Origin of the sequence: Photobacterium sp. TLY01 (assembly GCF_021432065.1) — a bacterium.
Taxonomy (GTDB): Bacteria; Pseudomonadota; Gammaproteobacteria; order Enterobacterales; family Vibrionaceae; genus Photobacterium; species Photobacterium halotolerans_A.
Window position 1 is genome coordinate 3,223,185 of the sequence record NZ_CP090364.1, and the last position, 57,671, is coordinate 3,280,855.

52 protein-coding genes (1 of these 52 only partly in view) are annotated in these 57,671 nt (G+C 55.5%); 20 read left to right on the forward strand and 32 right to left on the reverse strand.

Going from position 1 to position 57,671, the window contains the following annotated elements:
- The 3 genes from glnL to add form a co-directional block, all read left to right on the forward strand.
- On the forward strand, window positions 1–694 hold the 3' portion of the coding sequence (gene glnL, locus LN341_RS14965; protein ID WP_046221861.1) for a nitrogen regulation protein NR(II). Its footprint begins 371 nt before the window's first position; only the last 694 of its 1,065 coding nucleotides appear in the window; its start codon lies off the left edge, out of view; the stop codon is at window positions 692–694.
- Between the two features lie 75 nt (window positions 695–769).
- A complete protein-coding gene (gene glnG / locus LN341_RS14970) occupies window positions 770–2,185 on the forward strand; it encodes a nitrogen regulation protein NR(I) (protein WP_046221860.1) in 1,416 nt (471 codons plus the stop codon).
- Between the two features lie 163 nt (window positions 2,186–2,348).
- Complete coding sequence (gene add, locus LN341_RS14975) at window positions 2,349–3,350, forward strand: adenosine deaminase (protein ID WP_234203714.1); 1,002 nt, start codon at window positions 2,349–2,351, stop codon at window positions 3,348–3,350.
- 83 nt (window positions 3,351–3,433) lie between these two features.
- Here add and hemN read toward each other — a convergent pair whose 3' ends face one another.
- From hemN to LN341_RS15000, 5 genes are all read right to left on the reverse strand, one after another.
- Window positions 3,434–4,807, reverse strand: a complete 1,374-nt coding sequence (hemN, locus tag LN341_RS14980; RefSeq protein ID WP_234203715.1) for an oxygen-independent coproporphyrinogen III oxidase — start codon at window positions 4,805–4,807, stop codon at window positions 3,434–3,436.
- Between the two features lie 152 nt (window positions 4,808–4,959).
- On the reverse strand, window positions 4,960–5,445 hold the full coding sequence (locus tag LN341_RS14985) for a DUF2489 domain-containing protein (protein WP_046221857.1): 486 nt from the start codon (window positions 5,443–5,445) through the stop codon (window positions 4,960–4,962).
- Window positions 5,446–5,448: 3 nt separating this feature from the next.
- Window positions 5,449–5,985, reverse strand: coding sequence for a Der GTPase-activating protein YihI (gene yihI, locus LN341_RS14990; protein ID WP_046221856.1), 537 nt, complete (start codon window positions 5,983–5,985; stop codon window positions 5,449–5,451).
- On the reverse strand, window positions 5,982–6,626 hold the full coding sequence (locus LN341_RS14995; protein WP_234203716.1) for a class I SAM-dependent methyltransferase: 645 nt from the start codon (window positions 6,624–6,626) through the stop codon (window positions 5,982–5,984). Before LN341_RS14995 ends, yihI begins: the two co-directional genes overlap by 4 nt.
- Window positions 6,627–6,792: 166 nt before the next feature.
- On the reverse strand, window positions 6,793–7,410 hold the full coding sequence (locus tag LN341_RS15000; RefSeq protein WP_046221854.1) for a cytochrome c: 618 nt from the start codon (window positions 7,408–7,410) through the stop codon (window positions 6,793–6,795).
- Window positions 7,411–7,568: 158 nt separating this feature from the next.
- Here LN341_RS15000 and yihA point away from each other — a divergent pair, with 158 nt between their 5' ends.
- On the forward strand, window positions 7,569–8,243 hold the full coding sequence (gene yihA, locus LN341_RS15005; protein ID WP_234203717.1) for a ribosome biogenesis GTP-binding protein YihA/YsxC: 675 nt from the start codon (window positions 7,569–7,571) through the stop codon (window positions 8,241–8,243).
- A 999-nt stretch (window positions 8,244–9,242) separates the two neighbouring features.
- On the opposite strand, the gene polA is transcribed toward yihA, so the two are convergent.
- Entirely contained in the window at window positions 9,243–12,029 is a 2,787-nt protein-coding gene (gene polA / locus LN341_RS15010) for a DNA polymerase I (protein ID WP_234203718.1), read from the reverse strand.
- Window positions 12,030–12,355: 326 nt separating this feature from the next.
- Here polA and elbB point away from each other — a divergent pair, with 326 nt between their 5' ends.
- On the forward strand, window positions 12,356–13,006 hold the full coding sequence (gene elbB, locus LN341_RS15015; protein WP_046221851.1) for an isoprenoid biosynthesis glyoxalase ElbB: 651 nt from the start codon (window positions 12,356–12,358) through the stop codon (window positions 13,004–13,006).
- Window positions 13,007–13,504: 498 nt separating this feature from the next.
- Here elbB and LN341_RS15020 read toward each other — a convergent pair whose 3' ends face one another.
- The 4 genes from LN341_RS15020 to recQ form a co-directional block, all read right to left on the reverse strand.
- Entirely contained in the window at window positions 13,505–13,939 is a 435-nt protein-coding gene (locus LN341_RS15020) for a GNAT family N-acetyltransferase (RefSeq protein WP_046221850.1), read from the reverse strand.
- 58 nt (window positions 13,940–13,997) lie between these two features.
- Window positions 13,998–14,675, reverse strand: coding sequence for a 7-cyano-7-deazaguanine/7-aminomethyl-7-deazaguanine transporter (locus LN341_RS15025; RefSeq protein WP_234203719.1), 678 nt, complete (start codon window positions 14,673–14,675; stop codon window positions 13,998–14,000).
- Between the two features lie 156 nt (window positions 14,676–14,831).
- The gene (locus LN341_RS15030; protein WP_370643664.1) at window positions 14,832–15,152 is read right to left on the reverse strand and encodes a DUF3630 family protein; all 321 of its coding nucleotides are present in this window, start codon (window positions 15,150–15,152) and stop codon (window positions 14,832–14,834) included.
- 275 nt (window positions 15,153–15,427) lie between these two features.
- Window positions 15,428–17,290, reverse strand: coding sequence for an ATP-dependent DNA helicase RecQ (gene recQ, locus LN341_RS15035; RefSeq protein WP_046221847.1), 1,863 nt, complete (start codon window positions 17,288–17,290; stop codon window positions 15,428–15,430).
- A gap of 198 nt (window positions 17,291–17,488) precedes the next feature.
- Between recQ and rarD the strand changes: the two genes are divergently transcribed.
- Window positions 17,489–18,400 (forward strand): EamA family transporter RarD, encoded by a 912-nt coding sequence (gene rarD / locus LN341_RS15040; RefSeq protein WP_234203720.1) that lies wholly within the window; start codon window positions 17,489–17,491, stop codon window positions 18,398–18,400.
- Between the two features lie 113 nt (window positions 18,401–18,513).
- A complete protein-coding gene (gene ggt / locus LN341_RS15045) occupies window positions 18,514–20,259 on the forward strand; it encodes a gamma-glutamyltransferase (protein WP_046221845.1) in 1,746 nt (581 codons plus the stop codon).
- Between the two features lie 83 nt (window positions 20,260–20,342).
- Here the strand turns inward: ggt and uvrD are convergent, their stop codons facing one another.
- Window positions 20,343–22,514: a DNA helicase II gene (gene uvrD / locus LN341_RS15050; protein ID WP_234203721.1), complete on the reverse strand. Its 2,172-nt coding sequence runs from the start codon at window positions 22,512–22,514 to the stop codon at window positions 20,343–20,345.
- Between the two features lie 280 nt (window positions 22,515–22,794).
- Between uvrD and LN341_RS15055 the strand changes: the two genes are divergently transcribed.
- The 4 genes from LN341_RS15055 to LN341_RS15070 all read left to right on the forward strand — a co-directional run bounded on the left by LN341_RS15055 (window position 22,795) and on the right by LN341_RS15070 (window position 25,184).
- Complete coding sequence (locus tag LN341_RS15055; protein ID WP_046221891.1) at window positions 22,795–23,052, forward strand: DUF2282 domain-containing protein; 258 nt, start codon at window positions 22,795–22,797, stop codon at window positions 23,050–23,052.
- Between the two features lie 2 nt (window positions 23,053–23,054).
- A complete protein-coding gene (locus LN341_RS15060) occupies window positions 23,055–23,927 on the forward strand; it encodes a DUF692 domain-containing protein (RefSeq protein ID WP_234203722.1) in 873 nt (290 codons plus the stop codon).
- Window positions 23,908–24,660: a DNA-binding domain-containing protein gene (locus LN341_RS15065; RefSeq protein ID WP_234203723.1), complete on the forward strand. Its 753-nt coding sequence runs from the start codon at window positions 23,908–23,910 to the stop codon at window positions 24,658–24,660. Before LN341_RS15060 ends, LN341_RS15065 begins: the two co-directional genes overlap by 20 nt.
- Window positions 24,661–24,725: 65 nt before the next feature.
- Window positions 24,726–25,184: a DoxX family protein gene (locus tag LN341_RS15070; protein ID WP_046221841.1), complete on the forward strand. Its 459-nt coding sequence runs from the start codon at window positions 24,726–24,728 to the stop codon at window positions 25,182–25,184.
- Window positions 25,185–25,186: 2 nt separating this feature from the next.
- Here the strand turns inward: LN341_RS15070 and yigB are convergent, their stop codons facing one another.
- From yigB to LN341_RS15100, 6 genes are all read right to left on the reverse strand, one after another.
- A complete protein-coding gene (gene yigB / locus LN341_RS15075) occupies window positions 25,187–25,903 on the reverse strand; it encodes a 5-amino-6-(5-phospho-D-ribitylamino)uracil phosphatase YigB (protein WP_234203724.1) in 717 nt (238 codons plus the stop codon).
- Between the two features lie 12 nt (window positions 25,904–25,915).
- Window positions 25,916–26,824 (reverse strand): tyrosine recombinase XerC, encoded by a 909-nt coding sequence (gene xerC / locus LN341_RS15080; RefSeq protein ID WP_304622692.1) that lies wholly within the window; start codon window positions 26,822–26,824, stop codon window positions 25,916–25,918.
- The gene (locus LN341_RS15085; protein ID WP_234203725.1) at window positions 26,821–27,519 is read right to left on the reverse strand and encodes a DUF484 family protein; all 699 of its coding nucleotides are present in this window, start codon (window positions 27,517–27,519) and stop codon (window positions 26,821–26,823) included. Before LN341_RS15085 ends, xerC begins: the two co-directional genes overlap by 4 nt.
- Window positions 27,520–27,590: 71 nt before the next feature.
- Window positions 27,591–28,421, reverse strand: coding sequence for a diaminopimelate epimerase (gene dapF, locus LN341_RS15090; protein WP_234203726.1), 831 nt, complete (start codon window positions 28,419–28,421; stop codon window positions 27,591–27,593).
- Between the two features lie 20 nt (window positions 28,422–28,441).
- Window positions 28,442–29,692, reverse strand: a complete 1,251-nt coding sequence (gene lysA / locus LN341_RS15095; RefSeq protein WP_234203727.1) for a diaminopimelate decarboxylase — start codon at window positions 29,690–29,692, stop codon at window positions 28,442–28,444.
- 28 nt (window positions 29,693–29,720) lie between these two features.
- Window positions 29,721–29,840 carry a lipoprotein gene (locus LN341_RS15100; protein WP_234203728.1) on the reverse strand — a complete coding sequence of 40 codons (120 nt, stop codon included), beginning with the start codon at window positions 29,838–29,840 and terminating at the stop codon, window positions 29,721–29,723.
- 76 nt (window positions 29,841–29,916) lie between these two features.
- Between LN341_RS15100 and cyaY the strand changes: the two genes are divergently transcribed.
- The gene (gene cyaY / locus LN341_RS15105) at window positions 29,917–30,228 is read left to right on the forward strand and encodes an iron donor protein CyaY (protein ID WP_234203729.1); all 312 of its coding nucleotides are present in this window, start codon (window positions 29,917–29,919) and stop codon (window positions 30,226–30,228) included.
- Window positions 30,229–30,299: 71 nt separating this feature from the next.
- Here the strand turns inward: cyaY and LN341_RS15110 are convergent, their stop codons facing one another.
- The gene (locus LN341_RS15110) at window positions 30,300–32,897 is read right to left on the reverse strand and encodes a class I adenylate cyclase (protein WP_234203730.1); all 2,598 of its coding nucleotides are present in this window, start codon (window positions 32,895–32,897) and stop codon (window positions 30,300–30,302) included.
- A gap of 390 nt (window positions 32,898–33,287) precedes the next feature.
- Between LN341_RS15110 and hemC the strand changes: the two genes are divergently transcribed.
- From hemC to LN341_RS15130, 4 genes are read left to right on the forward strand one after another with little or no spacing between them, the layout of a single operon-like run.
- On the forward strand, window positions 33,288–34,223 hold the full coding sequence (hemC, locus tag LN341_RS15115) for a hydroxymethylbilane synthase (RefSeq protein ID WP_046221890.1): 936 nt from the start codon (window positions 33,288–33,290) through the stop codon (window positions 34,221–34,223).
- Window positions 34,220–34,972 (forward strand): uroporphyrinogen-III synthase, encoded by a 753-nt coding sequence (locus LN341_RS15120; RefSeq protein ID WP_234203731.1) that lies wholly within the window; start codon window positions 34,220–34,222, stop codon window positions 34,970–34,972. Before hemC ends, LN341_RS15120 begins: the two co-directional genes overlap by 4 nt.
- Before the next feature lie 4 nt (window positions 34,973–34,976).
- A complete protein-coding gene (locus LN341_RS15125) occupies window positions 34,977–36,140 on the forward strand; it encodes a uroporphyrinogen-III C-methyltransferase (protein WP_234203732.1) in 1,164 nt (387 codons plus the stop codon).
- Entirely contained in the window at window positions 36,137–37,324 is a 1,188-nt protein-coding gene (locus LN341_RS15130) for a heme biosynthesis protein HemY (protein WP_046221831.1), read from the forward strand. Before LN341_RS15125 ends, LN341_RS15130 begins: the two co-directional genes overlap by 4 nt.
- Window positions 37,325–37,688: 364 nt before the next feature.
- Here the strand turns inward: LN341_RS15130 and LN341_RS15135 are convergent, their stop codons facing one another.
- The 3 genes from LN341_RS15135 to LN341_RS15145 form a co-directional block, all read right to left on the reverse strand.
- Window positions 37,689–38,162: a hypothetical protein gene (locus LN341_RS15135; protein ID WP_234203733.1), complete on the reverse strand. Its 474-nt coding sequence runs from the start codon at window positions 38,160–38,162 to the stop codon at window positions 37,689–37,691.
- A 41-nt stretch (window positions 38,163–38,203) separates the two neighbouring features.
- The gene (locus LN341_RS15140) at window positions 38,204–38,971 is read right to left on the reverse strand and encodes a class I SAM-dependent methyltransferase (RefSeq protein ID WP_046221829.1); all 768 of its coding nucleotides are present in this window, start codon (window positions 38,969–38,971) and stop codon (window positions 38,204–38,206) included.
- Window positions 38,972–39,165: 194 nt separating this feature from the next.
- Entirely contained in the window at window positions 39,166–42,309 is a 3,144-nt protein-coding gene (locus LN341_RS15145; protein ID WP_234203734.1) for a bifunctional diguanylate cyclase/phosphodiesterase, read from the reverse strand.
- Between the two features lie 115 nt (window positions 42,310–42,424).
- On the opposite strand from LN341_RS15145, the gene asnC reads away from it, so the two are divergent.
- Window positions 42,425–42,886 carry a transcriptional regulator AsnC gene (gene asnC / locus LN341_RS15150; protein WP_027251479.1) on the forward strand — a complete coding sequence of 154 codons (462 nt, stop codon included), beginning with the start codon at window positions 42,425–42,427 and terminating at the stop codon, window positions 42,884–42,886.
- Between the two features lie 46 nt (window positions 42,887–42,932).
- Here asnC and hemB read toward each other — a convergent pair whose 3' ends face one another.
- The 9 genes from hemB to rmuC all read right to left on the reverse strand — a co-directional run bounded on the left by hemB (window position 42,933) and on the right by rmuC (window position 51,044).
- Window positions 42,933–43,979 (reverse strand): porphobilinogen synthase, encoded by a 1,047-nt coding sequence (hemB, locus tag LN341_RS15155; protein WP_234203735.1) that lies wholly within the window; start codon window positions 43,977–43,979, stop codon window positions 42,933–42,935.
- Window positions 43,980–44,059: 80 nt separating this feature from the next.
- On the reverse strand, window positions 44,060–44,848 hold the full coding sequence (gene tatD, locus LN341_RS15160; RefSeq protein WP_234205072.1) for a 3'-5' ssDNA/RNA exonuclease TatD: 789 nt from the start codon (window positions 44,846–44,848) through the stop codon (window positions 44,060–44,062).
- Between the two features lie 122 nt (window positions 44,849–44,970).
- Window positions 44,971–45,720, reverse strand: coding sequence for a Sec-independent protein translocase subunit TatC (gene tatC / locus LN341_RS15165; protein ID WP_046221825.1), 750 nt, complete (start codon window positions 45,718–45,720; stop codon window positions 44,971–44,973).
- A 9-nt stretch (window positions 45,721–45,729) separates the two neighbouring features.
- Window positions 45,730–46,137, reverse strand: a complete 408-nt coding sequence (gene tatB, locus LN341_RS15170; RefSeq protein WP_046221824.1) for a Sec-independent protein translocase protein TatB — start codon at window positions 46,135–46,137, stop codon at window positions 45,730–45,732.
- A 3-nt stretch (window positions 46,138–46,140) separates the two neighbouring features.
- Window positions 46,141–46,386, reverse strand: coding sequence for a Sec-independent protein translocase subunit TatA (gene tatA, locus LN341_RS15175; RefSeq protein ID WP_046221823.1), 246 nt, complete (start codon window positions 46,384–46,386; stop codon window positions 46,141–46,143).
- A gap of 56 nt (window positions 46,387–46,442) precedes the next feature.
- On the reverse strand, window positions 46,443–48,080 hold the full coding sequence (gene ubiB, locus LN341_RS15180) for a ubiquinone biosynthesis regulatory protein kinase UbiB (RefSeq protein WP_234203736.1): 1,638 nt from the start codon (window positions 48,078–48,080) through the stop codon (window positions 46,443–46,445).
- Between the two features lie 6 nt (window positions 48,081–48,086).
- Window positions 48,087–48,713, reverse strand: coding sequence for an SCP2 domain-containing protein (locus LN341_RS15185; protein WP_046221821.1), 627 nt, complete (start codon window positions 48,711–48,713; stop codon window positions 48,087–48,089).
- A 7-nt stretch (window positions 48,714–48,720) separates the two neighbouring features.
- The gene (gene ubiE / locus LN341_RS15190) at window positions 48,721–49,473 is read right to left on the reverse strand and encodes a bifunctional demethylmenaquinone methyltransferase/2-methoxy-6-polyprenyl-1,4-benzoquinol methylase UbiE (RefSeq protein ID WP_046221820.1); all 753 of its coding nucleotides are present in this window, start codon (window positions 49,471–49,473) and stop codon (window positions 48,721–48,723) included.
- Between the two features lie 35 nt (window positions 49,474–49,508).
- A complete protein-coding gene (rmuC, locus tag LN341_RS15195; RefSeq protein WP_370643748.1) occupies window positions 49,509–51,044 on the reverse strand; it encodes a DNA recombination protein RmuC in 1,536 nt (511 codons plus the stop codon).
- 209 nt (window positions 51,045–51,253) lie between these two features.
- On the opposite strand from rmuC, the gene LN341_RS15200 reads away from it, so the two are divergent.
- Window positions 51,254–52,159, forward strand: a complete 906-nt coding sequence (locus LN341_RS15200) for a DMT family transporter (RefSeq protein WP_234203737.1) — start codon at window positions 51,254–51,256, stop codon at window positions 52,157–52,159.
- Window positions 52,160–52,286: 127 nt separating this feature from the next.
- Here LN341_RS15200 and LN341_RS15205 read toward each other — a convergent pair whose 3' ends face one another.
- On the reverse strand, window positions 52,287–53,489 hold the full coding sequence (locus LN341_RS15205) for a multidrug effflux MFS transporter (RefSeq protein WP_120510106.1): 1,203 nt from the start codon (window positions 53,487–53,489) through the stop codon (window positions 52,287–52,289).
- A 122-nt stretch (window positions 53,490–53,611) separates the two neighbouring features.
- Here LN341_RS15205 and LN341_RS15210 point away from each other — a divergent pair, with 122 nt between their 5' ends.
- Together LN341_RS15210 and LN341_RS15215 are read left to right on the forward strand one after the other, a co-directional pair.
- Window positions 53,612–54,571, forward strand: coding sequence for a LysR substrate-binding domain-containing protein (locus LN341_RS15210; protein WP_046221816.1), 960 nt, complete (start codon window positions 53,612–53,614; stop codon window positions 54,569–54,571).
- A gap of 123 nt (window positions 54,572–54,694) precedes the next feature.
- Complete coding sequence (locus tag LN341_RS15215; protein WP_234203738.1) at window positions 54,695–56,482, forward strand: aminopeptidase P family protein; 1,788 nt, start codon at window positions 54,695–54,697, stop codon at window positions 56,480–56,482.
- A gap of 54 nt (window positions 56,483–56,536) precedes the next feature.
- On the opposite strand, the gene thiH is transcribed toward LN341_RS15215, so the two are convergent.
- On the reverse strand, window positions 56,537–57,667 hold the full coding sequence (gene thiH, locus LN341_RS15220) for a 2-iminoacetate synthase ThiH (protein WP_234203739.1): 1,131 nt from the start codon (window positions 57,665–57,667) through the stop codon (window positions 56,537–56,539).
- Window positions 57,668–57,671: the final 4 nt, after the last annotated feature.

A 57,671-nucleotide genomic window follows, 5' to 3' on the forward strand; every position in this document is an offset into this window, starting at 1 on the left:
CGCCCAGCAGCAAGCGGCCAAGGAGCTGGTCCGCGGGCTGGCCCATGAGATCAAAAACCCGCTGGGGGGATTGCGCGGCGCCGCACAGTTACTGGAAAAAGCCCTGCCGGATCCCAGCTACACCGAATACACCCAGATGATCATCGAACAGGCCGACCGGCTGCGAAATCTGGTTGACCGCCTGTTAGGGCCGCAAAAGCCCGGTATCCGGACGGTCGGCAATATCCATGTAGTGCTCGAGAAAGTGCGCCAGCTGGTGTCGCTGGATCACAGGGAACAACGGCTGCGTATCCAGCGCGATTATGACCCCAGTCTGCCGGATTTCAGCATGGATCCGGAACAGCTGGAACAGGCCATCTTAAACATTGTCAGTAATGCTGCGCTGGCGCTGAGCCAGCAGCCGGGGGAAGGCGTCATCACGCTGCAAACACGCACCGCGCACCAGGCACTGATTCACGGTCAGCGGCACAGGATTGCGGCCAAGATTGACATCATAGACAACGGGCCCGGCATTCCGGCCGACATCCAGGACACCCTGTTTTATCCCATGGTCACAGGCCGCGAAGGCGGGAACGGGCTCGGCCTGTCCATCGCCCAGAATTTAATTGACCAGCACCACGGCAAAATTGAAGTGTCGAGCTGGCCGGGGCAGACAACATTTTCCATTTATCTACCGATTCAAACCACAGAATAACAAAGCAGCCGGGCACATCATTTAATCAACCATCACGCCCGGCATGCACACAAAGGACACAACGGAGGGCATGCGATGAGCAAAGGACTAATCTGGGTTGTCGACGATGACAGCTCCATACGCTGGGTACTGGAGCGCACCCTGAATGCAGCCGGACTGCGCTGCGAAACCTTCGCCGATGCCGACAGCGTCGTTGAAGCACTGGAACGCAGCGTGCCGGATGTGCTGGTGTCCGATATCCGGATGCCGGGTACGGATGGTCTGACACTGCTGCGTAACCTGCATCATGATTACCCCACCCTGCCGGTGATTATCATGACGGCACACTCGGATCTGGATGCGGCCGTGAACGCTTATCAGGAAGGCGCGTTTGAATACCTGCCCAAGCCCTTTGATATCGACGAAGCCGTGAGCCTGGTGGAGCGGGCAGTCACCCACAGCCAGGAGCAAAAGCGTCAGCAGCAGCCGGAAGAAATCACCAAGCAGGCCCCGGAGATCATCGGCGAAGCACCGGCGATGCAGGAAGTGTTTCGCGCCATCGGCCGCCTGTCCCGTTCCTCGATTTCCGTGCTGATCAATGGTGAATCCGGTACAGGTAAAGAGCTGGTGGCTCAGGCGCTGCATCGCCACAGCCCGAGACGGGAGAGCGAATTTATCGCCCTCAACATGGCGGCCATTCCCAAAGATCTGATTGAATCTGAACTGTTTGGCCATGAAAAAGGCGCGTTTACCGGCGCCAACAACATCCGCCAGGGCCGTTTTGAGCAGGCCAATGGCGGCACCCTGTTTCTGGATGAAATCGGCGACATGCCACTGGATATCCAGACCCGCCTGCTGCGGGTCCTGGCTGATGGCCAGTTCTACCGCGTTGGCGGTCACTCTCCCATCAATGTGGATGTCCGTATCATCGCGGCCACTCACCAGAATCTGGAACGCCTGGTGGCCAAAGGGGATTTCCGGGAAGATCTGTTCCACCGCCTGAATGTCATCCGGGTGCATCTGCCCGCGCTGAAAGACCGCCGCCAGGATATTCCCCAGCTGACCCGCCACTTCTTAAAGCGGGCCTCCGATGAGCTGGGAGTAGAAATCAAATCCCTGCATCCGGACACAGAAACCCTGCTCACCAGCCTGTCCTGGCCGGGCAATGTACGCCAGCTGGAAAATACCTGTCGCTGGCTGACCGTGATGGCCAGCGGCAACGAAATCCTGCCATCCGATCTGCCGCCCGAACTGACCGCGGTCGAGAGCCAGCCGAAAGGCGACGGCAGCGAGCCACACTGGCAGCAATCGCTGCAGCACTGGGCCCGTCAGGCATTGCAGCAGGGCAACCAGAATTTACTCGGCGAAGCCATGCCGGAGTTTGAGCGTATTCTGCTCGATACCGCCCTGGAATTTACCCACGGCCACAAGCAGGAAGCCGCCAAGCTGCTCGGCTGGGGGCGCAACACCCTGACCCGTAAACTCAAAGAGCTCAACATGGCCAGTGACTGATAATCTGACCACGACGGGTGGTTAGAACTGGTGCTTTTTTCAACAGCGGAAGTAAACATCAGCCCGATCTTGATGATCGGGCCAGATCCTCGCCCTGACTGTAATGATTGTCTTCATAGATTTGCTTATACTGAGGCTACAGTTTTTCCGGGATACCAAGATCATGATAAGCAAACACCTGCCATTAACCGATTTGCACCGTCATCTGGACGGTAACATCCGCATTCAGACCATTCTTGAGTTGGGCCAGCAGTTTGGGATGGCGCTGCCTGCCAACGACCTTGAATCGCTGCGTCCGCATGTTCAGATCGTTGAGGCCGAACCCAGCCTGGTCGCTTTCCTGTCCAAGCTGGACTGGGGGGTCGCGGTACTGGGCGATCTGGAGGCCTGCCGCCGGGTAGCTTACGAGAATGTCGAAGATGCCCTCAACGCCCGGATCGACTACGCCGAGCTGCGCTTTTCACCCTATTACATGGCGATGAAGCACAATCTGCCCGTTGCCGGTGTGGTCGAAGCCGTGGTGGACGGCGTGCGTGCCGGTTGTCGCGATTTCGGCATCAAAGCCAACCTGATCGGTATCATGAGCCGGACTTTCGGCACCCAGGCCTGCCAGCAGGAGCTGGACGCCCTGCTGAGCCAGAAAGACCACCTGGTTGCCGTTGATCTGGCCGGCGATGAGCTGGGCCAGCCGGGTGATCAGTTCGTCGGTCATTTCAAGCAGGTGCGCGATGCTGGTCTTCAGGTCACAGTGCATGCCGGTGAAGCCGCTGGCCCGGAAAGTATGTGGCAGGCGATTCAGGAGCTGGGCGCAGTACGTATCGGCCACGGCGTCAAAGCGGTGGAGGATGCACGTCTGATGGATTACCTGGCTGAGCACAAGATCGGGATTGAATCCTGCCTGACCTCAAATATCCAGACCAGCACAGTGGCCAGTCTGGCTGGACACCCGCTCAAGCAGTTTCTCGATCACGGTATTCTGGCCTGTCTGAATACCGATGACCCGGCCGTGGAAGGCATTGAGCTGCCGTACGAGTACGAAGTGGCTGCGCCGAAAGCAGGTCTGACCCCGGAGCAAATCCGTCAGGCGCAAATCAATGGCCTGGAGCTGGCGTTCCTGTCTGACAGCGAGAAGAACGCCCTGCGTGAGATGGCGGCCAAACGTTAATTCCGCTATCACCTGCGCCACAAAAAGCCCCGCTTGTCATCGCAAGCGGGGCTTTTTTTCTGGCTCGTGAGTCAGCGCAAGGGTCAGATCACCCGCGAAAACTGCTGCTGACGGGCACGCTGACGCAGATAGGCATCAAAACACATGCAGATATTGCGGATCAGCAATCGGCCTTTGGCAGCCACTTCAATCCGCTCCGCTGTCACACATACCAGACCATCATCAATAAAGGTCTGCAGCAATGCCAGGTCTTCGGCAAAATAGTCGGCAAACCCGATGTCATAGCGCTGCTCAATTTCCGTGATCGACAATTCAAACTGGCAAATCAAGGTTTTAATCACTTCGCGGCGCAGCAGATCATCCGCGGTCAGGTTTACCCCTTTCCACAGGGCATGCTGCTGCGATTCAATGTCGGCATAATAAGCCTTGAGCTCTTTCTGGTTCTGGCCATAGCTGTCGCCGATCATCGAAATGGCAGACACTCCCAGTCCCAGCAGATCGCAATCGCCCTGGGTGGTGTAGCCCTGAAAATTGCGGTGCAGCTTGCCTTCGCGCTGGGCCACGGCCAGTTCATCCTCCGGCAGGGCGAAGTGGTCCATGCCGATAAACTGATAACCGGCAGCAGTCAGGGTCTCAATGGTGCTGTGCAGCATCGCCAGTTTTTCAGACGGCGACGGTAAATCCGCATCTTTAATTTTTCGCTGGGCGGCAAACAGGGACGGCATGTGGGCATAGTTAAACACAGACAAACGCCCCGGCTTCATCGCCAGCACCTGCTCCAGCGTGTTCACGAAACGGGCATTGTTCTGTTTCGGCAAGCCGTAGATCAGATCCAGATTGGTCGAGCGAAACCCCAGCTCGCGGGCACGATGGACCAAGGCTTCAATAAAATCCCTGTCCTGCTTGCGGTTGACCAGCTGCTGAACCTCTTTATCAAAATCCTGCACCCCGATACTGAGGCGGTTAAACCCTTCCTCCCGTAAATGATCCAGGACATCCAATTCCATCCGACGCGGGTCGACTTCGATACTAATTTCTGCATCCGGCAGCAGGGTAAAGGAGGCGCGCAGCTGAGCCATCAGACGGGTGATTTGCGCCTTGGTCAAAAACGTGGGCGTCCCGCCACCCAGATGCAGCTGGCTGACTGCCCGGCCGCGCATCAGCGCTGCACGCTGGCGAATCTCAATGTCCAGGGCCGCCAGATAAATGTCGGCCTTATGCGCATGCCGGGTAATGACCTTATTACAGCCACAGTAATAACAAAGGGTATGACAGAATGGAATGTGGATATAGAGCGATAAACGGCGATCCGGATAGCGCTGACAGGCAGCGGTAAAGTCCATGGTGGTAAAGTCGGGCTGAAATTCCAGCGCCGTCGGATAAGAGGTATAGCGGGGGCCAGAATAGTTGTATTTTTCGATCAGGGTCTGGTCCCAAATCATAGCGGGCTGTGTCATGGCAGCTTTCCTCACAGACGGACTTCAGGTCAATCGGATACACTAACATGGCCTCAGCCGACATTTCTTGATCGATCACAAATCGGATCGCAATATCTCGCCCTCACAAAAAAAAGCCCGGTTTGAGCAACCGGGCTGATCATTGCAGTGGGTTAAGTCGCCTTTTGCGCCAGGATCTGAGCCAATTCCGACTGTATCGCATCAAACAGCCGCGATTCGGCTTTCATGCGCAGCAGATCGTCTTTCATGCGGTCCTGCTTGGCCAGGGCTTTACGCTCATCGCCGCGCGGCATCTCTTCCACCACTTTATACAGCTCAAACAAAGCCGGATACTGGGCGGAAAAGTTGACACTGCGATCGGCCTGCAACACTGTCATCAGTTTGTAGAGGCGAATCGCAATCTCCGACATGTCACACTGCTCCTGCCGTCCGGCTTCAGCAATGATATAGACACTCTGCAGAATATTGCGATTGCGCTGCGCAATCGCCTCAGCCTGTTGCTGCTCGGCACGGGCAATAAACGCTTGGTGGCGCTGTTTTTGTTGATACAGCTGATAAAGCAAATAACCGGCATAGGCCGCCAGTGCCACCACAATCAGGCTTCCTGCCACAAACAGCCAGAGTTTCAGATCCTGCAAGGCTTACTCCTTATTGAAATCGTCCCAACGGGTATTTTCAAAGTCATCAAGCAGATCCTCTTCGCTGCGGGCATCCCCGGTGGCGATTTGATCGTCTGCCTCATCCTGATCTTCGTCGTACAGACCCAGTTGTTTCATCAACTGCTCAATGCGATCCAGTTTCTGGTCGACTTGCTTCTGCAGACCTGCACCGAGTTTTTCACCGGCATCCAGACGGTCCAACAGGGCCATCAATTGCGGATCGTTCTCCAGCATCGCCAGTTCCTGCTCAGCACTCATACGGCGCGCCTGCTTGCTTGGTTTCGGTTCGACAATCAGTGGCACCGGCTTTTTGCTGCCGTGGCGTGGATCTTTCGCCTGCCCCTGACGCTGCGCACTCTGAGCATCCGCGTCTGAGTGACGGCTGCCCGCTTTCAAACCTTTACGCTTACGGGCTTTCTGACGGGCACGGCCATCCAGATCTTGCTGGCTGACACTCTTTTCTACGAACTGCGCCGGGCCTTCAGAGCCAGGTTTACGGCCTCTTTTCTTACGGGTCATGACTGATTTTTCCTCAGCATAATTACATCGTTACCAATAAATTCCACCGTCAGTCCATCTCGTTGTGCCAGATAACGGAACGTTTCCCGGCTGAAAAAGCTGACGTGGGTGGGATCATTCTTGTAATGCCAGCGGCTGAATGCCTCTGCATCGGTTGCCAGCTTCGTCATCAGTCCCAGCCAGCCACCCGGCTTGACCAATGACAGCAGCAACTGCCATTCACGGGCCGGGGTATAAAAGTGTTCAATCGCCTCGGTACAGGTGACAAAGTCATACTGAGAGGCCAGTACACCGGTATCCGGAGCAAAATACGGATCATACACAGCGACCTGATGCCCCTGCTCACGAAACATGCTTGCCAGCGCAGGGCCGGGGCCGCAGCCGAAATCCAGCCCAGCCAGCGGTCCTGGCGGCAAACGCACGCTCAGCAGTGCGGCCAGCCGGCTGAGGAAACGGCGATACCCTTCATCCTCAACATGGTTTTCATGCTGATCGTAGACCGCTTTTTCCTGCTCCGGTGTCAAATGCGAAGCCGGATCCGCAAACACCAGGCTGCAGGCCCGGCATTGAAAATAGGCCCGCTGCTTATCTTGATGATAAGCCTGAGTGGCTGCGCTGTCGCATAAGGTACAAGCCGTCATCAGCATCTCCTTGGGCCCGGCATTCCGGCGTGGTCAAAATTAAGCCGCGTATGATAGCAGACCTGCGCCGATTGAGAAACGGAGAGCGCGGTGAATCCCGGGCAGTAAAAAAGGCAGCCTGAGCTGCCTTGATTACACTGCGATGCTTGCGATACTGAGTGGGTGATCAGTGAAGACCGCCAACATACTGTGACAAGGCGTCGATTTCCTTATCACTCAGTTTCGCTGCCACTGAACGCATCATCGCGTTCATGTCGTTGCTGCGCTGGCCTTCACGGAACATAGTCAACTGTTTCTTGATGTATTCCGCAGGCTGCCCGGAAATATCCGGGAAACCAGACAGGCTGGTGCCATTACCCCGCGGACCGTGGCACGCCGTACAGGCCGCAATGCCACGTTCGGCATCACCCACACGGTAGAGCTGCTGACCGATTTCGATCGAGCTCTCAGGGGTCGTGCCTTCAATCGCAGGCAGGGAACTGAAGTAAGCCGCCAGATCCGCCATGTCTTGTTCAGACAAAGGCATCGCCATGCCGCCCATCACAGGATCATTACGCCCTTGTTCACCACCTGTCGTCATCGCCAGCTTGAATTCCTTCAGCTGTTTCTCCAGATAACGTGGGTGCTGACCCGCAAGGTTGGGGTATTGTCCTGTGATACCTTTACCATCAGCGCCATGGCATGCTGCACATGTCGCTGCTTTTGCTTTTCCAGCTTCAACATCTCCCTGGGCCCAGCTTGTGCAACTGGCAAGAAGTGTAAATATCAATGCTAATTTCTTCATGACATTCCGTTTATAATTATTGAGCTTCCAGTACCACAAGTATTGCTTAGCAACATGGTATACAATGCACCACTAACCAAGCAGGGTTAGTGGTATATTTTACACACTTTCGCATAAAAGTAATTAGTCAACGACCAGAAGACTTGACGGAGTTAACAGTGAATTCCCCTCTCAACTACAGACAAACCCATTTTATTACCAGTGCTCCGGATATCCGCCACCTCCCTTTGGACAAAGGTGTTGAGATTGCATTTGCTGGCCGATCAAATGCCGGTAAATCAAGTGCTTTAAATCGTCTGACGGATCAGAAAAGTCTGGCACGAACCTCAAAAACGCCGGGCCGAACCCAGTTAATCAACATGTTTGAAGTCAGAACCGGCTGTAACCTGATTGACCTGCCGGGCTATGGCTACGCTCAGGTGCCGCTTGAGATGAAAAAGAAATGGCAGGCAGCCTTAGGTGAATACCTGCAAAAACGCGAATGCCTGCAGGGACTGGTGGTCTTAATGGATATCCGCCACCCGATGAAAGATCTCGACCAGCAAATGATTTACTGGGCGGTGGAAAGCCAACTGCCGGTGCTGGTCTTACTGACCAAAGCCGACAAACTCAAAAGCGGTGCCCGTAAAGCCCAGCTGCTGAAAATTCGCGAAGCCGCACTGGCCTTCGGGGGCGATGTGGAAGTCGAGAATTTTTCCGCGCTCAAAGGCATCGGCGTTGATCAGGTCCGCCGCAAACTCGATATCTGGTTTGCCCCGGAACTGGCCCGTCAGCAGGCGTTGCTGGAAGCAGAACATACTGAACAGGACGGTATTGCACCGGACGCAGAATAAGATTCGTCCATATGCCTGATCGCCCGATCAGGCATCAACCCGCCGTTTTTCTTACTTTCGTACCAATCAGACCGTTGACGAACGCCAGATAAAAATGTCCCCACCGGAACGATGGGGCAACGGGAGAGAAATAGGAGGTTTTTATATTTGTTCAGAAAGGATTAATGATTTAACCAGCCAACGCAAGTTTTTTATACGAAATCTGGGCATTTTTTCCCCTCTGATTCCTGATTTTTCATAGCTCCCCTCAGACATAACATCCACTTTTGCCCGACTCACGGCAAAAACCCAGCTAATTGTTTCATTCTGCAAATTAAGTCTTTCTTGGCTAACCTGAACCAATCAATTTGGAATTTTATTACAAAAAGATGGCAAAATGACAAAAAAAAGCCACCCAAAAGCGGATGGCCGGATCATGGATAGGTCGATTGGCGAAGTATTCGCGCAGCCCGACAAATATGAACAAGAAGCAGACGTCATTATAATCGCCTCATTGACAGAATTAAAGTAATTACTCTAATTTTTATCTCTCGGACGCTTCCTGATGCAAAACCACAACCCGGATTACGCGGGGTTCAGTCATCAGATTCTCCGCAATTTCCGGCTAAGGTGAGCAGACTATCAGCAAACAGTACCCGTAAAGGGAAGAGTCTGTGCGGAAGGCAGTGAACAATCGTTGGAAGATAAGAGCGGAAAATCATTTGGCTGGCCACAAATAAAAACGCCCTGGTCAAATGACCAGGGCGGCTAAAAAAAGCCAAATCCAATAACGTGAAACAAAAGGTCTGAAAGATAGAACATCTTACCTCTGTACCCTACGCCGCTAACTGTATATCAAGTATGCAGAGAAAAAAAGCCCTTTTCGTAGTTTTTTTTCACATAAGACGTAATTAAATTATACAAAATTTTGATAAACCCTGATTCAGATTGAAAAAAACCGGCCTGCGGGCCGGTTTTTGACGATTTTATTACATGTTTGGCGGTGCCGGCTGGGACGGATTAATGCGCCTGATCCCAGTTGTCACCGCTGCCTGCATCCGCGATCAATGGTACATCCAGCTCAGCTGCAGCCTCCATCAGCTCGCACACTGATTTTGCGACGCTCTCCAGCTCAGATTCTTTCACTTCAAACACCAGTTCATCGTGTACCTGCATCAACAGACGGACACGGTCGCTGTTTTGTGTCTGGATCCAGTGATCGACGGCTACCATAGCACGTTTGATAATATCCGCCGCCGTGCCCTGCATCGGGGCGTTGATCGCCGCCCGCTCTGCCGCTTTACGGCGAATGGCGTTGCGCGATTGAATATCCGGCAGATAGAGGCGGCGGCCAAACAGGGTTTCAACATACCCTTGCTCGCTGGCCTGAGTGCGGGTGCTTTCCATGTATTCCAGCACGCCCGGGTAACGCTCGAAGTACACATTCATGTACTCCTGTGCCTCATTGCGTCCCATACCCAGCTGTTTTGCCAGACCAAAGGCACTCATGCCATAAATCAAACCAAAGTTAATGGCTTTGGCACGACGGCGCTGTTCGCTGGTGACTTCTTCGATCGGCAAACCGAGGATCTCAGCCGCGGTCGCAGCATGAATATCTTTGCCGTGACGGAAAGCATCAAGCAGTGCTTTGTCGCCGGACAGATGAGCCATGATCCTCAGTTCAATCTGAGAATAATCGACCGCCAGAATCTTGTAACCTGCCGGTGCGATAAAGGCCTGACGGATCCGGCGCCCTTGTTCGTTACGAATCGGAATGTTCTGCAGGTTTGGATCGGTCGACGACAGACGCCCCGTGGCCGCGACCGCCTGATGATATGAGGTATGCACCCGTTTGGTGGCCGGGTTGATCATGCGCGGCAGCTTGTCGGTATAAGTCGATTTGAGTTTCGCCAGCCCGCGGTGCTCCAGCAGCAGCTTGGGCAGCGGGTAGTCCAGCGCCAGTTCCTGCAACACTTCTTCATTGGTTGATGGGGTACCGGAAGGGGTTTTCTTAACCACAGGCAGCCCCATTTTCTCAAACAGGATCGCTTGCAGCTGTTTAGGCGAGCTGAGATTAAACTCCTCTCCGGCCACTTCGTATGCTTGCGCCTGGATCTCATCTAACCGCACCGCAATTTCCTGCGACTGCGCAGTCAGCTTCGCCGCATCGAGCAGCACACCCGTGCGCTCCATGCGAGACAGGACAGGCACCAGCGGCATTTCGATATCTTCCAGCACGCTTTTCAGTTTAGGATCCGCGTTCAGCTTGCCGATCAGCAGGTTATGCAGACGCAGGGTGATATCCGCATCTTCCGCTGCATAAGGGCCAGCCTGTTCCAGATCGATCTGGTTAAAGGTCAGCTGTTTCTTCCCTTTGCCGGCAATATCTTCGAAACTGATGGTTTTGTGTTCCAGATAACGCAGCGACAGACTGTCCATATCATGGCGTCCGACCACACTGTTGTACACGTAAGACTCCAGCATGGTATCGAAGCGGATGCCCTGCATGGTCACCCCATAGCGCGCCAGAACACTGGCGTCATATTTGAGGTTCTGGCCCACTTTGGCCTGCGCCGGGTCCTCCAGCAAAGGTTTCAGCTGAGCGATCACCCAGTCGCGATCCAGCTGCGAGGGCGCATCCAGATAGTCATGAGCCACGGGCACATAAGCCGCTTTGCCTTCTTCGGCCGCAAAAGACAGCCCGACCAGATTGGCGACCATGTAGTCCAGGTTGTCGGTTTCGGTATCAAAGGCAAAAACATCCGACTGTTTGAGTATCTCCAGCCACTCGCCAAAACGGGCTTCGTCCAGCACCACTTCATAGCCGCTGCGGTCAATCACAGGGGCCGGTGCTGACGATTTCACCGGCTCACTGTCCTGGCCAGCAATGGTGGCGGCACCATCCGCGACAATGCGGCCATCGCTGCCGTCGAGCATTTCTGCCAGCCAGCGACGAAATTGCAGCTTGCCGAACAGCCGGGTCAGCTCATCGATATCCGGAGTGCCTTTTTGCAGCTCCTGCGGACCGAATTCAAGTGCGACATCCAGCTTGATGGTCGCCAGCTCATAGGACATCATTGCCGCTTCGCGGTTTTCTTCCAGTTTCTTGGCCATGGTTTTCGAGCCACGAAAACCCAGCGCCGCAATCGCATCCAGATTGTCATACAGATCTTTCAGGCCACCAATCCCGGTCAGCAAGGCCGTTGCTGTCTTGTCACCCACGCCAGGCACCCCGGGAATGTTGTCGACCTTGTCTCCCATCAGGGCCAGATAATCAATGATCAGCTCCGGACCAATCCCGAACTTCTCCCGTACCCCGTCCGGATCCATCACCACACCCGTCATGGTGTTGATCAGGGTAATGTTCTCATCCACAAGCTGCGCCATGTCTTTATCACCGGTACTGATCAGCACAGGCATCCCGGCCTGGGAGGCCTGACGCGCCAGGGTGCCGATGACATCATCCGCCTCGACCCCGGGCTCGCAAATCAGCGGCAGGCCCATGGCTTTGATAATGGCGTGCAACGGCTCAATCTGAGCACGCAAATCATCCGGCATCGGCGGGCGATGCGCTTTATACTCGGGATAGAGCTCATCACGGAAAGTCTTGCCTTTGGCATCAAAGACAACAGCAATATGTTCCGTCGCAAATTGACGCAGCATGCTGCGCAACATATTAACCACGCCATACACAGCCCCGGTTGGTTCACCATCTGAGTTAGTGAAATTGGGTGAGGCGTGATAGGCACGATAAAGATACGAGGAACCATCGATCAGGATCAGTGGATTTTCTGGAATAGTTGCCATAATGGATTGTCTGTATCTGGAAGATAAAAGGATCAGGGTCTTAGGATGCCATGAGAAGTGCCGAGTGTTAACAGAAGTTTTTCCGTTCCAGGAAGACATGATCTGTGGATAAGTTTGTGAGTTTTTGGAATAAGCCTGATGATCTTTTGTGGAACAACCTAAGATCGATGATTTAAATTAAATAAAAATCATCAACTTAAATCATATAACCAAAAATACCCCTTGATCCTGTGAAGATCATCATGTGTGGAAAAAGTTATCAGATGGCGGTGTAATCGGTCAAAGCGATGCCAAATTCCCCAAGGTTGAACAAAAAGGAGGCCAAGATGAAAAAGGTTGCAGTGATATTAAGCGGTTCCGGTGTCTTTGACGGCAGTGAGATCCACGAAGCCGTGCTGGCGCTGTACGCCATCGAACAGGCAGGTGCCAGCTGGCACTGTTTTGCCCCGAACGTGGATCAGCACCATGTCATTAACCACATGACCGGCGAGCCCATGGATGAAACCCGTAATGTACTGATCGAAGCCGCACGCATTGCCCGGGGCCAGATCCAGGATGTGGCTGAACTCAGCGCACGTGACTTCGATGCTCTGCTGCTGCCGGGGGGCTTTGGTGCGGCCAAAAACCTGTCAGACTTCGCCTTCAAAGGCGCATCCTGCAAAATTCACCCCGAGGTTAAACGTGCCTGCCAGGAATTTGCCCGGGCGCAGAAACCGGCGGCTTATCTGTGCATTGCACCGGTCTTGATCCCCCAGATTTATGGCAAGGGCGCAAAAGGCACGATAGGACATGAGAAAGAGGTGGCCAGTGCATTTCGCACCATGGGCGGCGATCATATTGACTGCCCGGTCGATGAGTTTGTGCTGGATCAGGAACGCTGTCTGTTAAGCACGCCGGCTTACATGCTGGCAGGCTCAATCTCAGAAGCGGCCAGCGGGATCAACAAGCTGGTGCAGCAACTGGTCAAGATGGCCTGAAAAAGAAAAAGCGGCGCTTGATACAAGCGCCGCTCAGCAGAAGTGATCATTGTCTTTAGCCCTACACCAAAAACCTGACCAAGCTGTATTACTGGAAGCAATGTGAGCAATGTCGTGCCTTCATAGGGAAACTGTTACTGCTTACTTCCCGCTGAGTGCAAGTTAATAATAACCATTCTCATTAACTTTGCAAGCACTGATTGATAATAATTTTCATTCATTTGTAAATTCAATGCCTTCTCTCGCCCGCCTCTTCCGCCGGCAGCGCAATAAGAAAAAGCGGTGCTTGAAAACAAGCACCGCTGCTAAGCAAAGTCGACAGCATATTCAGCCCTACACTCAATACCTGCCTTCGCTAAAGTACACTGGAAGCAATGTGAGCAATGTCGTGCCATCAGACCAGAAACGCCTTGCTGTTCGTTTCTCGCTGAAAGCAAGTTAATAATAACCATTCTCACTTATTGTTCAAGCACTATTTGCGAATAATTTTCATTTACTTTATTTATCCCAGCTTTTCACGAAATGGAGACGGTAATCTTCGATGCCGTCTTTCTTCTCCATATGCTCTATCTGATAACCGTTTCTCAGTAACAGTCTCAGCATCGAAGGGTAACGGTTACGGGATTTGACTCTCAGCTCCAGATAGCCCTGCGCTTTGACCCAGGCTTCCTGAGTGTGCATCAACGCCTGAGCCACTCCATTGTGACGCCCTTCGGCCACCACGCCACCCAGCCAGCTGTAATAACAGGTTTCCGACAGGCTGTAGCCAATTTTCACGCCTATCAGTTCGCCCTCTTTTTCCGCCACCAGGATCAAGGGACAACGCCCGCGCACCCGGGTGGCCAGACTGTGCTCTGTCTCAGGGTGATCAAATTCTTCAATTCTGGCCAGCACGCTGGCCGCCTCAGCCAGACTGGCTTCTCGTATGTTCATCACAGCTCCCACACTCAGTTTCGGCCCACAAAAAAGCCGGCGCTTGCCGGCTTTGAGTTTATGACACCCCCTGCGAGGGCTCAAGCTGAGGCCGCAGACGGGTCAGACGTTTCACCAGATAATTGAGCAGTACGCCGTACATGGGCACAAACAAACCCAGGCTGATAATCAGCTTCACGCCATAATCCACCAGGGCAATTTCTACCCAGTGTTCGGCCATAAAGGCATCCGGGCTCTGATAAAAGGCGATGGCAAAAAAAGCAATGGTATCAATGGCATTACCGAATACCGTCGAGCAGGTCGGGGCTATCCACCACTGCTTGCACTGACGCAGGCGGTTAAACACAGACACATCCAGAATCTGTCCCAGCAGATAGGCCATGAAGCTGGCAATCGCGATCCGGGCCACAAAGAGGTTGAATTCACCCAACGGCGCGAGTCCCTGAAAAGCGCCCTGATAGAACACCACAGAGAGGAGATAAGATACCGCCAGGGCCGGCAGCATGACCCGGGTAATGATCTGACGCGCCATACTGGCACCGTAGATCCGAACCGTCAGATCGGTGGCCAGAAAAATAAACGGAAAAGTAAAAGCGCCCCAGGTCGTATGGACACCAAACAGAGTAAAGGGGATCTGAACCAGATAATTGCTGGAGGCAATGATCACCAGATGGAACAAAACCAGAATCCACAGAGCCTGGCGCTGCTGGGCCGGCGAAAAAGAAGCAGTCGTCATCAACAGACCTTTTTGTCAAATGGGGGCGAGGGAACCCAAACACACAAACAGCACATTTTATGTACAGCGCTGTCACCAAAGGCGCTGATTATACAGTAACCAATCCGACTGCCAAGACACCACAGGGGATGGCAAACGTTTGCATGTAAAATTTGATTACTGAGTCAACTTATTGAGCCAGCTTGCCAGAAAGGCCAGGGTATCGCTGTCATCCCGGCTCAGTAATTCCAGCCACATTGCCGCACTGTAATGCTCACCTTTCAGCATCATCCGACAGCCTTCGAAATCGATCAGCCAGATATGTAGATCGGCATTGGCCTCTTTTTCCACCACACTCGCTCCGAGCACAGTGACCAGTGCCTGCGCGACATCGGCAAAGCTGTCGTAATCAAAATCCGGGGTCTGCAGATGCAGACAACCCTGCTCGTTGTCGAGCTCGCGAACGCCAAAATGGGTTTCAGACGCAGCAGTCATCATGTGTCCTTTCAGTTTCCGGTCCAGCCGGACAGGGATGGTGTAAGTAAGTGTGTATTAACGTATCAAAGCATAAGCAAGGCATAGCAATGAACAGGGATTCGTGGTCTGATCGCCCCTGTTGCCTTGACGGCCAGGAGGCCTAGCCGGGTAACACTGTGGTGATGAATTGCATTCTCACCCCAATACGCAAGCTGTTTTGTAGTACGCAGAATCTTGGTTTTGTCTCTACTACACTCTCTGCCGGATAATTCTGAATTGTCCGGTATTTTTTTGCCTCAGGCTCGGCCCGGTTCATATTCAGCCGCGGCCAGCAAATGCTCTTCGATCACGGATAAAAAGACCTTACCGTATTTTTCCAGCTTCCGCTGCCCGACCCCGTTGACCGCCAGCAATTCGCCTTCCGAAGTCGGTAAACGCTCGGCCATTTCCATCAGACTGGCATCATTGAACACCACATAAGGTGGCAGCGACTCGTCGTCGGCAATGGCTTTCCGCACCATCCGCAGTTTGGAAAACAGCTTCTTGTCGTACTGACGTTTGAGCCGGTTGTCCTGACGGCTATTGCTGCGCGCGCTGCTGTCAATCCGCGGCACCGCCAGCTGAAGGCTGATCTCCCCGCGCAGCACAGCGCGCGCTTTTTCGGTCAGCTGCAGGGTAGAGCTGTTCACTATGTTCTGAGTCAGAAAACCGCGGTGGATCAGCTGGCGCAGAATACTGACCCAGAATTCATGGCTGTGCTCGCGGCCAATGCCGTAAGTGCTGAGCTTGTCATGGCCCTGCTCCCGGACTTTGGCGTTTTGCAGGCCGCGCAGTACATCGACCACATGGTGCACCCCAAAGCGCTGATTCACCCGATAGACACAAGACAGCGCCTTCTGCGCCATTTCCAGTGCCTCAAAATGCTGCGGTGGATCAATACAGATATCGCAGTTGCCGCACGCGTGCTCACTGTGCTCACCAAAGTAATGCAGCAGCACCTGGCGGCGACAGGTCTGCGCTTCAGCAAACGCCCCCATGGCATTAAGCTTATGGCTTTCGACCTGCTTTTGCGGGCCTTCCTCTTTTTCATCCAGACAGCGGCGAAGCCAGGCCAGATCCGCCGGGTCATAAAACATCACGGCTTCGGCGGGCAAACCATCACGCCCGGCCCGGCCGGTTTCCTGATAATAGGATTCGATATTACGCGGAATATCAAAATGCACCACAAAGCGGACATTGGGTTTGTTGATCCCCATCCCGAAGGCGACCGTGGCAGCGACCACCTGAATGTCATCGCGTTGGAACCCTTCCTGCACCCGGATCCGCTCGTCGTGTTCCAGCCCGGCATGATAAGCCGCCGCACGTATTCCCTGCTCGGTGAGCTTCTCGGCCACCTGTTCCACTTTTTTGCGGCTGTTACAGTAAATAATGCCGCTCTGGCCACGCACACTGGCTAAAAAACGCACCAGTTGCGCCATCGGCTTGTACTTTTCCTGCAGGGTATAACGAATATTGGGGCGGTCAAAACTACCCAGGTGGGTAAAAGGATCTTTCAAGGCCAGGCGACTCATGATGTCCTGGCGGGTGGTGTCGTCGGCTGTGGCAGTCAGGGCAATCACAGGCATGGCGGGAAAATGCTGCTTGAGCATCCCCAAAGACGCATACTCTGGCCGAAAATCGTGCCCCCACTGGGAAATACAGTGGGCTTCATCCACAGCCAGCAGGCTAACCGGCAAGCCACTGAGGCGGTCGATAAAATCCCGGCTCAGCACCCGTTCCGGCGACACGTACACCAGCTTGAGCGAGCCGTCTGCCATCCCCTGCCAGGTGGCCTGTATCGCCTCCGCTGACATGGTGGAATTGAGGCAACCCGCTGCGACACCATTGGCCTGCAACTGGTCGACCTGATCTTTCATCAGTGAAATCAGCGGGGAGATCACCAGCGTCAGCCCTTCGCGCATCAGGGCGGGGATCTGATAACAGAGCGACTTGCCGCCCCCGGTCGGTAAAATCACCAGGCAATCCCGGCCCGATGCCACCGCCTCAATCACTGCCTGCTGGCCGGGCCGGAAAGACTGATAGCCAAACACCTGCTGCAGGATCTGCTCGCTGCTGGCGGATGAAACGGCATGACTGAGATCAGGGGTTGAGGCGGACATGACTTCACTCTTGATTGACACAGCCGGCTATTCTATACCATTCAGATCCCGGATGGGAGCACCAGCCACAGGCAACCTGAGCAGCGAAAGAAGTCGCTGGTCAATTAGTTCAGGCTGGCATTATACTGCCCGTTCGGGCATATCTAGCAAAATGCCCATACCTTCCTCTCAATCTTTACCATAACGTACTGGAATAGCATGGACGAGCAAGCAAAAACGACCCAACGCGGGGTCATACTGGCTATCGCCGCCTACACCATGTGGGGCATTGCACCGATTTACTTCAAGATGCTGCAAAGCGTCAGCCCTCTGGAAATCCTCAGCCACCGCATTCTTTGGTCTTTCTTTTTTCTGGCGGGATTAATCTTTCTTGGCAAGGGCTGGGGCAAAGTCCGTCAGGTCCTCAAACAACCCAAAGTCCTGCTGATGCTGCTGGCCAGCTCTATCATCATCGGGGGCAACTGGCTGATCTTTATCTGGGCGGTCAACAGCAACTACATGCTGGATGCCAGTCTGGGCTATTTCATCAACCCGCTGCTGAACGTGCTGCTGGGCATGGTGTTTCTGGGCGAGCGCCTGCGTCCGCTGCAATGGCTGGCGGTTGCGCTGGCCGCCGGCGGCGTGCTGGTGCAGTTAATCCACTTCGGCTCCCTGCCCTGGGTGGCGCTGGTACTGGCGGCCAGTTTTGGTGTCTACGGCCTGCTGCGCAAAAAGGTCAATCTGGATGCCCAGACCGGCCTGTTCATGGAAACCAGCATCCTGCTGCCACTGGCGCTGAGCTATGTGTTGCTGTTCGCCAGCAGCCCGACCTCGGACTGGACGCTGAACAGCCTGGACACCAATCTGCTGCTGATGGCGGCGGGTATCGTCACCACCTTACCCTTGCTGTGCTTTACCGGCGCGGCCACCAAGCTCAAACTGTCGACGCTGGGCTTTTTCCAGTACATCGGCCCCAGCCTGATGTTCCTGCTGGCCGTCGCCGTGTATGGTGAAGAATTCAGTACCGACAAGAGCCTGACGTTCGCCTGCATCTGGGTCGCGCTGGTGCTGTTCAGCTATGATGGCATCAAGGGACACCGCCAGAACCGCAAGCGGGCCCAAATCGCCTGACGCGCCCCGCCGCCTGCCACTTCGTACACAGATTGCTCACACTCGCGGGCAATCTGTGTTAAAAACACCTAATCTTATTGACTGATTCCAAACCATTTTCAGAAGGATAAGCCATGAAAAGGACGTCCCTTGCGCTGGCTCTGACCTGCGCCCTGCTCTCCGCATCTGCCTACAGCGAACAAGCCACAGATCAAATCGCTCCGGAAGGGGCCACGGGCTTCCAGCGCAACGCGCAGGTCACGGGCAAAGAGTGGATGATTGCCACCGCTAACCCGTATGCCAGTGATGCCGGCGCCGCGATGCTGGCCAAAGGCGGCAATGCCATTGATGCCATGATTGCCGCACAACTGGTGCTGGGTCTGACCGAGCCGCAATCCTCCGGTCTGGGAGGCGGGGCGTTTCTGGTGTACTGGGACAGTCAAAAAGAAGCGCTGACCACCTTCGACGGCCGGGAAACAGCCCCGGCCGAAGTCACACCGCAGCTGTTTCAGGATGAAAACGGCCAGCCTTTATCCTTCTACGATGCCGTGGTCGGCGGCCGCTCTGTCGGCACCCCGGGCACAGTCAAACTGATGTGGCATACCCACCAGCGTTTGGGCAAGCTGGCCTGGAAAGATCTGTTTGAGCCCGCCATTACCCTGGCCCGTGACGGCTTTACCGTCAGCCCGCGACTGGCGCAGTTAGTGCAGGAAGACAGCGAACGCCTACAGCGCTGGTCGACCACCAAAGCCTACTTCTTCCCGAACGGGCAGGCGCTGAAAGCCGGGGAAACCCTGAAAAACCCAGCCTATGCCGATACGTTGCAGCAAATTGCCGAACGCGGCGCCAGTGCCTTTTATCACGGTGAGATTGCCAAAGACATCGTCAGAACCGTGCGCACCGCGGAAGGCAACCCCGGGGTGCTCAACACCATGGATCTGGCCACCTATCAGGTCAAAGAACGCCCGGCGGTCTGCGCGCCGTATCGCCAGTATGAAGTGTGCGGTATGGGCCCGCCCAGTTCCGGGGCGCTGACGCTGGGTCAGATCCTGGGAATGCTGAGCCACTTCCCGATGAAAGAGCTGGGGCCGCAAAAAGCCCTGAGCTGGCATTTGATTGGCGATGCATCCCGTCTGGCCTTTGCTGACCGTGGCCGCTATATGGCCGACAGCGATTATGTCCCGATGCCGACCGAGGGACTGTTAGACAAAGATTACCTCAGCCAGCGCGCCGGCCTGCTGAAAAGCAGCCAGGCACTGCAAGAAGTGAGTGCGGGATTGCCGCCCTGGTCACACGCCGTGAATTATGGTCAGGACAACGCGCTTGAACTGCCTTCCACCAGCCATCTGGTGATTGTCGATAAAGACAGGAACGTGCTGTCGATGACCACCACGATCGAGAACGGCTTTGGCTCCCGCCTGATGGTACGCGGATTTCTGCTCAACAATGAGCTGACCGACTTCTCTTTCAGCACGCATGACCATGGCATCCCGATTGCCAACCGGGTCGAACCCGGCAAACGGCCACGCTCGTCCATGGCACCGACCATAGTGATGAAAGACGACCAGCCGGTCGTGGCCATCGGCTCGCCGGGCGGCAGCCAGATCATCGGTTATGTCGCCAAAACCCTGATCGCCCATCTCGACTGGGGTCTGAGCCTGCAACAAGCAGTGGATTTGCCGAACATGAACAACCGTTTTGGTCCGTTCGAGCTGGAGCAGGGCACCAGTGCAGAGCGCTGGGCGCCGGAGCTGGAAAAACTGGGCTTTGAGGTTCAGATCAAGCCGCTCAACTCAGGTGTCCAGGCAATCGGCCTGTTCCGCGGTCAGCTCAACGGCGCCGCCGACCCGCGCCGGGAAGGCAAAGTGGTCGCGCAGTAAGCGACCCTATCTCATCAGTCAGGATCAAAAACGCGCCGCCTCCTCAGGAGAGCGGCGCGTTTTTTCAAGCCATCAATGAGAATTTACATAGCTTCCAGCTTGGCGTACTGAGTCACCAGCCACTTGATCCCTTCCCCGTTGAAAGCCACCTGAACCCGGCTCTGGGCGCCGCTGCCTTCAAAATTAATGATGGTCCCTTCGCCGAATTTGGGGTGCTGGACCCGCTGGCCCAGATTAAAACCGGTCTGATTAAAATTATCGTTGATCTGGCTCTGGCTGAAGCGGCCACCGGTGGACGGACGCGACACCTGCGCTTTCATCCGCACTTCTTCGATAAACTCTTCCGGGATTTCCCGGACAAAGCGCGACACTTTATGGAAATTGTCCTTGCCGTACAAACGCCGCATTTCAGCATGGGTGATATACAACTTTTCCATCGCCCGCGTCATCCCGACATAGCACAGACGGCGTTCTTCTTCGAGGCGACCATGCTCTTCGGAGGTACGAAAACTTGGGAACATGCCCTCTTCCACCCCCACCATAAACACCACGGGAAATTCCAGCCCTTTGGCACTGTGCAAGGTCATCAGCTGCACGGCATCATCGAATTCATCGGCCTGCCCTTCACCGGCTTCCAGCGCGGCATGGGACAAAAAGGCCGCCAGCGGGCTCATTTCCTGCGCTTCTTCCGGCACTTCAAACTGCCGGGTGGCGGTCACCAGCTCTTCCAGGTTTTCAATCCGCGCCTGAGCTTTCTCGCCTTTTTCCTGCTCGTACATGGCGCGCAGGCCCGATGCACGAATGGTTTCATCGGTCTGCTGATACAGCGGCATATCACGGGTATCGTCTTCCAGCGCATTGACCAGCTCGACAAAACGGCGCAGTGAATTGGCCGCCCGCCCTGCCAGCACTTTTTCGTCAAGCAACTCAACACTGGCCTGCCACATCGTAATCCCGCGATCCCGGGCCGCCATACGGATGGTATCCAGAGTGCGCTCGCCCAGCCCCCGAGCCGGAGTATTGACTACCCGCTCAAACGAGGCGTCATCATTGCGGTTCGAGATCAAACGCAGGTACGACAGGGCATCTTTGATTTCCTGCCGTTCGAAGAAACGCATGCCGCCATAAATCCGGTACGGCATCCCCGCCTGAATTAACGCTTCTTCCAGCACCCGCGACTGGGCATTGCTGCGATACAGCATGGCGGTGTCATTGAGGGCGCCGCCACTGTCCTGCCAGCTTTTGATCTTCCCGACCACAAACCGGGCTTCATCCAGCTCGTTAAAAGCCGAGTAGACGGAAATCTTTTCCCCTTCACTGCCGTCGGTCCACAGATTCTTGCCCATCCGCTCATTGTTATGGGCAATCAGGGCATTCGCAGCCTGCAGAATATTGCCGGTCGAACGGTAGTTCTGCTCCAGAAAAATACTGGAGGGGCTGGCAAACTCACGCAGGAAGCGCTGGATATTTTCAACCTTGGCACCGCGCCAGCCATAAATCGACTGGTCATCGTCCCCGACGATCATCACATGGCATTCCGGTCCGGCCATCAGCCGCAGCCAGGCAAACTGAATGTTGTTGGTGTCCTGAAACTCATCCACCAGGATGTGCTTGAAGCGGGCCTGATAGTGCTCCCGGATGTGCTTGTTATGTTTCAGTAATTCAAACGAACGCAGCAGCAATTCGGCAAAATCGACCAGGCCGGCGCGATCGCAGGCTTCCTGATAGGCGCTATAGAGCCGCAGCCAGGTTTGCTCAACCGGATCGTTGAAGGTTTCGACATGGGACGGGCGCAGTCCTTCGTCTTTCTTGCCATTGATATACCAGGCCGCCTGACGGGCCGGCCATTGCTTTTCATCCAGATTCTGAGCTTTGATCAGACGGCGCAGCAGGCGCATCTGATCATCCGAGTCAATGATATTGAAATCTTCCGGCAGCTTGGCATCGAGATAATGGGCACGCAGCATGCGGTGGCTCAGGCCGTGAAAGGTCCCGTTCCACATCCCGGCGCAGCTGCCCTGCATCAGCGCATTAATGCGGCCGCGCATCTCTGCCGCAGCTTTGTTGGTAAATGTCACCGACATCAGTGAGAAAGGTGAGGCTTCTTCGACCCGCAGCAACCAGGCGATCCGGTGCACCAGCACCCGTGTTTTACCACTGCCGGCGCCGGCAAGTACCAAATGGTTCCCCAGCGGTGCCGACACCGCTTCGCGCTGTTTGTCATTCAGACCATCTAACAAGAGTGAAACGTCCATCGCCTTTCTACTGGTTATTTATACACTGGCGGTGATTATAACAGCTCAGCCAGAGAATGCCTGCCCTGTCTGTCGCTTCTTTGTACACCGCCTGTATCAGGGGCATCGCTGTATCTCCTCACGAAAAAACACAGTGTGGGTGAAATTTATCCACGCCCGCACCTTTCTAGTCTTTATAAGAGCGTCTACGCTGCACATAAGCCGCAAAGGGCTGGACCGACAGGCAGTAATGACGTTCGTTCACCGCAACATCTCACTGACAACGGAAAGAGGAATGATGATGAACAAGAGCCACTTAGCCTTAGCCAGCGCCGTCTCCGGTCTGTTAATTCTGGCCGGCACCCTCTCAGCGCCAGCCACTGCCGCCGAGGCCAAAGAGAAATGCTACGGCGTTGCCAAAGCCGGTAAAAATGACTGCGCCACCAAAACCGGCTCCTGTGCCGGCACCGCCAAAACCGATGCTCAGAAAGACGCCTTTATCATGGTGCCCAAAGGCCTGTGTGATCGTCTGGCAGGCGGCAGCACGCAAAGCAGCTAACCATGAGACAAGATCATGCTTTTCAACAGGTGGGGGTTGGCCTGCGAGCGCCCCACCTGAGTCAGTTTGCCGCCATGGACCCGCCTGAAGTCGGCTGGCTGGAAATTCACAGCGAAAACTATTTCCACCCCGACAGCCCGTCGCGCCACAGCCTGAACCGCATCGCTGAGCGTACCCCGATCAGCTGCCACGGAATCGGCCTGTCACTGGGCTCGGCTGATCCGCTGGATATTCGTCACCTGGCTCAGCTCAAACGCCTGATCGACGACATTGCGCCCATCGCCGTGTCTGACCATTTAAGCTGGAGTTCAATCAACGGTCAGTATTTCAACGATTTGCTGCCCATCCCCTACACAGAACAAGCATTGCATCTGGTGTGCGACAAAATCCATCAGGTCCAGGAGACGCTGGGACGCCAGTTACTGCTTGAAAATCCGTCCAGCTATCTCAGTTTCAGCCATGCCGCTTACTCCGAGTGGGAGTTTCTGGCTCTGGTTCAACAACGCACCGGCTGCGGCTTGCTGCTGGACCTCAATAACATCTATGTCAGCAGTTTCAATCACGGCTTTGACTGCGCCACCTATCTGGCAGCGCTGAACCCTGACGCCGTCAAAGAAATCCATCTGGCAGGTTTTACCGTCAAATCCCTCGATGAAGGCGAGATCTGGATTGATACCCACAGCCGCCCGGTCAGCGAACCCGTGTGGCAATTGTACCGGGACTGGGTGCAAGCGCACGGTTCAGTGCCAACCCTGATTGAATGGGACCTCGACATTCCCCCGCTCGAAGTGCTGCTAGGCGAAGCCGACAAGGCCCGCCAGATTCTGCGTGAAATCCACCCTGGCGGAGACGAGCATGAACAACGACGTGCCTGATCTGGCCACCCTGCAGACCAATTTTGCCCAGGCCTTACAATACCGGCCAAGCGATGTCGCCAGCCTGATCACCGGCAATCATTTCAGCCCCGAACAACGGCTGCAAATCTACCGCAACAACTTTGTCATCAGCCTGAGCGAGGTGCTGGAAGCCACCTATCCGGCCGTCAAAGCCGTGGTGGGGGAAGCGTGTTTTGCGGCGCTGGCCCGCCAGCATATTCTGACCACACCGTTGGAGCAGGGTGATGTCAGCCATTATGGCGGCGGGTTTGATCAAACGATTTGTGCTCAGCCATCACTGACTGATGCAGTGCCGTATCTGGCTGACCTGGCGGCCTTAGAGTGGCTGGTCGATCGGGCATCACTATACGATGCGGCTCTGGCGCCGTTTCCGCTCGAAAAACTACAGGGGCTGACAGCGCAGCGTCTGGCGGAGGCCAGATTACTCCCTCAGCCTGCCTGCTGGTTACTGGACAGCGATTATGCGGTTGCCTCGCTGTGGCTGGCCATCCGCGATGATCAGCTGGACGGATTGAACATCGAGACGAATGAATCTGCAATCGTGCTGCCCGGACCGGCCGTGATCGCCACCACGCCGGCAGGAACCGCACTGGTGCAGCTGGCGCGGCAACATCAGCCACTGGGGCAAGCCAGCCAGGAGATGCTGGCCGTGCTGGGGGAGCTGATTGCAGCACAGGTTTTTTCTGATATCCACTATGCTGATGATATGTAATCAAAAGATTCAGCACTTCAGTGGCAACGCCACCTCAGCGCGGCACTGAAGAGCAGGAGGCTGACATGCTCTACCTGATTAAAGATCTTGATACCCGGTTCAGCCGTCTGCTGGCGCCGCTGACGCCCTTGCTGTTGTTATTCACCCGCCTTTGGGTCGCCTGGATTTTTTTCAGCTCAGGCATGATCAAATACCAGAGCTGGGACAGCACCCTGTATCTGTTTGAATATGAATATCAGGTTCCCCTGCTGCCCTGGCGGATGGCCGCCTATCTGGGTACAGCAACAGAGCTGATCGTGCCGGTGTTTCTGGTACTGGGTCTGCTGACCCGGCCGATGGCGCTGCTGCTGTTTGTCTTCAACATCATCGCTGTGGTGTCCTATCCGCTGCTGTGGGAGAAGGGCTTTTTTGACCACCAGCTGTGGGGCATGATGCTGCTGGTGAATGTGTTCTGGGGCGCGGGACTGGTCTCGCTGGATCATCTGTCCGGTCTGGCACGACGGCCCAGCCGCCTGCTGGAATAGCTTCACACCAGTAACAACAGCTGCTCCAGTGCGTGGATTTCGACCTCCGGCAGCCATCTGGCTTTGGTTTCCTGATGCATCTGGCGGGACTGATCATTGAACCAGCAGGCTTGAAAACCGCTGCGCCGGGCGCCGCCCACATCGCTGATCAGATGATCGCCGACATGCAGGATATCTGCCGGTGCGACCCCCAACAAAGCCTGAGCCTGGACAAATAAATCCGGCTCCGGTTTGGACAGGCCGTCACGCCCGGCCACCAGCACCCGGGAGAAATACTGACCCAGACCGATTTTATCCGCGTCCACATTGCCGTTAGTGATCGCCAGCAGCGGCACCCGCTGTGCCAGCTCGCTGAGCACGTCATGCGTGATCTCAGGTACATCGACCTGATTTCGGACCCTTAACACCAGATGCAAGCCTTCTTCCGTGGCCTCAGCGGCCTGACGGCGCGAATAGCCAAGCTGGATCAGACCGGTACGCAGCATGACCCGTCGCCATTCAGTCACGTCATGGCGCAGCATCGGGTTCTCTTTGGCCAACTGATATTTAAGGCACTGCCAGTCAGCAGGCGTCAGAACATCGGTCGCCGGGTGCGCGGCGGCCAGCCAGTCATACATGGCCTGTTCGGCGCGCAGGATCACCGGGTGGTTATCATACAGGGTATCGTCCAGATCGAAGGTCAGCGCTTTGGGTGAACGAAAACTGCGGTAAAACTGCATGATACCGGCTCCTTATTTGGTCTTTTTGGCACGCGGATGTGCCTGATCATACACCTTGGCTAAATGCTGAAAATCCAAATGGGTGTAGATTTGCGTGGTACTGAGATTGGCGTGACCCAGCAGCTCCTGCACCGCGCGCAGATCACCACTGGATTCGAGCATATGGGTGGCAAAGCTGTGGCGCAGCTTGTGCGGATTAATATGGCTGGACACTGCCTGCTTCTGGCCCCACTCGGCCATACGTTTCTGTACGTTCCGGTTGGAGATACGCTGGCCCAGCTTAGACACAAACAATGCCGGCTCGCCGGGAGCGGCCAGTTGTCCGCGCATTTTCAGCCAGATGCCGACCCATTCCCGGGCCAGGCCGGCAAAGGGGACAATGCGTTCTTTATCCCCTTTACCGATCACCCGCAAATCGCCCTTACTCAGGCTGATATCTTTCACGTTGAGTCCGACCAGCTCCGACAGACGCAGACCCGCGCCATACATGAGCTCCATCATGGCCCGATCCCGGACCGACAAGGGATCATTCTCGTTAACGCTGAGCAGCTGATCCATCTCATCGACATCAAGGTTTTTCGGCAGTGGCCGGGATTTGCGCGGGGCAGAGACCCCTTTGGCCGGATTGGCCTTCAGCTCTCCCTGATGGACCAGATAATCCAGAAAACTGCGCAGTGCGGATAGCCGCATCGCCAGACTGCTGGCTTTCAGGCCGTCGCGCATGCCTTTGCTCGCCACCTGACGCACCCAACCGGCATCTAAAGCGTGCCAGTCGGACACCCCCAGTTCGAGCAATTGCTCAGCCACTGTGGTGAGCTGACGCTTGTAGTTCTGCTGGGTGTGCAGGCTCAGCTCCCGCTCACTGCGCAGGTACTCGTAAAAGCGGTCAAGCGAACGGGTCAGACTGGCCGGCAAACTCACTCAATCACCTCGCGGCTGTATTCCCAGTGCCGGATCAGGCGCCCCAGCACATTGGCGAGTTGTGTCACGAACAGGGTGTCCATGTCAGGCTGGAAATGGCCGCCGTCCCGGCTGGCAAAACTCAGGATGCCGTCCGGACGCTCCGACTCTCCCAGTTTAAGCACAATAAAGGATCCCAATTGCGGGGGCTGCTCGAATAACATGTCGCTTTCGGCACTGCGCAGACGGCCCAGATACATGTCCTGCGAATTCAGCCGGGCACGCCGGAAGCCCTCGAAAGCCTGACGGCTCAGAGACAAATCGGGATCCATACTGTCGAACAGACGCACGCTGACCCGTAAATCCAGCTCAGTGGCCAGCGCAGTCAGCACGCTCAGCGCCTGATAAATATTGTGGGTCTGAAACAATTGCTGCTGGGCGCGGGCAAAGGTCGAAAACAAGGCGCTGTTGTCCGCAGCGACAGACATCATGGTCTCAATCTGCTTTTCCAGCTCCGCCACCTTATGGCGCAGCCGCTCCATCTGGCGCTCCACCAGCGAGACCGCGCCGCGTTCGGCATGGGGCAACCTGAGCTGCTCCAGCAGCTCAGGTTGGCCGATGAAAAAATCAGGATTTTCAGTTAAAAACGCCACAATCGCCTGCGGACTTGGCAGCGTGCTCTCTTCATCCGCAGGGCGTTGGGTCAGTTGGGTCATCTCAGTCATCACTTGAAGATTTGGTTAGGCGCGATGGGGCCAACACAGCCCCACCGGCAACTTGCCACACGTCAGAGCGTGATCTGGCCATCGAACACATGCGCAACAGGCCCGGTCATATACAGCGGCTGACCATCGCCAGCCCAGCGAATCTGTAAGTCACCGCCGGGCAGCGTTACAGTCACATGGGTGTCGAGCAAGCCCTGTCGCTGACCAATCGCAACCGCAGCACAGGCGCCGCTGCCACAGGCCTGGGTTTCGCCGGCGCCGCGTTCATAGACCCGCAGGCGGACGGCGGAACGCGACATCACCTGCATGAAGCCGACATTGACCCGCTCAGGAAAACGTTCATGGCTTTCCAGTAACGGGCCGAGCGTTTCGACATCTGCCGTATCGACATCCTCCACCACAGTGACACAGTGCGGGTTGCCCATACTGGCAGCACCACAGAATACGGTGTGATCTGCCGCGCGCAGGATGTAGGTTTTCTCTTCCTGTTTGGCCTTAAACGGAATTTTTTCCGGCGTAAACTCAGGAACGCCCATGTTGACCGTCACCTGATTGTCGTTCTCCAGTTGCAGCACCATCTTGCCCGACTTGGTACTGACCGCGATACGGTACTTATTGGTCAGCCCTTTCATGGAAACAAAACGGGCAAAACAACGGGCTCCGTTACCGCACTGCGACACTTCGCTGCCATCAGCATTAAAAATACGGTAGTGAAAATCCGTCTCGGGATCATAAGGCGGCTCAACGACCAGAAGCTGATCAAAACCCACCCCGCGATGCCGATCCGCCAAACGCCTGATGGCGTCCGGGGAGAAGAAGATGTTCTGGGTGACACAGTCAACAACCATGAAATCATTGCCCAAACCATGCATCTTAGAAAATTGAAACTGCATCGGCGTTCTCTCGCTATGGATTAAGGCAACAGGCGCTCAGACTGCCACAACTGGCTCAGTGTTTCACGTTCGCGCACCACATGCGCCTGATCGCCATCCACCATGATTTCCGCCACTCGCGGACGGGTGTTGTAGTTGGAGGACATCACAAACCCGTAAGCGCCGGCAGAACGCACAGCGACCAGATCGCCTTGTTCCAGTTTCAACAGGCGCTCTTTGCCGATGTAGTCACCGGTTTCACAAATCGGGCCGACAAAGTCATACTCCATCGGCTCGCCGTCACGCGGGACGACCGGCACGATCGCCTGCCAGGCGTGATACAGCGTCGGACGGATCAGATCGTTCATGGCGGCATCAACGATGGCAAAATTTTTGTGCTCAGTATGCTTGAGGTACTCCACCCGGGTGACCAATATACCGGCATTGGCGGCAATCGCACGGCCCGGCTCAAAAATCAGCTCGAGATCCATGTGATTTTCCAGTCGCTCCAGCAGCGCTTTCGCGTAATCGGAAGGCAGTGGCGGCTGCTCATCGTTGTAGGTCACGCCCAGGCCGCCGCCGACATCCAGATGGCGGATCACGATGCCTTCCGCTTTCAGGGTATCAATCAGCGCCAGCAGGCGATCGGTGGCATCAATGAAAGGCGTCAGCTCAGTGAGCTGCGAGCCGATATGACAGTCCATGCCAATCACATTGAGATTCGGCAGGCTGTGCGCCAGACGATACACTTCCGGGGCACGGTCAAAGGCAATACCAAACTTGTTGTCGCGCAGACCGGTAGAAATGTACGGGTGCGTCTTGGCATCCACATCCGGGTTGATGCGCAGCGACACAGACGCCACTTTGCCCATCTCTGCGGCCACCTGATTCAGGCGCTCCAACTCAGGCTCTGATTCCACATTAAAGCACTTGATCTCCAGTTCGAGTGCCCGGCGCATTTCCGCGGCGGTTTTACCGACACCGGAGAACACAACCTTACTGGCATCCCCGCCGGCGGCAATCACGCGCTCCAGCTCACCGACAGAGACAATATCAAACCCGGAACCCAGCCGGGCCAGAACATTTAATACACCCAGGTTGGAATTGGCTTTCACCGCGTAACAGATCAGGTGCGGGTGATCGGCCACCGCACTGTCAAACGCACGCCAGTGGCGCTCCAGGGTCGCACGTGAATAAACATAAAGCGGCGTGCCAAAACGTTCAGCCAGGTCAGTTACTGCGATATCTTCAGCGTAGAGCTGGCCGTCTTGCTGATAATTAAAATAATCCAATGTGGTCTCTTCCCTGTTATGGCCGCGGTTATTGGGTTTGCTCTGTCTGTTCGCTATCATCGGCAGGCATATACAGCGGACCGCTCTGGCCGCAGCCTGCCAATGTCAGTACTGTCAGAATAAATGTTGCTATAAAACCTGTACGCATTTTTAAAGCCAGTGATAATGATTGCAATGCCCTCTATAATCGCACCCACACTAGGAAAAGCAATAGGACTTACAGGATGAACGATACTGAATTTCATAAACTGGCTGATCAGGTACTGATGCATATCGAGGAAGGCATCGATCAATCCGGTGCAGACATCGAATATGAAACCACAGGTAATGTACTGACACTGGAGTTTGAAAACCGCAGCCAGATCGTCATCAACCGCCAGGAGCCGCTGCATGAAATCTGGGTGGCGTCCAAATCAGGCGGGTATCATTTTAAATATAACGACGGGATCTGGCGCTGCACCCGCAGCGGTGAAGAGCTGATTGCCCTGATTAAGCGCGAGTGCTCAGTACACGCAGAAGAAAGTGTCGACTGGTAAAAACGATTCCGGCGCCGCAGAGACATCCCTCTGCGGCGCCGGATAACCCAAGCCCGAATAGGCGTGTAGCCTTAAGACAAACTCATCTGGCCGCCTTTGCCGGCCTCTTCCGCATTGACATTCGCAGCATTGGCTTCATTGTCGGCAGCCAGCCGTCGCTCTGCCTGATAGCCGCTCTTGTAAGGCAGCACCTGACACTCTCCCTCAGGGCCATAGACGATATGGTAGAACTGCGGCAGGTTAAAATTAATAAAATTCGAGCTGTAGCTGAATCTGTCCTGCGCCGAAGTATAAAAACGGTTCACGCCATGAACCATTTCATCCATGTTGCCGCTGCACTGGCGGTAAACTTCAATCCGGTTGGTTTCATCAAGAATATAAATATTGAAACCGTGGTTTTCACAGTCTTCAAAGAAGAACTGAATCAGACCCTCGCTGGCGTAAGCATCAACAATGGACGGCGGATGCGGCTCATCGGTTTTCCCCATCACCACACTGGCCGTACCCAGCAGTTTATTACTGGAAATACAGCGATAGAAATCGACCGAGTTTTCCAGCTTCTGCACTGAGACCCCACGACGCTCAAAGAACAGGCCGTGCGTCTGACTGCCAATGCGAATCGCTTTAAAACGGCGCTGCTTCTCCTGCTGCTCCACCGGCATCAGGCGCATCTCAATACACTCAGCCACCAGCTGATAGACCAGGTTGCGGATCATCCCGCGCATGTGCTTGCTGTAACAAAAGACATCGACCGACTCAGGCGAAATCGCATCCTGGTGCATCTTGCTCAGAATGGTTTTCAGTGCATCCAGCATGGCGTTTTCACCCTTGAAGTTCAGGGTGCGCACTTCATTCCACGAGTTCCGGTAAATCAGATCTACGCTGCCGACCAGACAGGTCTGCTCAGGACCGAAGCTGAAGATATCTGTGTTCTTAAAATCAAACTTCACCGCCCGGCTTTTCATTTCTTCCGTCGGATCCTGCTCCAGGTTGATGAAAATCCCCAACTGGCGAATTTCACACGGGCTGGACAAGGCCTTCAGGCCTGGCTTGGGGCGGCGGATTGAAAAGGTATTGCGGATATCACTCACCATCTGGTACAGCTTGTCGATATCCATCGCTGAATTGCGCACCACAGTGTGCAAATTGGTCGTTTCGGTCAGCAGGCCGTTGAAATACGCCCAGGCCACCAGTTTGCTCAGGTAACGGTTGTGCTCTAACGACGGCTGACCCAGGATGGCATACGGATCCAGCGGCTGCTTGTACAGATACCAGCCCGCGGTATTAGTCCGCCCGGCAGGCACCTGAATAAAAGTCAGATCTCCTTCGTGCAAGTCAGGCGACACCTGCGGATTAAGCAGAGTCACTTTGCCAGGCAGAACCTCAAACGCCGCATACAGCTTACGGGCCAGAATACTGATATCTTCCGGGCTGATCGACGAGGTAATGTCGTTGCGGCGCGCGAACAGGATCAGGTTACGATAACTGAGCATCAGGGCATCAAGCAGTTCATTATGAGCGCGCTTGACCTGTTCCACCTTCCAGTTGCGGCGGTTATCCAGCTCTTCAATGACCTCACGGGACCATTGCCACTCAGTGGTCAGCTCCGCCAGCACCTCACGGCGCCAGGCGACTGAGCCAATACCGGGTTCGCGGGTCAGTTTTTCGTGGGTCTTCAGATAAAAACAGCGACGCACCAAATCCAGACGGCGGTGATCGTGAATCCGCTCCAGATAACGCGTCACTTTTTCCAGCATCAGGTAATAGGCATCCATCGCATAGTGCGACGACTGCTCGGAGAAAAAGCGCCGCTTGCCGTCCACGCTCAACAGTTGCGTGTGGGGATACTCACAGGAATAAGCTTCCAGCAAAATGGCTTTCAGAACCGATTTATAGGGAGAGTCGATACTTTTATACAGATGCCACAGGCTGGAGCCGAAATATTCTTCGGCCGGAATGCGGCAAAGGCCGCCAAAATCAATCCACTCATCGCGATTGATATAACCATTGGCCGCCAGATAAGCGACATAATCGTCATAACACTCTTCCATTTCCGGCGGCACCAGATACCACAGGAAACGCTGCCCTGCCAGATGCACAGCCGAGCGGTAGAATTCATCCAGCAACAGCAAATGCTGACTGGAACCACAGTTATCCCCGCTCAGGGCTTCCGAGCGGTTATGGCGAAAACGGTTATCGTCGATCAGAAAAAAGTTCGCTTCCACGCCTTGTGACTGCGCCCAGCCGGACACGGCTTTACACTTGGTCAGCAGCGCTTCACGCTCATCGACAGGCATGCGGGTGCGGATACAGACCCAGATATCCAGATCACTGGTCAGGCTCTGGCCCAGCGACGAGGTGCTGCCCATCGCGTATAAACCCAGAATGTCACCATCGGGCGAGTCATGAAAAAAAGCAGCGGGAAGATCGAAAGCAAAATGCTCACGGATCAGGGTAGACTGACGTGGCGTCGGGACAAATGACGCAATACCTTGCGGTACCTCGGCATCCTGGTAGCCAGGCAAGGCGGGATGGTTCACATGCAACAGCACAGGCAGCACACTGAACACCTGCTCAGATTGTGCGTTCATGGCAAGACGCGCACGTTCAACCCGACGGTGGTTATGCTTATCCAACCTGCCAATTAAGGTATTTATATAATTTTGCAAATTACTCTTCCAAGAGCTACCAGCATCCAGAGCGGCCCGAATCTTGTCATCGTTAGGGGACTCTGTGAGCCATTCGTGAGCAAAAACGTGATCAATCTAACACTTTTCAGGCATGCCGTAAAGCCTGCGCAGTCTGCCAGCGCCTCAGCCTGATCCGTCGTACTCAATTCCATTTAGTATCACCACAAAATAGTACAATGGTTTGAAATCGCCAGCACCCTGTACTTTGGAATACAGATCACATTCACGAATGTGACCTATCTCCCATAAGCGATATCACAGAACCGGACAAATGCGCTTCACCGCACCGGCCGCAACATCTAGATTACCTTACCCGTATCGGAGTGGTACGATTAGTATATTTAAAGCAATTAGATGGACCCCCAAGCTATGACTGAGATGCCAATCCGGATCGCAACCCGAAAAAGCCCACTCGCCCTATGGCAGGCGGAATATGTTAAGGCCGCTCTGGAGCAGGCCCACCCTGGCATTATTGTCGAACTGGTTCCTATGGTTACCAAAGGCGACATTATTCTTGATACCCCACTGGCCAAGGTGGGTGGCAAGGGGTTGTTTGTCAAAGAACTGGAGCAGGCCATGCTGGAAGGCCGCGCCGATATCGCCGTGCATTCAATGAAAGATGTCCCGGTCGAGTTTCCCGAAGGCCTCGGCCTGGTCACCATCTGTGAGCGTGAAGATCCGCGCGATGCGTTCGTGTCCAATCACTACGCCGATCTGGACGCGCTGCCACAGGGCGCCATCGTCGGCACCTCCAGCCTGCGTCGTCAGTGCCAGCTGCTGGCCAGTCGCCCGGATCTGCAGATTAAAACCCTGCGCGGCAACGTGGCGACCCGGCTGCGCAAGCTGGACGAAGGCGAATACGACGCCATCGTGCTGGCCTGCGCCGGATTAAAGCGCCTGAAAATGGAAGACCGCATCCGCTGCGCCCTCGCCCCTGAGATCAGCCTGCCAGCAGTTGGTCAGGGCGCCGTCGGCATTGAATGTCGCCTGGACGATACCCGCATCCGGGGCCTGCTGGCGGCTTTGAGTGATACCAGTACCACCACCCGTGTGCTGTGCGAACGAGCAATGAACAACCGACTGGAAGGCGGCTGTCAGGTGCCTATCGGCAGCTATGCCGAACTGGAAGGCGATCAAATCTGGCTGCGCGCGCTGGTGGGTGAGCCGGATGGCAGCCAGATTGTCGCCGGTGAAATTCGCGGACCGCTCGCGGATGCAGAACGTCTGGGCACCCAGCTGGCCGAAGAACTGCTCGATCGCGGGGCACGCGAGATACTGACCCGCCTGTACGACGAGGCCGAATGACCGTCCTGATCACCCGACCTGCCCCGCACGGCGAGGCACTGGCACAGGCATTGGCCACAAAAGGCATTCAGGCGCTGGTTCAGCCACTGCTGACCATCGCACCGGGTGCCGGCCTGCTGACGCTGGGTGATCAGCTCGCCAGACTGAAAAAAGGCGATTGTCTTATTGCTGTCAGCCCCCACGCGGTAAAAATGGCACATACTTACCTGACAGAAAAAGGGATTTGCTGGCCTGACGGAATACATTATCTCGCCGTCGGTCAGCAAACCGCCGCCGCGGTGGCAGCGGCCTGTGGTCAGCATGTCGATGCCCCGCAGCAGGAAGACAGTGAAGGGCTGCTGGCCCTGCCGGTGCTGATGAACCCGGCAGGGCGAAAGGTACTGATATTACGCGGCAACGGCGGCCGCGAACTGATTTTCGAGACACTGACCGAACGTCAGGCCAGTGTCGCTTACTGTGAAACTTATGCCCGACACTGGCTGGCACTCAATGGCGCTGTTTTGAGCCGGCAGTGGCAACAACAGGGTGTGGACTCACTGGTGGTCACCAGTGGTCAGCAACTGGAATACCTGTACCGGTTAATACCGGCGCAGGCAAAGCCATGGCTGATAGCCTGCCACTTGCTGGTCCCCAGCGAGCGCATTGCCAATCAGGCCAGGGACATTGGCTTTTGCCATATCACAACTGTGGGCAGTGCCAGCAATGCCACACTGCTTGCTACACTAAATACAACAGGCACAACGGGATAAACGGATGACTGAGAAGAAAACCAATAACGATACCCCTAAGACAGACAAGCAGTCTGATGCCTCTTCCAAGGCCAAGGAAACGCCACACACTGCCGGCACGCCCCCTGAATCGTCTGCCGCCAGTCAACCTGCGGCCCCCGCCGAATCCGGCAAAGGCAGCAAAACAGGTTGGGTCGCCATCGCACTGGTTATCCTCTTGGGTGCCGGCCTGTATTATCACGGCCACCAGCAAAACCGTGCGCAGTTAGCCCAGGTGACTGCGCTGAAAGCCGAGCTCAGCAATCTGAAAAGCGAGCTGACGAAGACGAGCCAGGATGTCAGAAGCGAGGTTGATCAGCGCTTACTCAGCGCTTCAGGCAAGCTGGAACAGCAGACCAATGACATCAAAGGCCTGCAACTGGCAATGTCGGAAGTGAAAGGCCGTCGACCGAATGACTGGTTACTGGCCGAAGCCGATTACCTGACCCGTATGGCGGGACGTAAACTTTGGCTGGAGCACGATGTAGCCAGTGCCACCGTATTGCTGGAAACCGCCGATAACCGCCTTGCCCAGCTCAATGACCCCAGCCTGACAGCACTGCGCAGTGCGATGAATGATGACATCACCACCCTCAAGGCCGTGGCCCGCATTGACCGTGACGGGATCGTACTCCGCCTGACCAGCCTGCAGGAGATGGTGGCCGGTTTACCGCTCGCCAACGCGATTGTGCCTGAATCTCTGGAACAGCCGCAGCGTGAAACCGTCAGCGACTCTGTCTCTGACTGGCAGTCGAATCTGATGACTTCGCTGAAGCAGTTCAGCGAACACTTTGTGACTTACCGCAAGCGCGATGGCAATGTCATTCCGCTCTTGTCCCCGGAGCAGAATTTCTACCTGCAGGAAAACATTAAATCCAAGCTGGAAACCGCGATTAAAGCGGTGTACCGCGAACAAGGTGAGCTGTACACCCAGTCGCTGACCATGGCCAAAGACTGGGCCAGCCAGTTCTACAATACGGACGATGTGAAAACGCAGAGCTTCATTAAAGGCCTCAATGAGATGGCCGGTCAGAACATTGAAGCCAGCTATCCGGACAAACTGAAATCCCCTTCGCTGTTAGCGGATCTGGTCAATCAGCGTCTGCGGCAACAGATCGCTCCCGTCAAGACTGAGGAGGATCCGGCATGATTAAACTTCTCCTGCTGGTCGCCGCGCTGATCGCCGGCATCGTTGTCGGCCCGATGCTGGCCGGCAACCAGGGCTATGTGCTGATCTCCGCCGCCAACCAAACCCTGGAAATGAGCCTGACCACACTGATCTTGCTGGTGATCCTGCTTTTCGGTGCTTTTTTTCTGCTGGAGCATCTGCTCAAGTGGCTGCTGTCCCTGAGCAGTGTCACCCGCGGCTGGTTCTCTGGTCGCAAGACCCGCAAAGCACGTGAGCTGACCTCCAGCGGTCTGGTCAAGGTCCTGGAAGGGGACTGGAAACAAGCGGAAAAGCTGGTCGTCAAATCGGCCAATCACAGCGACACCCCGCTCCTGAACTATCTTGCCGCCGCGGAAGCCGCACAGGGACAGGGCCAACTGCATCAGCGTGACGAATATCTGCGCCTGGCCGCCGAACAGGACAGCGACAGCCTGGCAGTGGCACTGACCCGGGCCAGACTGCAGTGCCAGCAGCATCAATATGAAGAAGCGGTCGCCACGCTGCAGGAGATGAAAAGCAGCCATCCGCGTAATCCGCTGTTACTGGACCTGCTGAAACAATGCTATGTCCAGCTGGAAGACTGGCCAGCCCTGCTGGGTCTGATTACGCCGCTGAAAAAGTACGGCAACCTCAGCGATGAGCAATTGGATCAATTAGAAGAACAGGCCGAATGCGGCTTAATGGCACAGATCAGCCAGCACAGCGGCAGCGATGGCCTGATGGGACACTGGAACAGCCTGAGCCGTAAAGCCAAGCAGAATCCTGAGCTGGTTGCCTGCTTCGTGCGGGAGATGTGCGCTCGCAACGCCGACAGCGAAGGCTACACCATACTGCGTGAAGCCCTGCGTAAGAAGATCGACTCTCGTCTGATCAGCCTGATGCCAACCCTGAAACTGACCGATTATCACCCCGCCATTGTGACCCTGCAGGATTTGCTGAAATACGACAGTAATAATGCCGCCACCCATAGTGCGCTGGGGCAATTGTATCTGCGTGACGGCAAGCCCAAGGAAGCCCGTACCCACCTTGAGCGGGCGATTGAACTGCACCCGACAGTCGCCGATTACGGTTATCTGGTCGAGGTACTGGAAGCTCTGAACGATAAAGCCGCTGCCGCCCGCTTATCGAAAGAAGGATTAACCCTGGCCCTGCCGGCCAAAATCTGAGCGGACAGACATACCTGTTACTAAATGTAAAAAAGCGCCCTAATCGGCGCTTTTTTGTCCCATTTAACATTGTGTTAACGGGATTTAATTCCGCTTTTGTATCCATCTGTTAATAGCCATTTCATCATATATATTTGCTATTGATGGCAGTATGTAAAAAATATTCAATGTGGCCTCTTTTAGCGCTATAGATGGAAGTAAGGCTATGCTCCCTTGGTTAATTGTTTCTGGCATTATTGTTGCGGTCATCACTTGCCTGATGACGGCCGTGCTGATTAAAGAATCCTGATGGATTCATTCCCCCTGAAACCAAGAAGCCTCCGTTAACGGAGGCTTCTTTTCTCTGGCTGGTTACTGAAGAACATCAGGCACTGGCTTGATAGATCAGTTTGTCGAACTGCCGCTGCATCTTCTCGGCTTTTTTCCGGTACTTTTCCGCCTTCTTATGGTACTTGCCACTTTTCTTGAGACACTTACGCTTCTTTTTCGCCAGCTTACGCAGCTTCTTATCCAGCTTTCTCACCGAAACACTCAGCAAACCCACCGGCAGCCCCAGCATGGCACCGCTTTCCAGACGCTCGCCCACAGGCGGTAACGAAGCGTCCTGAGCCGAACCAGACGGCGCAGCCATCGCAGACGCCACAGTCACAGCGGGGATAATGGCAGCGGCCTGTTTGCCCTGCACGGGCAACCGTCCCGGTTTGCACAGCGATGATTTACCATTGGCGACTCTGGCACAGCTACGACAAACATATTGGGGGGCGCTCACCAAGTCAGCAATAGAATCGAGCTTCTCACTGATTTCTGAACGCCGATACTTACACAATGACCGGGTCATCTCGCTTTCTCCAACCTGCAACAGCCAGTGGCCTGCAGCGGCTATTTCATTGCCGCTTTGACATAGACATCAAAACGGTTCTTCTTGGTATGGATCACGGTTGACGGCGACTGACCGTCAAGCCAGGGCGCATAGTCAGGACGCTTGACCACCACACGTTTACCGGCCAGCGCCAGCGCAGGGGCCAACAGCAGATCAGCATCCATATCGGCACCGACCAGGCTCTGGAACACACGCATTTCTTTTTTCACCAGGGCTGACTTCTTTTTATGGGGAAACATCGGATCCAGATACACCACATCCGGTCGCACATCAGGGTCTGCCGCCAGCTCCGTGAGTGCGTCCTGGCTGGTGGCATGCAACAGACTCATCCGTTCACGCACCCAGCCACCGATTTCTGCATCGGCACCAGCACGGCGCAACCCGTCTTCCAGTAAAGCAGCCACCACAGGGTGACGCTCAACCATCTGTACCCGACATCCCAGGGAAGCCAGCACAAAGGCATCGCGCCCCAGCCCCGCCGTGGCATCCAGCACAGTCGGTGTCACCCCGCTTTTTAGACCCACGGCTTTGGCGATCGCCTGGCCACGCCCGCCGCCAAACTTGCGTCTGTGCGCGGCAGCGCCGCCGGCCAGATCGACAAAAACCGCTCCCAGCTTGGGTTCATCCTGCTTGAGCAGTTCCAGACGCTCTGCCGTCAAAGACAGCGCAAACTGCGCCTGAGCGTGATGCGCCAGCCCCCAGCGGGCAGCCAGTTCAGTCAGCTCGGCGTGACGTTCAGGTTGATCACAAAGTAAAGCGATTTGCACGGGTGTCTCCGCAAACAATGTCCGCCCGCGATGAGGCAGGCCGACAGGAATCCATATAGTGTGGCGGATTATACCCAATCAGGATCCGTTATTGGTCTACTTTTTGATACGAAGGACACGCAGCAACAAAGCCAGGCGTGAAGTGCGAGGTCGCTCGCCCCGGACACACCAGACCAGCAGGTATCCCAGTGAATTTACAAAACAGTCGCTGTGACAGGCGCCTGGTTTAAACGCTCGACCAGTCTGGCCAGCGGCATCGGTTTACCAAACTGGTAGCCCTGTGCATAGTCGACACCCAGTTGCTCCAGGCGTCGTAAAATGGCGTCGTTTTCGACAAACTCAGCCACGGTCTGCTTACCCATTTTCTTCGCCAGTTCGTTAATGGCTTTGACCATCGCAAAATCCACTTCATCATCGGCAATGTCCCGCACGAACATACCGTCAATTTTGATCAGATCAACCGGCAGGCGTTTCAGGTAACCAAACGATGATAACCCAGCACCAAAGTCGTCCAACGAAATCAGACACCCCAGCGACTTCAGCTGGGTAAACAGCTCTATGGCTTCACTCATATTGCCGATTGCGGCGGTTTCGGTAATTTCCAGACACAGCTTACTGGCCGGTACACTGGATTGCCCAATGCGCGACAGCAGAAAATCAACAAAGTCAGGGTTGCCCATTGACTGTCCGGACAGATTCACAGAACACAGCTTGAGCGGCGTAACCGCTTCCGGGTGGGCTTCGAGCCAAAGCAGCACGGCGTTAACTACATACCGGTCAATCAGGTGCGCCAGGTTGTAGCGTTCGGCAGCCGGCATAAATAATCCGGGCGGGATCATAGCCCCGTCGCTGCTGCGCATCCGGATCAGAATCTCATAGTGATGGCCGGCGGACGGCGTTGCCAGCGGTGCAATGGCCTGGGCATAGAGTTCAAACCGCTGCTCATCCAGCGCGCGCCGGATATGATTCACATAGGCCATTTCCCGCTCGCGCCGTTGCAATTCTTCATCATCCGGACGGTACAAATGCAGGCGGTTGCGGCCTTCATCTTTGGCGGCATAACATGCGGTATCGGCCTGGGCGTGGACCTGCTGAGGCGAGCCGGCGGTATGGTCAATCAAGCGGATCCCGATCGAGGCACTCAGACTGAAGCGGGTGTTCTGCCAGTAGAATTCACTCTCTTCCAGCAAATGCAGAATTTCAGCGCCCAAACGCAGCGCCCCTTCGACCTCGCAGTGGCTGAGGATAATGGCAAACTCATCGCCACCCAGACGGGCCAGCGTGGCCTTATGCGGCATGATCCCCCGCAACAGCCAGGCCACTTGCTTGAGCGCCTCATCACCGGCTTCATGACCTGCCGTATCATTGATGACTTTAAACTGGTCGAGATCCAAATAGAGCATGGCATGACGGGCGCCTTTGTCTCTGGCTTCCGACAACGACACATCGAGCTGACGCTCAAAATAACTGCGGTTGAACAAACTGGTCAGATAGTCATGATTGGCCTGGTATTCCAGTTTGGCTTCCAGCTCGCGGGTGCTGGTAATATCTTCGCCGACCAGCAACAGCTGATGCTGAGATAAAGAAGAGCGGATGGTTTCCCGGATCCAGACCGCTTTGCCGCTGGCACTGGTATAACGCAATTGGCGCCGCCAAACGTTCTGCTCATCTTTACCCTGATGGGCCGAGATGAAATGCTGGGGAATGTCTTCCGCATCCAGGTAGAAATCGGTCACTTTGTGGCCCAGCATTTCCCGCTTGCTGTAGCCCAGTAATTCGGTGGCAAACTGATTCACCGACTGGATGCGGCCATGCTGGTTAATCGCCAGCAAAATCACAGGTTGCTGCTCGTAAAGTAGGCGGTAGCTGATTTCCCGCTCCCGCAATTTTTCTTCCATATGATGACGGGAAGTCACATCCCGGGCTTCAAGCAGTAACTGACCTTCAACGCCTTCCGTCTGGGGCAAGGGTTTGATGGAAATATCCAGGATTCGCGTGCCGTCTTCACTGCTGTTGATGCCGGTTTCAAACCTCACCAGCTGGCTGCGCGTCGCCGAAACAAAGGACTGTTTTAACTGCTCGGTACTGGCGCGCTCCCAACAGCCCCAGTCCCAGAACGGACGGTCATACTTGATCACCGAACGGCCCAGCAAATCCTGCAGCGCCAGATTCGCCGATTGTAACTGACCGCTCGGGTGCAAGATGGCAATAAACTGGAAACTCTGGTCAAACACCCCTTCGAACAGGGTTCGGCTCAGCGTCAGTTTTCTTTCACTGCGACGCAGGCGCCGGATAATCACAATCAGCAGCAGGATCACTGAGAGCATCACGGCCAGCACCAGACTGAACAACCGGACCTGACCGGCATACTTGTCGAACCAGCTCAGGGGCCGGTTCACCAAGAGTACCTGCTCCTGATCCACCGGGATTTTCCAGCGCTGCAAGGCCGGGTAATTAAACATGACCTGACGGGGGCTGTTCAGAAACAGCGGGTATTCGGTATTGGGATCGTGCAGCACCTGCTTTAACAACTGTCCCAGTATCATGCCCTGATCGTAGCCCCGGCTGACCACGCCTCCCAGTGCCCCGCCTTCAAGCAGAAAGCGGTAGGAGACATACACAGGTGCATTTGCGCTGCGGGTCAGGGTCTGCATCAGCTCACGGCTCGGCATATACACACCATGGCCATCCACAAAATAGCTGAGAAAAACAATCGCAGAGTGCGGAGGCAACTGGCTGACCGCCTCGAACAAGTCGGCAAACGACTGCGGGCTGAGGTAGGTGTAATCCAGTTCCGGATGCTGGCTGAGGTAGGTCTGGGCATCCTGCCAGAGCTCACGGCCGGTTGTAGTGTGATCGGTAATAAAGTAATACTGCCGGACCTCAGGCTGCACGGTCTGAATTAAGGTCATGTTTGCGGCAACATCATTCGCTTCCAGTACCCCGCCGATACGGCTCAGATTGGCATGCTTGGCGGGCTTGTAGGTATTAATACCCGACATCAGCACAGGCGTCGGGCCGATTTCATCCGGCAACTGATTGACCAGCCACAGGGCGTTATCATCGGTGACCAGGATGGCATCAAACTTTTCACTGCTGAGTTTGGCCCGGTACAAATCCACCAGCTGATCCAGATACCAGGGGGACTGGTACCGTTTGCTGTCCATGTAGTCGACCTGAAGGTGTACCGGCTCTGAACGCACGACGGCTTCCAGCCCTGCTTGCTGTGCATCCGTCCATTGCATCCCCTGATGATAGGAATGAATCACCAGCACATTCGCTTCAGCCAGCGCCAGTCTGGGGAGAAGAAGTGCCAGGAGCAAGAAAACTAAGCGCATGAAGAGACAGCCATATCCTTTATTTATGCAGTGATTGTGAACCAATCCTAATCCGTGCGTCATGAGTCAAGCCAGTATATGATGCAGTAGTTGCGAACTACCACGGAAAGATGCCATGACCCCGCTCCCTCGTCTTGATGATTTAGACCGAGATATTCTGAATGCCCTGATGCACGATGCCCGGATCCCGTATGCAGAAATGGCCAAACGCTTCAATGTCAGTCCGGCCACCGTCCATGTCCGTGTCGAAAAAATGCGCGCCGCCAACATCATTACTGGAACTGAGGTGATTATCAACCCTAAGCTTCTGGGATATGACGTCTGTTGCTTTATCGGGATTAATTTGAATGCGGCCAGAGACTATCACTCCGCGCTGGCAAAACTCAATGAACTCGACGAAGTGGTTGAAGCCTATTACACCACAGGGGCATACAACATATTCGTCAAGCTGATGTGCCGCTCGATTGAAGAGCTGCAGTATGTGCTGATCGACAAACTTCAGGCCATTGACGAGGTGCAATCAACCGAAACCCTGATCTCACTGCAAAACCCGATCAATCGCAATGTGAAACCCTGATCGTCAGGCAAGAAAAAAGCGAGCCAGGCTCGCTTTTCTGAAGCGTTTACTTTCTGTCGGCCACACTGGCCTGACGTTCTGCGGCTTCCGCCGCCAGCCATTCGGCCACGGATTTGGCAAAGTAAGTCAGAATCCCGTCGGCACCAGCCCGCTTGAAGCACAGCAACGATTCCAGCACGGTTTCTTTTTCTTTCAGCCAGCCATTCTGGATTGCCGCCATATGCATGGCATACTCCCCCGACACCTGATAGGCAAAGGTCGGCACCTGCAGCTCAGTCTTCACCCGGCGCACCACATCCAGGTACGGCATCCCAGGTTTCACCATCACCATGTCGGCTCCTTCCTGCACATCCATCGCCACTTCGTGCAGGGCTTCGTCTGTGTTGGCCGGATCCATCTGATAGGTTTTCTTATCGCCGCCTTTGAGGTTGCTGGCCGAGCCGACCGCATCACGGAACGGGCCGTAATAGTTCGACGCATATTTGGCCGAATACGCCATGATCTGGGTATGGATATAGCCGGCTTCTTCTAACGCTTCACGGATGGCACCGATGCGGCCATCCATCATGTCAGATGGCGCCACGATATCGGCACCGGCTTCTGCATGCGACAAGGCCTGCTTGACCAGGACTTCCGTCGTTTCATCGTTGATCACATAACCATTGTCATCAATAATGCCGTCCTGACCGTGGGTAGTGAACGGGTCCAGTGCCACATCCGTGATCACGCCCATTTGCGGCACATGCTCTTTGAGCAGACGCACCGCGCGCTGTACCAGACCTTCAGGGTTATAGGCTTCGGCAGCGCAAACACTCTTGAAGTCCTGCGACACCACAGGGAACAAGGCAATGGCCGGTACACCCAGCTTGGACAGGTATTCCGCTTCCAGCAGCATCAGATCAATCGACAGACGTTCCACTCCCGGCATGGAGTCCACCGGTTCCCGGCGGTTTTTCCCCAGCAGGATAAACATGGGATAGATCAGGTCGTTCACTGAAATCTGATGTTCTGCCGTCAGTCGGCGGCTGAAATCTTGCTTGCGCACACGGCGCATACGACGGGCCGGAAATGCCCCCTGAATCGATACAGACACTGCTCACTCCTTGTTGGTAATGCGGCAACACGTACCGCAGTCAATCACAGTTGCGTTTCATCTTATCATCGAACAAAGATTTACGCTGGCTCGATCTGAAAAAATGCCCGGCTGGTCGCCGATACTGCGGCCCTCAGATCGGCGGGCGACTGTTGCCGGCATGTTGCCACTGCTTGTGCAATATGGGGCAGATACGCCGGCTCATTGCGGCTGGACTTGGGTTTGGGCCGCAGATCGCGCGGCAGCAGATACGGGCAGTCTGTTTCTATCATCAGTCGGTCGTCCGGAATATGCCGCACGATATCACGCAGTTCGGTGCCCCGGCGATCGTCGCAGATCCACCCTGTGATGCCAATATACAGATCCAGCGCCAGACAGTCTTTCAGTTCCTGCTCGCTGCCGGTAAAACAATGCAATACCGCCGCCGGCAGTTTATCGCGCCAGGGTTTGAGGATTGCCAGAAAGCGCTCATGGGCATCCCGGCAGTGCATAAACACAGGTTTTTGCAGTGCGGCTGCCAGTGCCAGCTGCGCTTCAAAAACAGCTTCCTGCTGCGGACGGGGCGAAAAATCACGGTTGAAATCCAGACCGCATTCGCCAATCGCGACCACTGCCGGATCGCTCGCCAGCTCGCGAATCGCGGGGAGAGAAAAGTCCGACACCGATTTGGCATCGTGCGGGTGCACGCCCGCGGTACTGAAACAGTAGCCTGGCCACTGATGCGCCATTGCCAGCGCCTGCCGGCTCTCCTCCTCACTGGTGCCGCTCAGGATCAGGGCTTTAACCCCGGCCTGCTGCGCACGGGCGATAACCGCTTCCCTGTCTTTATCAAAGCGGCTGTTGGTCAGGTTAACGCCAATATCGATCATCACTGTGCTATCCGCAAAAAAGAAACCATTCTACACACCGGGCGATGACAAATAAAAACCGCGGAAACAAAAACAGCCGCACCGGGCGGCTGTTTTTCAGTCATCTGTCAGCAAAAAGTGACTTAATCTTCTTCGGACGGCGCCTGCTCATTGGCGCGAATATAGAAGCGCGAGAAGAACAAGCCGACCTCAAACAGCAGACACATGGGAATCGCCAGCAGTGTCTGGGAAATGATATCCGGCGGCGTCAGCAACATACCCACGACAAACGCCGCGACGATGATGTAGGGCCGCTTCTGGCGCAGGCTCTGCGGATCGGTCGCGCCGGTCCAGCACAGCAGGATAATGGCCACCGGAATTTCAAAGGCAATCCCAAATGCCAGGAACAGCGCCAGGACAAAGTCCAGATAACTGGCGATATCAGTCGCTACCTGCACCCCTTCCGGGGCAATACTGGTAAAGAAGCCGAACACCAACGGGAACACCACAAAATACGCAAAAGCCACACCGCAATAGAACAGCAGCGAGCTGGAAAACAGCAGCGGCATGACCAGCCGGCGTTCGTGCTTGTATAACCCGGGCGCAACAAAGGCCCAGATTTGATACAGGATCAGCGGTACCGCCAGAAACACCGAAGCGACCAGCGTCAGTTTAATCGGCGTAAAGAAAGGCGAGGCCACATCCGTGGCAATCATACTGGTGCCTTCCGGCAGTCTCTCCACCAGCGGAGCGGCCAGCAGACTGTAAATGTCGTTGGCAAACCACACCAGGCAAAGAAACACCACCAGGACACTCAGGATAGAACGGAGCAGCCGGTTACGCAGTTCCAGCAGATGGCTGAACAAGGGCTGGGTATCTTCCACACTCGACATGAAGCGTCATTAATCCTGTTTTTGCGATGAAGGGGAGTGCGGCGGCACTGAGCTATCCTGATGCGGTGCTGGCGGCTGAGGATCCTCTGCCGTCACACGCTCAGAAGCACGCTCAGGTTCCGCCTTCGCATAAGGGCGCTGTACCGATGCCGCAGCCTCTTTCAGTTCGTCAACGGACTTTTGCAGCTCAGGTGACAAATCTTTCATGCCCGCCTGCTCGGCCTTTTTCAAGTCCTGCTGCAGCTCGTGAATTTTCAGTTCCTGAGACAGCTCAGTCTTCACCGCACTGGCCATATTTCTGGCGGCATTGATCCACCGAGACACTGAACGGATTGCGACAGGCAGCCGCTCCGGTCCAAGCACGACCAGACCGACGATGGCAATTAAGATCAGCTCCCAGAACCCGATATCAAACACGCGTTAAACCTGCTCTTTATCTTTCGGGGTTTTCTGTGGCTCAGCGGCCTCTTTTTTATCCGCCAGCGACTTCTGCTCAAAATCGGCATCGGCCTTATTCTTCGCTTCGTCGTCGTCACTCAGGGCTTTTTTAAAGCCTTTCACCGCCGACCCTAAGTCACCGCCCATGGAGCGTAACTTTTTGGTGCCGAATAATAAGACGATGATCAGGGCAACGATTAGGAGTTGCCAGATACTGATTCCACCCATGTTTACTTTTCCTCAATAAGATTCATCAAACGCTGTGCCGCCCAGCAACACAGCCATTATTTCGTGTAGGCCCGCCAGCCAAACAACCAGAACATTGCGCCAGCTGTGACTGATACGACCGGATAAACATCCACCTGATTACCAAAAAGTATGGCAGAGCATATGATCAGTGTCGCCCCAACCCCAAAACAGAACCGGGCCTGAGCTTGCTGACGACGGCTGGTCATGAAATTGTCGTACAGTTTATCAATCCGCTGATTCATCACCTTGCCCTGGCGCAAACTGTCATAAAGAAGTTCCGGTAATTCGGGTAATTTCTCGGCCCAGAAAGGCGCCTTGTCCCGCACTGCGCCAATGATCGCCTGCGGCCCGACCTGGCGCGACATCCAGTCTTCCAGAAACGGTTTGGCGGTATCCCAGAGATCCAACTGCGGGTACAACTGCCTGCCTAACCCTTCAACATACAGCAGGGTTTTCTGCAGCAGTACCAGCTGAGGCTGAACTTCCATATTGAAGCGCCGTGCTGTATTGAACAGATTCAGCAGCACGTGGCCAAAGGAGATGTCTGCCAGCGGTTTCTCGAATATCGGCTCGCACACGGTACGAATCGCAAATTCAAATTCGTCGACATTGGTATCGGGCGGCACCCAGCCGGAGTCCACATGCAGCTCAGCCACTTTGCGGTAATCCCGGTTAAAAAACGCCAGCAGGTTTTCAGCCAGATAGCGCTTATCTTCGCGGTTCAGGGTCCCGACAATCCCAAAGTCCAGCGCAATCCACTGCGGATCAACCGGGTTCTTGTGCGATACAAAAATGTTGCCCGGATGCATATCCGCATGAAAGAAGCTGTCACGAAAGACCTGAGTGAAGAATACATTCACGGCTTTTTCCGACAGCAGCTTCATGTCTGTGCCGTTGGCTTTCAGCGCCTCGACATCAGAAACCTGGATACCATAGATGCGTTCCATGACAAGAAGATTACTGCGCGAATAATCGGTAAAAACTTCAGGAACATAGAGTGAATCGCTGCCGTCGAAATTGCGTCTGAGCTGAATGGCATTGGCCGCTTCGCGCATCAGATCCAGCTCATCGAGCAAGGTTTTTTCATATTCCCGGATCACTTCAACCGGTCGCAGGCGGCGCGCCTCTGGCATAAAGCGGGACAGCAAACGGGCCATACGGTACATGAGTTTGATGTCGGCCTGAATCACAGGCAGGATATCCGGACGGATCACCTTAATCACCACTTCACGGCCGTTCTCTTTCAGTGTAGCAGTATGGACCTGCGCAATAGATGCCGAGGCCAGCGGCGTCTGGTCGAAATCGGCAAACCAGGTATCCAGCGGCCCGCCTAACGATTTTTCAATCTGCTTCCGGGCCAGAGCACCGTCAAAAGGAGCCACTCTGTCCTGCAGCAATGCCAGCTGATCAGCAATGTGTGGCGGAAACAGGTCTCGTCGGGTCGACATCATCTGGCCGAACTTCACCCACACCGGCCCAAGGCTCTGCAGCGCCAACCGCAGACGCTCACCCAAAGGTTTGTCCGGATGCTGGTTGCGGATCCAGAACAGACTCTTGCGCATCAATTTCGGCAGCCGGGTTCGTGGATCGTCCGGCAATAAATCGTCCAGCCCATAGCGCAGCTGGACGGCAGTGATCTGGTATAGGCGCTTAATTTCGGAAAAACGGCTCATGGGCTATCAGGTCAGGCTAGTAGGTTGCGCCAGCCGTTCAGCCAGCTTGTGAATCCGGGCTTCCAGACGGGCCAGCTGTGAAGCGGCTTCGTCGACCTGGTCGGCAAAATGGGCAATTTCCAGCGCCGGCGGGGCCAACCGCCATTCTTCCGTGACGATTTCGCCCAGATCACGCCGCCGTTCACCCAGCACGTGCTGCAGTCCCGCCAGTTTTTGCCGGGCGCCGCTCACCACTGTATGGGCGACCACATCGCCCGTGTAACGAGACAGGCGTTCCGCCACATCCGGCTTGAGGCCGCTGAGTAGCGCAGAAAACTGCTGGGCCAGCTGAATATCGCCTTCCAGGGCCAGTTTATCGGCTTTGATCAGTTGGGTGAGATTGGCCTGCTCACGCAGTTCCGGCAGCGCAGCCAGACTCAGGGCCAGGCGGCAGTCCGTCTCCCCTTCATAGGCAGCCAGTACGTCAATTTGCTGACTGAAGACAAAAAACAGCTGCTTGCCAAAATCGTTTATCTGCACACTGATCACTTTGCCACGCAGACGCGCCAGACGGCGCTGGCTGGCCTCTTCATCTTTCAGCAAAGCATTCAGGGTAGTTTCCACCACTCCGGTGACTAACGCATCAACTGGCATCCGGACCTCAGAATTTATAACCACGGTGCAGGGCAACAATGCCGCCCGTCAGGTTATGGAAACTGGTTTGTTCGAAACCGGCTTCCTGCATCATCCCTTCCAGCGTAGCCTGATCCGGGTGCATACGGATAGATTCAGCCAGATAGCGGTAGCTGTCCGCATCACCCACCACCATTTCACCCACGCGCGGCAAAATGTGGAACGAATAGGCATCATAAATTTTTGACAGCGGCTCGATGACTGGCTTGGAGAATTCCAGCACCAGCAGGCGACCGCCGGGCTTGAGCACGCGGAACATGGAACGCAGCGCTTTGTCTTTATCGGTGACATTACGCAGACAGAAACTGATGGTAATGCAGTCAAAGTAGTTATCCGGGAACGGCAACTCTTCAGCGTTGGCCTGAACATAGGCCACGTTGCCGACGATACCGCGATCGCGCAACTTGCTGCGGCCCACTTTGAGCATGGAGTTATTGATGTCCGCCAGCACCACCTGACCGTCTTCACCGACCATGCGCGAGAACTTGGCCGTTAAATCGCCGGTGCCGCCACCCAGATCCAGCACCCGGTGACCCCGGCGTACGCCGCTGCAGTCCACGGTGAAACGCTTCCAGATACGATGGATCCCCATAGACATCAGGTCGTTCATCAGATCGTACTTATCCGCTACCGAGTGAAACACTTCCGCGACCAGCTGCGCTTTCTCATCTTTAGCGACCTTACGGTAACCAAAATCAGTGGTTTGTGTGGGTTCAGTCATGCTCGTTCCATCAATTCTCATCTAATTGCCGTAGTTTACTTGAAGCGCTCAGGTGTGTCATTCACCGTCTCGGCCAGCCTGTGGACAGTATCACTGTCACGCAGCGCCCGCTCGGTCAGCGACGCCGGTAAATCCCGTTTCACCTCCACGCCCAGCTCCTTGAAGCTTTCGGCCTGACGGATAATATTGCCCCGTCCGCTCGCCAGCTTGTTCATGGCGCCCTGATAGCTATGGCTGGCTTTCTCCAGCGCCGTGCCAATATTGTCCATGTCGGCGACAAACAACCGCAGCTTGTCGTACAGCTTGCTGGCCCGTTCCGCGATTTGTTTGGCATTCTGATTTTGCCTTTCATTGCGCCACAAGTTATTGATGGTACGCAAAGCCACCAGCAATGTGGTCGGGCTGACCAGCATAATATTACTGTCCATGGCATCGCGGATCAGCGCAGGATCAGCTTCAACGGCCGCCTGAAATGCCGGCTCCACCGGGACAAACATCAGCACATAGTCCAGACTGCGGACGCCATCCAGCTGATGGTAATCTTTGCGGCTCAGGCCGCGGATATGGCTGCGCAGCGAGACCAGATGATCGCTGAGCGCTTTGTCTCGCTCTTCCTGGCTCTCGGCATGAAAATAGCGCTCGTAGGCGACCAGCGACATTTTGGCATCTACCACCACGTCTTTCTCCTGCGGCAGGTGCACCACCACGTCCGGCTGATAACGCTTACCGCTGCTGTCTTCCAGGTTCACCTGAGTGTGGTATTCGTGACCTTCCCGCAGCCCGGACTCACTCAGCACCCGGGCCAGCACCACTTCGCCCCAGTTGCCCTGGGCTTTGTTATCACCTTTCAGCGCCTGAGTCAGATTGACGGCCTCACGGGCCATCTGCTCATTGAGCTGCTTCAGGCTGTTGATTTCATGGACCAGGGTATGCCGCTCTCTGGCCTCATGGCTGAAGCTGTCATTGATTTGCTTGCGAAAACCCTCCAGTTGCTCTTTGAGCGGGCTGAGCAGGCCATCCAGGCTCAGCTTGTTCTGCGCGTCCACACTGCGGCTTTTTTGCTCGAACAAACGGTTGGCCAGACTCTCAAACTGCTGCTGCAGACGGTTCTCGGCATTTTCCAGCAGGGCGATTTTTTCCTGCGCGGCCTTTTGCTCTTCCCGGTAGCGGGTCTGCAGCTCCCGCAAGTCGGCGGCCAGAGCGGATTCTGCCTGTCGGGTTGCCTCCAGGCGCTCAGTCAGCGTCAGGTTGTCCTGCCGCAGGGTTTCCAGGTATCGCAGTTTTTCTACTGCCGCTGCCAGCCGGGCGTGCATCTGCCGCAGCTCATTACTGAGACGATCGCGCTCGACATCCAGGCTATCCAGTTCCTGCTGTTGCTCTTGCAGATCGTGGCGCAGTTGCTGCTCCTGCTGCTGCGCCAGCCGGGTTTCTGCTGCCAGTTGCTGCTGCCAGATCGCCGCCTGCTGTCGTAAACGCCCCTGAAACCACAGGGCCGTGGCGCCACCAGCGGTGGTCGCCCCGGCAATCGCAGCCGCCAGCCACTGGCCATTCTCACTGAGCCATTCACCCATCATCAATCTGTTTCCTGCATGCTTTTGTATTGATACAATAAGGCTAAAAAGATACTGGATAAATGTCCAGATATTGTCATCAATTCAGGCACGCTGATACCGAAGTTCAGGCTGGCTGAGTAAGCGCAAATGGCATAAACTGGCCTCTTTATAACGGGCAGGCGTTCATCCTGCCAGTGACACTGACACCAGCAGCAGGAAGCCGCAGTATGCAGGAAAAGAAAGCGATCGGGTTCGGCCTCGCCGCCGTGCTCTTATGGTCGACCGTCGCCACCGCCTTTAAAATTACCCTGGATTATTTTTCGCCGATCCAGATGGTGGCGGCGGCCAGTACAGTATCAGCCATCGCCTTGCTCGTCATCGCCGCTTATCAGGGCAAACTGAACCAGCTGCTGCCGACCCTGCGCGCCCGTCCGCTGTATTACCTGATGCTCGGGCTGATCAATCCCTGCATCTATTATCTGGTGTTGTTCAAAGCCTATGATTTGCTGCCGGCCTCTCAGGCTCAGCCGCTCAACTACAGCTGGGCCATCACACTGACGCTGATGGCCGCTCTGTTTCTCGGCCAGAAAATTCGCCCGCAGGACTGGGTCGCCTGCCTGTTTGGTTATCTGGGAGTGGTGGTGATTGCCACCAAAGGCGACATCATGGCCTTGCAGTTCGACAGTCCGCTGGGAGTGGCGCTGGCGCTGGTTTCCACCCTGTTATGGGCGCTGTTCTGGATTCTCAACACCAAAAACCAGGCCGATCCTGTGGTCAGTGTGTTGCTGGGCTTTGTGCTGTCGCTGCCTTTTTCCATCGGTCTGAGTCTGTACACTGGCGGCTGGCAGCCCATTCCGTGGCAAGGCTGGCTGGCGGTCAGTTATGTCGGTCTGTTTGAAATGGGGATCACTTTTGTACTCTGGCTCAATGCCATGAAACTGACCCGCAATACCGCCAAGCTGAGCAATCTGATTTTCCTGTCGCCTTTTATCTCGCTGATCCTGCTGGCGACCATTATCGGTGAAACCATTCATCCGGCGACTCTGATCGGCCTGGTGATGATCATCGTAGGCCTGCTTATCCAGCAATGGCGGGGTAAAGCCAAAGCCAACGACGCCAGCGCCTCGTGCTGACCCTTATCTGCAAACGAAAAAAAGGCCTGTCACAGCAGTAACAGGCCAAGCGAGAGTTCAAAAGGGTTGTCGAGACCCGGCGCCTTTGCGGCGTCTAGTTATGAGCGAAAAAATCAAAGGCTGTTGGTTAATCCTGTGCCGGCGCCGGATGCCACTGGCGGCCTTTGCGTGACAGTAAAATCAGCAACCCGGGCAGCAGCAGCAGCATCTGAAAGGTCAGCAATAACGGCGGTGACAGCTCCATCCGCTGGGTCAGGCTGACCATCAGGCCGGCACCGCTCATCTGAAACAGGCCAAGCATCGCCGCGGCGGTACCCGCTCTGTCACCAAACGGCGCCAGCGCTTTACCGGCCGCCGAGCCGAGTACAAAAGCAAAACCAAATGAGCTCATAAAGATAGGCACCATAAAGGCCCAGGCCGCTGCGATATCTTTCAGGGCCAGCATCATTACGCCCGAGACCACCAGCATCGCCAGCCCCGACATCAGGGTGCGGCGGGAGCCCATCTTATCCATGCATTTCGGCGCTACCATGCAGGCAATAATGTTCAGCACTGCATTCACACCAAACCAGGCGGTGAACTGTCCCATATCCAGGCCCAGATGCACCATCAGCCACATCGGCGCTGAGGTCACGTAGGCCAGAATCACCGCCATTGCCAGCATAGACATTGAGGCATGAAAGACAAAAACCGGCTCGCGCAAGACGGAAAAATACCGTGACGGGCTGAACATCGCGCCGCTGACAAAGGTGTCCGCCGGGCGGGTTTCGCGGAAGAACACACTCAGCAAACCACCTGCCACCAGCGCAAAACCGGCCATAAAGCTGAAGTTGGCACGCCAGCCAAACTCATGGGTCAGCCAGGATCCCAGCAAAGGTGCCAGCGCCGGAATAAAGCAAATTGCCCCGTTCAGGTAGCTGATCATCCGGCCGCTGCGTTCCGGACCGAAGCTGTCACGGGCTGCCGCAAACGCTGCCACTGAGGTGGCACAAGCGCCGAAGCCCTGCAGAAATCGCGCAAGCAGCATGATATCCAGCGACTGGGCGGTATAGGCCAGTGCCGAGCTGAAGGCATAGACAGTGACACCGGCCAGCGCTATCGGGCGACGGCCGAAGCGATCTGCTAGCGGGCCGGCAAAAACCTGTCCCAGTCCTAAACTGAACATGAACCAGGTCACTGTGTCCTGCACCAGCGTCGGGTCGACAGCAAAACTGTCCGCCATCGCAGGCAAAGCAGGCAGATAAATATCGATGGCCAGCGGGCTGAACAGCACCAGCAGGACCATGAGCGCCACGATACGGCGGTGAGACGTTGTTGGTTCAGGCTTCATTCACTCGGTTTCCTATCAGAAGACGGCGCCAGTCTAAGGCCTTCGAGATATGAATCAAAATGGTTTATATTCACTACTAAAATTCCATATCGGAATATCACTGTTAGAATAACGGACGCAATATGACTGTGGATAAATTAGCCCGCCTCGATCTCAACCTGCTGGTCTGCCTCCATGTCCTGCTGCAGGAATGCAGCGTGACCCGGGCAGCCCAGCGTTTGTTTCTCAGCCAATCGGCGGTGAGCAAAAGTCTGGCCCGGCTGCGCGAACAGTTCGACGACGCGCTGTTTGTCCGCAGTGCCCACGGTCTGCTGCCTACCCCGCGCGCCAAAGTGCTGCAGCCGGTGCTGGAAAAACTGCTCCAGGATATTGAAAACCTGACCGAACCGACTGAGTTTGTGCCGCAAAACAGCCACCGCCACTTCAAAATGTCGCTGGTAGAAAGTGCCTACCCGCTGCTCATGCCACGTTTTCTCGGGGAAATCTTCAGCCAGGGCCCCAACATACTGCTCGATACCCACGCCTGGGAGCCGGACACTTTCGACAAGATGCTGCGCGGGGAAATCGACTTTGGCATTACCGGCAAGGATCTTAATCCACACGACGCCCAGCTCACTCTGATGCCGCCCAAAGGGATCATTTTTCAGGAACTTCACCGTGATACCCAGCGCTGTATCGTCCGCCCCGGTCACCCTGTGCTGGCGCTGGTTGAGGCAGGTGAGTGGACTCAGGCCAATTATCTGCTGCAACGCCATATCCAGGTGCGCTGTGGCCGTGATGACCGCTGGCTGCTGGATTACAAACTGGCAGAGCAAGGCCTGCAGCGCGACATTGCCATGTATGTGCCAGACTTTAATAGTGCCGCCAGCTTATGTACCCATACGGATCTGATTTTTACGGCGCCGAGCCATTTTGCCGACTATGTTGCCGCGCAGCTCAACCTGGTGGTCCTGCCGCTGCCCACCCCGCTGCCGGCAATGGCCTACACCCTGTTCTGGCCGCAGCATCAAGAGAATGATCCTGGCCATTGCTGGTTACGGCAGATAATCATTAACGGGTGCCGCGAATTGTCCAGCCGATAATTGCAGCGGCTCATTAAAAACGCTACCGTTACCGGATCGGCCTGCAGCTGCCGTCAGGGTGACTAAGGGGCAGGTTTGGATCATCCCCATTCGGATGACAACAACAGAAAGGAATACAGACAGATGCAATCAGTGATCTCACAACGCGTGGCACAGATTCGCCAGTGGCTGGAAGCAGAACAGCTTGACGCTCTGGTGATCCCGCATGAAGACGAATTTCTGGGTGAATACATCCCGGAACACAATGAACGCCTGCTGTGGGCAACCGGGTTTACCGGCTCTGCCGGTGCGGCCGTTATTGCCCGTGATAAAGCAGCCGTCTTCGTGGATGGCCGCTATGTGGTTCAGGTTCGTAAACAAGTGCCGGGCGACGTGTTTGAGTACCGTCATCTGATCGAAGAACCCCCGATGCACTGGGTGGAAACACAACTCGCGTCAGGCAGCAAAATTGCCGTCGACCCGCGCCTGCACAGCGGTGCCTGGCTGCAGCGGACTCAGCAAACCCTGTCCAGCGATCTGACGCTGGTGCTGCTGGACACCAATCCGATTGATACGCTGTGGGCAGATCGCCCGGCCCCCACCCTGTCGGATGCCCGCTTGATGGGACTGGATTTTGTCGGCCAAAGCAGCAGCGACAAACGCGCCAAAATTGCGGCCAGCCTGCAACAGCAAAAAGCCGATGCCGTGCTGCTGACCCAGCTCGACAGCATTGCCTGGCTGCTGAACGTGCGCGGCAGTGATGTGGCCTGCTTGCCTGTGCTGCTCTCCGCAGCCATTCTGCACAACGATGGCAGCGTCGATTTCTTCATTGATCAGGCCCGTCTGCCGGCTGAGTTTGCGGCGCACGTCGGCGAAGGCGTCCGCGTTCAGGCGCCGGAAACCCTGAAAAACAGCTTAAACGCCCTGCAAGGAAAACGCGTCCTGCTCGACCCGGCCACCAGCAATGCCTGGTCCGGACAAACCCTGCGTGATGCTGGTGCCATCATCCTTGAAGGCGCCGATCCCTGCATGCTGCCGAAAGCGGCGAAAAATGCCACCGAAGTCGCCGGCATGAAAGCCTGCCATATCCGTGATGGCGTCGCGGTGTCCAAATTCCTGGCCTGGGTCGACCGCCAAGTCGCGGCCGGCAACTTGCTGGACGAAGCAACACTGGCCGAGCAGCTGTGGCAGTTCCGTATTCAGGATCCAAGCTGTACCGATGTCAGCTTTGACACCATTTCTGCAGCCGGCGGCAACGCAGCCATGTGTCACTATAATCACAACAACCAGCCTGAGCCGGGCGTCCTGCAAATGGACAATGTCTACCTGGTGGACTCCGGCGGCCAGTACCCGGACGGCACAACCGATATCACCCGCACCATCGCCATCGGCACGCCGGGCGATGAAGTGAAGCAAACCTTCACCCTGGTCCTGAAAGGCCATATCGCACTGGCAACCGCCCGTTTTCCGCGCGGCACCACAGGCTCACAGCTTGATGCGCTGGCTCGCCAGCACCTGTGGGCCCATGGCTTTGATTTCGACCACGGCACGGGTCATGGTGTCGGCCATTTCCTCAATGTGCATGAAGGCCCGCAGCGCATTTCAAAAGCGCCGAATCCGACCGCGCTGCTGCCGGGTATGGTACTGTCCAACGAACCGGGCTACTACCGCGCCGATGCGTTCGGCATCCGGATCGAAAACCTGGAACTGGTGGTCGAAGTACCAACCGAGGGCGACATGACAGTACTGGGCTTTGAATCCCTGACCCGTGCCCCGATTGACCGCCGTCTGGTGGATCTCAGCCTGCTGACCGATGCTGAGCTCAACTGGCTGAACCGTTACCATCAAACCGTGTTCGAGGTGATCAGCCCGTCGCTGCAAGGCGAGGATCTGAGCTGGCTGCAACAAGCCACGGCACCGCTCAGCCGTTAACTGAGATGCAAGACCATGAAGCTCCCGGCCGGGAGCTTCTTTTTTTACCGGCAATCAGGTCAGCGAGTGACTCAAGCCGGAGTATGCGGGATGCCAGTCTTTCCACACCACCTCAAACCCGTGCTGCTTCACCGCGTCTGCAACCTCAGCCACGGCGCGTTCATCACTGATCGCAAACTGCTCCAGCTCAGGCTCATCATCGGCATAGCCGCCAGGCTGGGTTTTGGAGCCCGCCGACATGCTGGTGATCCCTAATGGCAAGACGTTATCGCGAAAATGCGGCGACTCCCGGGTCGACATCGACAGCTCGACTTCAGGATTAAACAGCCGGTAGGCACAAATCAGCTGCACCAGCTGGCGGTCGCTCATCACGGATTTGGGCTCCAGGCCGCCTGTGCAGGGGCGCAAGCGCGGGAAGGAAATCGAATACCGACTCTGCCAGTAAGTGCGTTCGAGATAGTCCAGGTGACTGGCGGTAAAAAAGCAGTCGGTGCGCCATTCCTCCAGACCAATCAGCGCACCAATGCCGATTTTATCGATCCCGGCACGGGCCAGTCTGTCCGGCGTGGCCAGCCGATATTCAAAATCCATTTTATTGCCGCGTAAATGATGCTTGGCGTAAGTCGGGGCGCTGTAGGTTTCCTGATATACCATCACCGCATCCAGTCCCAGGGTTTTCAGCTCAGCGTATTCATCCTGATCCAGCGGCTGCACTTCCATCGACAGATAGCTGAAGTGACGCTTAATTGCCGGGACACATTCGCGGAAATAGGCCATGCCGACCTTGCGCTCATGTTCCCCGGTAACCAGCAGCACGTTGTCAAATTGTAACGCCTTGATCGCCGCACATTCCCGTTCGATCTCGTCAAGATTCAACGTCCGCCGCTTGATCTTGTTTTCCATGGTAAAGCCGCAATAGGTGCAGCTGTTGGCACAGAGGTTCGACAGGTACAAAGGGACATAAAACCCGATGGTGCGGCCAAACCGCTGCCGCGTCAGTGCGGCCGACTGCTGCGCCATCTGCTCGAGATACGGCTCTGCCGCGGGCGAAATCAGCGCTTTGAAATCCTCCAGATCGCGCTTGCGATGACTGAGCGCCCGCTCGACATCCGCGGCCGTTTTACTGTAAATCGACATCCGGACATCATCCCAGTCCAGCTGCCGCCATACATCGACATAACTCATGACC

Coding starts and splice junctions, on each gene's coding strand:
- LN341_RS15070 (WP_046221841.1), top strand. CDS start 24,726: ATGCTCTACCTGATTAAAGATCTTGATACCCGGTTCAGCCGTCTGCTG.
- LN341_RS15060 (WP_234203722.1), top strand. CDS start 23,055: ATGAGACAAGATCATGCTTTTCAACAGGTGGGGGTTGGCCTGCGAGCG.
- thiH (WP_234203739.1), bottom strand. CDS start 57,667: ATGAGTTATGTCGATGTATGGCGGCAGCTGGACTGGGATGATGTCCGG.
- LN341_RS15185 (WP_046221821.1), bottom strand. CDS start 48,713: ATGCCAGTTGATGCGTTAGTCACCGGAGTGGTGGAAACTACCCTGAAT.
- tatD (WP_234205072.1), bottom strand. CDS start 44,848: ATGATCGATATTGGCGTTAACCTGACCAACAGCCGCTTTGATAAAGAC.
- ubiE (WP_046221820.1), bottom strand. CDS start 49,473: ATGACTGAACCCACACAAACCACTGATTTTGGTTACCGTAAGGTCGCT.
- LN341_RS15100 (WP_234203728.1), bottom strand. CDS start 29,840: ATGCGTACAGGTTTTATAGCAACATTTATTCTGACAGTACTGACATTG.
- glnG (WP_046221860.1), top strand. CDS start 770: ATGAGCAAAGGACTAATCTGGGTTGTCGACGATGACAGCTCCATACGC.
- yihI (WP_046221856.1), bottom strand. CDS start 5,985: ATGACCCGTAAGAAAAGAGGCCGTAAACCTGGCTCTGAAGGCCCGGCG.
- LN341_RS15000 (WP_046221854.1), bottom strand. CDS start 7,410: ATGAAGAAATTAGCATTGATATTTACACTTCTTGCCAGTTGCACAAGC.
- LN341_RS15120 (WP_234203731.1), top strand. CDS start 34,220: ATGACCGTCCTGATCACCCGACCTGCCCCGCACGGCGAGGCACTGGCA.
- polA (WP_234203718.1), bottom strand. CDS start 12,029: ATGGCAACTATTCCAGAAAATCCACTGATCCTGATCGATGGTTCCTCG.
- rmuC (WP_370643748.1), bottom strand. CDS start 51,044: ATGGGTGAATGGCTCAGTGAGAATGGCCAGTGGCTGGCGGCTGCGATT.
- LN341_RS15030 (WP_370643664.1), bottom strand. CDS start 15,152: ATGATGACTGCTGCGTCTGAAACCCATTTTGGCGTTCGCGAGCTCGAC.
- LN341_RS15025 (WP_234203719.1), bottom strand. CDS start 14,675: ATGACGACTGCTTCTTTTTCGCCGGCCCAGCAGCGCCAGGCTCTGTGG.
- uvrD (WP_234203721.1), bottom strand. CDS start 22,514: ATGGACGTTTCACTCTTGTTAGATGGTCTGAATGACAAACAGCGCGAA.
- LN341_RS14995 (WP_234203716.1), bottom strand. CDS start 6,626: ATGACGGCTTGTACCTTATGCGACAGCGCAGCCACTCAGGCTTATCAT.
- hemC (WP_046221890.1), top strand. CDS start 33,288: ATGACTGAGATGCCAATCCGGATCGCAACCCGAAAAAGCCCACTCGCC.
- ggt (WP_046221845.1), top strand. CDS start 18,514: ATGAAAAGGACGTCCCTTGCGCTGGCTCTGACCTGCGCCCTGCTCTCC.
- LN341_RS15065 (WP_234203723.1), top strand. CDS start 23,908: ATGAACAACGACGTGCCTGATCTGGCCACCCTGCAGACCAATTTTGCC.
- cyaY (WP_234203729.1), top strand. CDS start 29,917: ATGAACGATACTGAATTTCATAAACTGGCTGATCAGGTACTGATGCAT.
- LN341_RS15210 (WP_046221816.1), top strand. CDS start 53,612: ATGACTGTGGATAAATTAGCCCGCCTCGATCTCAACCTGCTGGTCTGC.
- LN341_RS15215 (WP_234203738.1), top strand. CDS start 54,695: ATGCAATCAGTGATCTCACAACGCGTGGCACAGATTCGCCAGTGGCTG.
- rarD (WP_234203720.1), top strand. CDS start 17,489: ATGGACGAGCAAGCAAAAACGACCCAACGCGGGGTCATACTGGCTATC.
- add (WP_234203714.1), top strand. CDS start 2,349: ATGATAAGCAAACACCTGCCATTAACCGATTTGCACCGTCATCTGGAC.
- LN341_RS15055 (WP_046221891.1), top strand. CDS start 22,795: ATGAACAAGAGCCACTTAGCCTTAGCCAGCGCCGTCTCCGGTCTGTTA.
- LN341_RS15205 (WP_120510106.1), bottom strand. CDS start 53,489: ATGAAGCCTGAACCAACAACGTCTCACCGCCGTATCGTGGCGCTCATG.
- LN341_RS15145 (WP_234203734.1), bottom strand. CDS start 42,309: ATGCGCTTAGTTTTCTTGCTCCTGGCACTTCTTCTCCCCAGACTGGCG.
- LN341_RS15020 (WP_046221850.1), bottom strand. CDS start 13,939: ATGAACATACGAGAAGCCAGTCTGGCTGAGGCGGCCAGCGTGCTGGCC.
- LN341_RS15085 (WP_234203725.1), bottom strand. CDS start 27,519: ATGACCCAACTGACCCAACGCCCTGCGGATGAAGAGAGCACGCTGCCA.
- asnC (WP_027251479.1), top strand. CDS start 42,425: ATGACCCCGCTCCCTCGTCTTGATGATTTAGACCGAGATATTCTGAAT.
- LN341_RS15135 (WP_234203733.1), bottom strand. CDS start 38,162: ATGACCCGGTCATTGTGTAAGTATCGGCGTTCAGAAATCAGTGAGAAG.
- tatC (WP_046221825.1), bottom strand. CDS start 45,720: ATGTCGAGTGTGGAAGATACCCAGCCCTTGTTCAGCCATCTGCTGGAA.
- hemN (WP_234203715.1), bottom strand. CDS start 4,807: ATGACACAGCCCGCTATGATTTGGGACCAGACCCTGATCGAAAAATAC.
- LN341_RS15130 (WP_046221831.1), top strand. CDS start 36,137: ATGATTAAACTTCTCCTGCTGGTCGCCGCGCTGATCGCCGGCATCGTT.
- LN341_RS15200 (WP_234203737.1), top strand. CDS start 51,254: ATGCAGGAAAAGAAAGCGATCGGGTTCGGCCTCGCCGCCGTGCTCTTA.
- elbB (WP_046221851.1), top strand. CDS start 12,356: ATGAAAAAGGTTGCAGTGATATTAAGCGGTTCCGGTGTCTTTGACGGC.
- LN341_RS15125 (WP_234203732.1), top strand. CDS start 34,977: ATGACTGAGAAGAAAACCAATAACGATACCCCTAAGACAGACAAGCAG.
- tatA (WP_046221823.1), bottom strand. CDS start 46,386: ATGGGTGGAATCAGTATCTGGCAACTCCTAATCGTTGCCCTGATCATC.
- yigB (WP_234203724.1), bottom strand. CDS start 25,903: ATGCAGTTTTACCGCAGTTTTCGTTCACCCAAAGCGCTGACCTTCGAT.
- dapF (WP_234203726.1), bottom strand. CDS start 28,421: ATGCAGTTTCAATTTTCTAAGATGCATGGTTTGGGCAATGATTTCATG.
- recQ (WP_046221847.1), bottom strand. CDS start 17,290: ATGTCCGCCTCAACCCCTGATCTCAGTCATGCCGTTTCATCCGCCAGC.
- ubiB (WP_234203736.1), bottom strand. CDS start 48,080: ATGAGCCGTTTTTCCGAAATTAAGCGCCTATACCAGATCACTGCCGTC.